Below are 57,671 nucleotides of genomic sequence, written 5' to 3' on the forward strand. Positions count from 1 at the left end.
AAATGGTACTACCTTTACATACCAACCATTTCAGCTTGTTTCGTCACCCCTTCAGAGGTCTTGCAGAAGTCACCACCTTCGGAACGGCAACCGATAACAGCAGAATTTAGTAATACACAAAAAACTAATGTTGCAAGAGATATATGGTCGGTTGATGATACCCCTATCAACCTAATCAAGTCTCAAGAAAATACAAAGTTACAAAAAACGGCTAAGGAGGTGATCATAGAAGTAGAAATACTTTTACAAAAAGAGGCTTATGATTTAGCCATTCAACAATTAAAAAACTTTCTAAAAATACATTCTAATAATTTTCAGGCTTATTACCTGATGGCTCAAATTAACGCCAATATCGGTAAATATGAAGAAGCAATTAACTATTGTCAAAAAGCTTTAGCTATAGATTACCTTTCTGTTAATCCCTATTACTTGTTAGCACAAATTGCTGAAGAGCAAGGAAATCTCGTAGAAGCCAAGGGAATTTTTAAAAAAATTATTTATCTTGAACCCTCTTCTATTAAGCCTTACTTAGATCTGAGCCATATTTATCAGAAGGAAAGAAATCAAAAACAAACCATAAAAATGAAGCAAGCAGTTATTAATATACTCAAGCAATTATCTCCCAAAACTATAATAAAAGACTATGATAATATGACGGCGGCTGAACTAATTATCAAAATGAAAACAGAATTAAACGATTATTAACTATAGCAAAGGGATCAGGGAGCAGGGAGCAGGGAGCAGGGAACAGGGAACAGGAAACAATAATTATCACAATTACTAGAGGAATTGCTATATACAATTCGGATATTCGTTAATTGGAAATTGATCATTGATAGTTAATATTTAGTCAATAGAGCCAGAAAATGAAAGAGTGTCACTATCTCACCTTTAGCTTAAATAACTGCCTTTATGGCGTCAGCACTGTTTACGTAGAAGAGATTTTTTTTCTGCCAGAGTTGACACCGATTCCAGAAGCAGATCCTGATATCGTTGGTGTGATTAATCTCCGGGGAGAGATTTTGCCAGTCATGGATCTTAATCTCAGCTTTAATTATCAATCACCAGGCTATCGCTTAACAGATAGTGTAGTGGTTTTAAAATCGGAAAAGGTACGAGTGGGCATCATTGTTAATGAAGTCTATGAGGTAAGACATATATCCCCGTCGGAAATTAGCACTGAACTTTATCATGGTCGAGACTGGGCAAGAGTTGAGGAAAAAAAAATCATCGCTGGTATTGCCAGGAGTGGAGAAGATCTTTTAATTCTGAGCAATCCAGAGAGTTTACTCCAGTATGTAGAGACACAAAAGCTTGCCTCCGTTGAAGACTCCCTGGAAAAAGAAATTCAGGATAATAATCACCATGAATCTGAATTGTTATTAGTCCAAAAGCCTGTATTTTGCCCAAATGCTACTCGGTCAGAACGAGACGTTTTTCGTAAACGAGCTGATCAGCTAAGGCAGTCGGAAGACAGTCAAGATGTAAAGGATTTAATTCCCCTAGCGATAATTATTTTACATGGTGAATTATTTGGCATTGATTTAAAAATGGTGAGGGAGTTTACCCCTATTGGCAAAGTCACTCCCATTCCCTGCTGTCCAGCCCATATCATTGGGAACATGAACCTACGAGGGGAGATTCTTACGTTAGTTGATATTCGCGGAGTATTAAATCTACCGCTGATGGAGAGAATTGATAGTTCTCAAGCAATGGTTGTAAAGCTTGAGGATATCGTTGCTGGTATAAGCATGGAAGAGGTATGTGATGTAATTTTCCTGAATCCACAGGAAATAACAGCAGTGCCAACTGGGATCAATTCAGGTCAATATGAATACATTCAGGGAGTAGCTCCCTATCAGGAAAAAATAATGAGTATTCTGAATTTGCAACAAATTTTACTGAATGGTGGGTTAGTTATTAATCATTAGACTTTTTGTAATCCAACCTATAAAGGTTATCATACTTATCAGGTACACTCAACTTAGTTAACCCTACCACTATGCTCCTGCGCAATCCAAAGATATTTGCACCTCATTTACATGATAAATACTATAAAATATTAGTGGGTACCAATATTTTTTTGAAATTGGTATAACGGTTTTAGCCTAATCAGGTACGCATATTTTTTTCTATATCCCCTGAGCGAAAGTTCCCGATGCCCGACTTTTATAAACTTTTGATTACATATTTATTAATTATTCGTAGCAATTCTTGGGAATCTGGGGGCTTACCTAAAAAATCAGTTGCGCCAACTAGTCTAGCCCGGGCGCGGTCAATAGTGGTATTCTGAGCTGTCAGAATAATGATCGGAGTCTTATTAAAAACTGGGGATTCTCGCAAAAATTTACAGACACTATAGCCATTTGCATTTGGCATATTCAGGTCTAGCAAAATTAAATCAGGTTTGTGTTCAATCAGTTGGGAGAAACCTCGCATCGGTTCTTCAATGCTCAACATTTGATAACCGGCTGGTATCAAGATTGTTTTTAAACTGTGAGCCAACACAGGACTATCATCAATACAGGCGATTAAAGGCTGTTTCTTGGCGGATTTGCTTCCCTGAGTTTCTGATGGGGGTGACGTTGTGAGAACTGGTGGCTTGACAGGGGCTGTGACTGTTGGATTGACAGGGGCTGTGACTGGTGGATTGACAGGGGCTGTGACTGGTGGTTTAACAGGGGCTGTGACCGGTAGTGATGCTAAATCTGGAATTCTTCGGAAATCTACCATACTCTTCTCAACCAAAGGCAGCAAAAAGCGAGTCACCTCTGTCACGGATGTTTTTTGCTCCCAGGCAATATCCCACAGGGTTAAGTTACCATTGAGATACTTGTTCAAATCTGGGAGCAATTTAGGATCTGTTCCCGGTTTCAAAACTGGTGAGAGATTGGGGCTGAGGTGACCAAAATCAGCAGCAACCCATTCTTGGTAATTCTGGTTTGCTTGAGCGTAAACAGTTTGGATTTCCCTGGAAGACAAGGCTAAGCCCATGGCAAGAGTCGATGTTTTTTCTTGACTCGGTTGCCAGTTGTTTTTTAAGTCTGTGTAGCCACTTAGTTCAAAAAAACATTCTTGGACAATGCTACGAATCATTAACTTGGCTTGGATGAGGCTAAGTTTCTTTTGGTTAATTCCTTGCTCTAGAAGCTGATATTCCCAGGGCTGATAGTCGGACTTCTCGTCGAGTTCAACAACATAGTTAGGGCAATGGGACTTTAAGGCTCTGTAAAAGCGCCTCACAGGATGAACGCCATCGGTGGCATAGAGCAATTGACCATAGACAAGGTAAACTTTCCAAACGACGCTATGGTTGCTTAGAGTTAGCTCTCCAATAGTTCTCTGTTTACCTAATTTTTCTAATTCTTCAATCAGTCTGATTAGTATCATTTTTACTGGTTCACTGTACTGTTTAAGGGATAAATATCAGGAGTTACATAGATATAGTTCCCAGCAATTTACCCCCAAATAACAGCTTCCAATTCAAAAAAGATTAAGAATTATGAATCATCAGTGATTATCTGTTGTTCATCATTCAGCGTTATGTACTTATTTGTAGCTATTGACACCGAATCCGCCCATGATTTCCCGCCTAAGCACCCAGACGAGAAAGAAGTTGCCCCTATACAAACTTTCCTTCGCTGATCAAGGACTGAGTGATGAAGAGGGTTTTTAAGCCGGATTTGGTATCACAGCTAACTATAGTGGAGTGACAAGTATGTCACTGTCGCTCCGTTGAAAATAACAAAATTCAGGGTCCCAGAAAAATGGTCAAGTATGTAGTCTACAACGTTACGGATCAGAAATATGTGGCGGCTGTGAAAGCTGGCGAGACACAATACACATAAAATTGCACAGAGGCACACCAATTTAACAGCGAGAATACAGCACAAATGATGAGTGAGAATCTCACCTTATTTAGTGGTCTTACTCATGTCGTGAAAGCGATCCAGTAGTAAGATAATGCGCTACGCGCACCCTGCGCGAACAGCTGTCAGCTAATGTAATCCAAGCCCTGATCGATAAAGAGAGTCAGTAACAGAGTCAAGCCTTAGTCGCGTTTTTCTGTCGGGGACCAAAGTGTGACCCCGTTAATCATAGCTACCTAATAGTTGACTGATTATAGCTTACTAGTGAAGGTGCAAAAAACAATAGACATTGTTACTTTAGCAATATTTGTTGGGAATTCTATGAGTGTAGCCTCAACAGATTGCTAAATCAATCAATTTCCTCGCCTCTGATCCCATCTCCTAAAGAGGAATGGCTTTTCTATTGTGCATTCTCTAATTGTAGGTAACCCGCTATGTTTGCCAAATCTACCAAAAAATTTTTCAGCAAACTTCAGAATCAAATACTGCTACTGCTGTTATTAAGTAGTGTTATACCCATTTTTGTTGTAGGTTTATATAGTAGTTCTTCCTCTACTAATGCCTTATCGAACTTAGCTAAAATAGAGCTAGAAGAGGAGGTAGCTGATGAAGCAGAAAATATCCTAGCATTTTTAAATTCTATCAATTCTGATGTTTTGTTTTTGAGCAAAGTTCCCCCGATTCAAGGAATAATCCGAGCTAAAGCTGGTGGTGGACTAGATAAGCAAAGTATCTCTTACTACGACAGTTGGATGAAACAGTTGGAGACCATCTTTACTGTGATGATGGAAGCCAAACCTTATTATATGAAGCTGAAGTATTTGGACGAAAAAGGCAATGAAATCGTGCGAGTCGATTCCGACGGTACTAAAATCCAAGTTATCCCCAAATCCCAGCTACAAAATAAAGCAAATAGTTTATTTTTTACTGAGACAATTAAGTTGTCGGCTGGCAGTATCTATATGTCCCCTGTTGAGTTGAATCGGGAAAGTGGTGTGATTGAGCAGCCTTATAAACCAGTAATTCGGTACGCTACACCAATTTTTGATTCAGCTGGGGTACAAAGAGGAATTGTGATTGCTAATGTATTTGCCGAGCAATTCATAAAATTTACTCGAGATGCAGACTTAACCATCAAGGGAGAAGAGACATTTCTGGTCAATCAAGATGGCTACTACCTTTCTCATCCTAACCCCGACAAGGAGTGGGGTTTTGAACTCAACAAGAATGAGAAATTGACAAACGATTATCCCAAACACATTGCCCAGGAAATTCTCAGGGGTGAACAGGGACTGATTGATCAAGGAACTAATAAGCTGATCAGTTACTATAAAGTTGTTCCAAATGCCCAGCAGCAGCAACCCTTATTCATTATCGATCATGTTCCTAAGGGGAAAGTTTTTGCCTCTGTCAACTCTTTTAAAATCCTGGCCAGCCTAATTATTTTCGTTTCTCTAGCGGCGGTGCTGCCACTGGCAATGGTCAGGTTACGCCAACTGGTGAATCTGATTAAGCAACTGGTTAATGGTATATCAACTTCTAGTCAGGAAATGTTTTCGACCCTGGAACAGCAAGAACGCATTGCTGGTCAACAAGCTGCCTCGGTGAATGAAACCACCATCACCATGGATGAGCTGGAAGCCTCTTGCCGACAGTCCGCTGAGCAAGCTGATGCTGCCGCTATTGCTGCACAGCAGGCACTTCAGCTAACCGAGAACGGTACCCAAGCGGTGGGGGAAACTCTCAAAGGCATGTCTACCTTAGAAGAGAAGGTGGATGCGATCGCTCAACAGAGTATGCGTCTGAGCCAGCAAACCAATCAAATTGGTGACATCTCCGAGCTGGTTTCTGAATTGGCTAACCAAACCAATATGTTGGCACTGAATGCGTCAGTAGAAGCGGTGCGTGCAGGAGAGCATGGTAAAGGCTTTGCAGTGGTTGCTGCAGAGATTCGTAAATTAGCAGACCAGAGTAAACAATCTGCCCAAAAGATTAATGTTTTAGTTTCTCAAATCCAGAACGAGATTAATTCAACGGTGATGGTTACGGATGAAGGGACTAAGACAGTAAAGACCGGAGTGCAAATCGCTCAAAAAACAGCTCAAGCCTTCACTGGGGTAGCAGATGCGGTCAACAATGTGGTGTTAAACAATCAACAAATTTCTCTGAATCTCAAGCAGCAAGTCGATGGCATTCAACAAGTCCTCCAAGCAATGAGCACTGTTAACAAGGGGGCAAAAGAAACTGTTATTGGCATCACTCAAAGTAGAGTGGGTACTGAGCAACTTAAGCAAGCTGCTGTGGAACTAAGGAGTCATGTAAAAATAACTTTAACAATCTAGTCCCGAGAAAGAGGCTTAATTACATAGTTCCATTCCCCATGAAAAGAGTTTCGCTCAATGGCAATGGCATTAATTTCTTGGTCTGTCACTTTGATCCCTGTTGGATAGCGATTCTCATCTAAGCGTGCTTCAACTTTTACCCCTTGTTTTGTGGTAGTATTGCGGATTAAATTAATCACGACCTCATGGCTTGTTAAGGGTCTACCTCGCCAATTCTGGGTAATATGACCTAATATTCGATGCTCAATTTTATTCCATTTACTTGTACCAGGAGGAAAATGACTTACATAAATGGTTCTTTCTATCTCTGTGGCTAATTCTTGTAGCTTCAATTTCCAACTGCTACAACGATAACCATTACTTCCCCCACAATCCGCTGTAATCATTAGCTTTTGGCTGTTGGGATAAAGTTGTTGTCCCATGGAATACCACCAATGACGAATTGAGAAGACAGCCAATTCAGCGGTGTCATGGTCAATACCAACATTTACCCAGCCTTGATTATAGGTTTTGTCATAAACTCCGTAAGGAATGACTTTTCCTAATTCCGGGTCTACAAAATCCTGTATTTTTACTTCTTGGGGATGTTGCTTTTCACACCACTCCCTTCCTGGGTTTTTCAAGTCGCCAATTAATTCTTTTTTCTTGGTATCTACAGAAATTACTGGCTCTTTCTGTAACTGGAACTCTTTAACTTGGTTGGCAATGTGTAAAAACTGCTGATCGAGATCGCTGAAAGCGGGACGAAGTCCATCAGGGTGAGATGAGCCGTCACGAGTTTTCCGATTGGCTTGTAAACTGTAACCAAGATTTAACAGCAAATTGTCAACACTTTTGGGGCTAATTCTATGTCCACCCGCATTTAAAGCTTCAGCTAGTTTGACTACACTTTTAGAAGTCCATTTAAGAGGTGATACTGGATCTCCTTTTGTCATCGGTTCTATTAATGATTCCAAGTCTGATAATAGCATGGGGTCTTGTTCTTCCAGTAGTTTTCTGCCACCCCCACTACTCCTAATTCTACCAGAGTCATTCTCCGTTTTTTCCCCCTTTTTGCTCCCTAGTAACCTGATTCCGGCATGAATGGTAGTGCGAGAAAGACCTGTGGCAATAGCCACTAGAGTAATACCCCCCCACCCCAAGCTTCGAGCTTCGGTTGCTGCCCAAATACGACGAGTTTTCTCGTTTAAATAAGGTAATAAGGAATTATACTTTTCTCGAATCTTGTCAATAACCAGATGATTAGGCATTTCAATGTATCCATTGAATCATCGGATGGCGACAGGCAAGCTGAAATCCTTACTGGGTAAGGATTTAACCCCATAAGCTTCCCAAATATACATGCTCCCGTTGGACAGAGCTTGGACTATGTTATTACGGTTCGGAGCTTCATCAAACGGATGCAGTCCGCCTCCTCGGGTTTCCCCCACTCGACCGGGAGCATCAAGACCATGAAAGCAGGGTCAATTTGCCACTGTATCGAGATTGAGTCATGGGCCAATAAGCCTTATAGAGTAATATGCATGAGGGCTGATGTTACCCCCTGATCAAATTGAATATATTTTCATGATCTCACCAAGAGCAAAAATGTTCAAGTTATTTTTACATAAAGCCTAAAGCGCATGGTTTAGTAAAGGTTAAACTCAGATATTGTACCAAGTTTAACCTTTATCTGTAAAAGTAGGGAATAGGGAACAGGTAATAGGTAATAGGGAATAGGTAATAGGGAATAGGTAATAGGGAACAGGGAATAGGGAATAGGGAATAGGGAATAGGGAATAGAAAACAGTAATAAGATTTGATTATTACTTAACTAGATTGTTATTACTTCCGATATAATTTTTTGTGGACTGGTGCAAAATTCATGGAAATAAAAAGAAGTGATAGTTTTAATAGAGTAAGGAATATCGTGTTTTTTTAAAAAAGTTTATCTATTTCTGAATGTTTCATTTACAAACAATTATAATGACTAAAAAATAGTTAACTATTTTCTACAAATCAAAAAATTTTATGTTCCCTGTTCCCTGTTCCATGCTCCCTGTTCCCTGCTCCCTGCTCCCTGTTCCCTGTTCCCTGTTCCCTAACATCCAAAAATTTGTACCTCACCTAATTAAAAAATGAGTAACCATGATAGAAGACGAAGAACTCAGAAATATTTATAAAATTACCAGCGAAGAACGTTTGCAGAAATTGGAAATTGGTTTGCTGCATTTAGAAAAGTACCCACAGGACAACGCTACTTTGGAACAGTTGCTGCGGGAAGCTCACAGCCTCAAAGGAGACTCCAGAATAGCGGGGATAGAGAATGTAGAAACCCTTATTCATGGTGTAGAAGACATTCTTGGCAGCATCAAACGTCAACAAACAGTTTTAACCCCACAGGTTAGCGATCGCCTTTATCAAGTCATAGATGCTATGGGTCTGCTGGTATATGAAGCAGTTACTGGTTCCGCAAGTGGTGTTGATACACCCTTGATGCTTAACTACTTGATGGCAACAGTTTCACAGCCATTGCAGCCAGACCAAGAAGCTGCTCTACAAAATGGCAATGTTTCCCAACTGGCACCAACTGTTATAGAAGATGAAGACTTGCGAGATATTTATAAAATTAGTAGCGAAGAACGTTTGGAGAAACTGGAAGTCGGTTTACTGCATTTAGAAAAGTACCCACAGGACAACGCTACCTTGGACAAGTTGCTGTGGGAAGCCCAAAGCCTCAAAGGAGACTCCAAAATAGCGGGGATAGAGAATGTAGAAACCCTCGCCCATGGTGTGGAAAACATTCTCGACAGCATCAAATGTGAACAGACCTTTTTAACCCCACAGGTTAGCGATCGCATTTATCAAACCTTAGATGCCATTCGCCTCTTAGTATACGAAGCAGTTACTGGTTCTATCAGTGGGGTTGATACCGCCGAGATACTTGACCACTTGATCACAGCAGTTCCAGATCTAGGTCAAGACCATGGCTCACCCCCTGATGACTCACCCCCTCAAGTAGCTCAATGTGAACCAACTGAAGCAACTATTGAGGAGTCCCCACTATTACCGACTCTACCATTGCTCCCTAACAAAACTCCTTTAATAGTAACTCCAGAGGTTTCATCGAATCTTAGTGAACCCTACCGGATTGACACCATTCGGGTTCCAACTCCCTATCTTGATGCCTTAATGACACAAACCGGGGAACTAACAGTCACCAAAATTGGTATGGCTCATGCTATGGCTGAAATTGAGGAAGTGGCAACCCTATGGGAAGAGTGGAAAGTCGTTCATTGCCAAGGGCAATACCTGGAGTCTTCATCCATAGGCACCAATTCGTATGTACAACGCCTAGAACAAAAGATTAACTCTCTAAGAAGAATAGCTCAGGAAAACACTACAAGACTAGACATCATTGCTGGGGAATTAGACGAAAAAATTCGCACTCTCCGGCTTCTCCCCCTCTTCACTGTGTTTCAGTTATTTCCCCGTATGGTAAGGGATTTAGCCAGACAACAATCAAAAGAGGTCGAATTAATCATCGAAGGAGGAGAAACCACTGCTGATAAACGCATCCTGGAAGAAATCAAAGACCCCTTGATGCACATAGTTCGCAACGCCATCGACCATGGCATTGAAACTCCCACTGAACGAGAAAAACTTGGCAAGTCTGCTGCGGCCACGATTTGGTTGAGGGGCTACCAAAAAACCAACACCATTGTTATTGAAGTAGTAGATGATGGACGAGGATTAGATATCGAGAAAATTAAGCAAACTGCTGTCCAGCGTGGACTCTGCACAAACGAAGAACTGGAACTAATGACTCCCAGACAGATTCACGCCCTGATCTTAGCTCCTGGCTTTTCAACCCGGACATTTATTACAGAAATTTCTGGCAGAGGAATCGGCTTAGATGTCCTACGCACCAAGGTTGAGCAGCTTAACGGCAATATCGAGATCGAATCAACTCCTGGTCTTGGATGCACCTTTCGCCTCCAGCTACGCACAACCCTGTCCACTGCTAATGTACTACTGGTAGATGTTCAAGGGATTATCCATGGGCTACCGATTGAGTTTGTGGAAACGACTTTACTAGTTTCCCGGGAGCAAATATTTACGATTGAAGGTCGAGAAACCATCGCCTTAGACGGTCAAGCTATTGCTGTAGCAAACCTAGCTGATTTGCTGGAGTTGTCTAACTCGATTGGTTATACCTCTATCGGCACACTTAAGCAACAAAAAAGCGATCGGCGACCATGTATCCTGCTTAAGGTGGCAGACGAACAATTCGGATTGTTTATCGATGACCTCTTGGATACTCAAGAGGTGGTGATCAAACCTCAGAGTCAGTTATTAAAGCGGGTGCGTAATGTCAGTGGAGCAACTATTCTCGGTACAGGGGAAGTTTGCATGATTCTTAACCCTCCAGATTTGCTCACATCATTGCAATCCTATCAGCCAACCACATCCACAGTCTCAACCAAACTAAGGGAAATCGTTGAAAGCACGCCAGTAATTCTCCTAGTAGATGACTCGATTACCGTTCGCACCCAAGAAAAACGGATACTAGAAAGGGCTGGGTATGAAGTAGTGACAGCTGTAGATGGATTAGATGGCTATAACAAATTAAACACCCGTCACTTTGATGCCGTAATATCTGATGTAGAAATGCCCAATCTAGACGGATTTTCCCTAACTGCTAGAATTCGTAAGCATCAAGAGTATAACGAATTACCCATAATTATGGTAACATCTTTGGCTTCCGATGAACATAATAAAAAAGGGGTCGAAGCGGGGGCTAATGCCTATATAACTAAAGGAAAATTTAATCAAAATTTTATCATTGAAACGTTACAAAGACTTGTTTAATAGTTAATTTTAATGTTAATACTTAAGGTTGAATATTGAAGGTTGAAGGTTGAAGGTTGAAGGTTAGGTTAAATTTTAAATTGAAAAATAATCAATGACTATTCGAGTTTTATTAGTTGAAGATTCACCGCTTGCTATAGTAGTCCTGAAAAGGATTCTGAATTCATCAGAGCAGATTGAAGTGGTGGGAGAAGCTGGAACTGGCTTAGAAGCTTTGAACTTAATTCCCAAAGTTCAACCAGATGTCATTTGTACAGACCTCCATATGCCCCACATGAATGGTCTGGAGTTGACATCTAAAGTTATGGCGCTCTATCCTAGACCGATTCTGGTGATTAGTGTTTCGGTGCAGCAAGAGGATACTGATCAGATTTTTGAGCTTTTAGATGCAGGAGTAGTGGATATTTTTCCTAAGCCGTCCGCAGGAATGGCAAGGGAAAATCAGTTGCTCCAGCAGGAGTTGATCAATAAGATTAAAATTCTGTCTGGGGTCAAGGTCTTTACAAAAAACCGAACGTCTATACTAGGTAAACAAAAGCAGGGGAGTTCTGGGAAAGGGAAGCTTCCGGAAATGGACTACAGCACCAATCAAAATCAAATTGGTGGAGTATCACAGACAGGAAATCGTGCTGCTTTCTCTTATCATTACTCCTCTAAACCAAAAATAGTTGTGATTGGTGCATCTACAGGTGGACCCCAAGCCCTAAACGAGGTATTCACTCAGCTACCGTCCAATTTTCCTTTACCAGTAATTTGCATCCAACACATTAGTCTTGGTTTTTTGCAGGGATTCATCGATTGGTTAGCTAGTAATTGTTCGTTGCCAGTTCAGATTGCTCAACCAGGAGATATGCCACAACCAAGAAGAATTTATTTCGCACCAGAACAGCAGCATTTAGAATTGGATCCTATGGGTCGATTTATCTGTTCTGATTCAGAGCCACTGGAAGGACATCGCCCTTCCGTAACTGTAACATTTGAGTCTGTAGGCAAGTTTTATGGCAAAGCTACAGTGGGCATATTATTGACCGGTATGGGTAGAGATGGAGCGACTGGTATGCAGACGATCGCTGAGGTTGGTGGCTTGACCATCGCTCAAGATGAAGCGACTTCCTTGGTGTTTGGCATGCCTAAACAAGCGATCGCTCTCGGAGCAGCCAAAGAGGTTTTACCAATTGGTGCGATCGCACCAAGGCTGCGGGAGTTGTGCTTATTGAAACTTAAAAATTAAAAATAACACTTCACACTTATAAGCGTAGTGCTATCAATACTAGTTTCTTCTTCAATATAGTTTACTTCAAATAATTTCCATCTCATCCAGGCTCGCGATCGCTATATCAGCTCCCTCTAAATGGGCAGCTTCTGGCTTTCCCCAGCAAATACCAATGCAACCCGCTGCACCAGCACCTTTTGCCATCTCAATATCACCTGCTGAATCTCCTACCATTAGGGCCGAAGCAGGTTTTACCCCTAAAGATTGGCACGCTTGTATGAACAACCTGGGATCAGGCTTACTGATTTCAGAATCCACACCCTGCTGTAATTGGATATAGGGGTCTAGCTGGTGTCGATGGACAAAGGCTTTTACACCAGCCGTAGAGTCTGCTGAGAGAATACCTAGCTTTAAACCAGCTTCTGAGAGGAATTTAAGGACTTCCAGGCTACCGGCAAACATTGGGGAAGTTCCAGCCGCATCTTGCAAGTACTTCTCGGCTTCAACAAAGGCACTACCAGCGATTGCCAATGACTCTAACCATCCCCGACCAGTCTCAGCAATATAAGCAGCAGCAGCAATTTCATTTTCCCGACGGCTACCTACTGCCATTAACCCGGTAGGGTCAAGGGTGTCATCTTGGACACCAAAGGCCATCAGGAGGGGTTCTCCAATACCAGGGATTTGGGCATCAATTAAACGCGATCGCTTATAGGCTAGTTCTCTTAAATAAACTTGTGAATCCTCTAAGGTACCGTCTTTATCAAATATGACTGCTTCAATATTGGGGAAAGTCACCTTCCCACAACGAATGCTTACCAAGGGTTTATGCCGTTGTTTATTTTAATCAACTTTATTCTACTAGCTAGTTGATCAAGATTCGCACCTGCCAATTTCTTTGCTCTTGTTCCGGAACAGGGCCATCAATACAGATTAGCCATTAGCCTCAGCTAACGGCTAATTCTTGTGGCTGCACCTGGTTGTTACTCGTCGATGGCAGCTGCTACAAACTCTCCCTCTGGCACTGCGTCTTCTTGAGGCTCTTCGGACTCTTGGGACTCTTGGGGCTCTTGGGACTCTTGAGCCTGAACAGGCTCTTGGGACTCTTGAGCCTGAACAGGCTCTTGGGACTCTTGAGCCTGAACAGGCTCTTGGGACTCTTGAGCCTGAACAGGCTCTTGGGACTCTTGGGACTCTTGGGGCTCTTGGGGCTCTTGGGACTCTTGAGCCTGTTCAGGCTCTTGGGGCTCTTGAGCCTGAACAGGCTCTGGGGACTCTTGTGGCTCTGGGGACTCTTGTGGAGTCATACTTTCTGGAGTTATACCTTGCTTTTGTGCTAGCATCTTCTCCCGGTACTTCTGAGCCATTTCTTCTGCCTTCTCGAAGACCACTTCCCGGTTGTTAATCATATCTCCCGGTTCTGGCTCTAACTGCTTTGTTGACAGAGAAATCCGACCTCGGTCAGCATCCAAGTCAATGATCATCACTTTTAGTTCATCATTGACATTAAACACACTATGAGGCGTATCAATATGATCATGGGAAATTTCGGAAATGTGCAGCAATCCGCTGACCCCGCCAATATCAATGAATGCACCGTAAGGTTTGATTCCTCGTACTGAGCCAATCACCACCTCTCCGACTTCTAGGCGGTTCATCTTGCGCTCGACTAGAGCACGACGGTGGGATAGTACCAGACGATTACGGTCTTCATCTACCTCCAGAAATTTTAGGGGCAGTTCTTGGGCCACCAAATCTTCCTTGGCTGCCCGAGTGCTAATATGAGAACCAGGAATAAAACCGCGCAACCCTTCAATACGTACCAACGCTCCACCACGGTTAGTGGCGAATACCAGAGAACGCACCGTAGCATCCTCCGCTTGTAATTGGCGCACTCGCTCCCACGCTCGCATATACTCAATGCGACGGATAGAGAGAGTCAACTGTCCATCTTCATTTTCATCGGTCAGGATGAAAAATTCCCGTGTTTCGTTGGATTGTAAAACCTCATCAGGATTATCAACTCGATTTATTGACATTTCCTGAATCGGAATATAGGCGGCGGTTTTCGCACCAATGTCAATCAGAGCGCCCCTCGGCTCTAGACTGAATACCGTACCCGGAACTATATCCCCTGGGCTAAAATGATAATCATACTTATCCAGAAGGGCAGCAAAATCTTCGTGAGTGAATCCTATATCTGTAGTTTTTGTTTTCTGACTGAGCATGTGCGTTGTTTGTCCTAGTTTGATTTGGTTTTAATGACTATGCCTCCTGTTGATGTACAAGCACGTCAGCATTGTGCTGTTTACACCGACATTGCGTTGTCCTACTTGTGACATCTCCCACACCTGTTGGGGTTCGGGGGTAGGTGTGGGCTTCTCGCCAACCCCAGCTATCGCCATTTCCTTAAGGAAACCGATCCGCATTCGGGTACTCGACAAGCTTTACTATTGACGGGATGCCCCACCGCCAAGTTTCTGACCTTATCTGATTTTAATTGCTCTATTTCAATCAGGCTTTTGGTCTACTGTCAATAACCAAGGGCATTTTCGGCTTTGGTTATCAAATAGACATAAATTCACCCCAATTTATGTCCATTATAATTTATTAGACAAAACCTGAACTGAGCTCTCCGTCCCAAAGTCCCCCACTGGCTTCGCCCACAGGACGACACTTGCGCCTTTGGTAGAGGCTAGTGGGCTAATCTCGAACTGATCAGCTCATTTAATAAGATTTAATTAAGACCAGACATCCTATTATAACCTAATCGAGATTTTGTTATTAGTATCTTTACCGAACTTTCCAGAGTATTGTGCTACCTCTTATATCCCCCCATGGGGGATGTTAGCCTAATAAATGCCAGGGATACATTCTGCACCCAAGACAAAGCAGGGATACCCCAGGAATAGACGTTTAGCCAGTAGGAATACCAAGTGGTTGCCACTCCAGAAAAATCTCAATCAGTAAAACCTTCCCCAACCCATGGTCAGGAGCGAGTTGCGGTTTTACTCATGGGTTATGGAGAAGTCGAAAGCTACGAAGACTTCGCCAACTACAACGAACAAGCCTTAAACTTGCTTACCGCCAAATTTGCCCCAGTCCCCAACTGGATCTATCCACCCTTAGCCAAAATATTGGCAATGTTTGACTTCCACGAGTGGGGGCACCAGCATGACAACTTTATTTCACCCCACAACAAGATTTTTGAACAGCAACGGGCAGGTATTGAAAAACAACTGCAAGCTAAATGGGGCGATCAGGTGCAGGTATTCAAAGCCTTTAACTTCTGCGCTCCCTTTTTGCCAGAACAAGTCCTCAGTGAAATTAAGGCGGAAGGGTTCCAAAAACTGCTGATCTATCCCCTGCTAGTGGTGGATTCCATCTTTACTAGCGGCATTGCGGTGGAACAAGTCAATAAAGCCCTCGAGAAATTAGAGGATAAAGATCAACACTGGGTTCAGGGATTGCGTTACATCCCGTCTTTCTATAACGAACCAGAGTACATTAATCTAACTGCTCAATTGGTGGAAGAGAAAATTACTACCGATTTAGCAGCAGCCTATCTGCCCTCCCAAATTGGCATTGTCCTGATGAACCATGGCTGTCCCCACGAAGCTAAAGGATTTGTGTCTGGAATTGACGAAAGTCAGGCATTGTATGAGGCAGTAAGGGAAAAGTTGATGTATAAGTATCCCCTAATCTCTGTGGGCTGGCTTAACCACCAAACTCCCTTAATTAAATGGACTCAGCCTCACGCGGAGTTAGCAGCCCAGAACCTGATTAACTTAGGGGCTAAGGCGATTGTGTTTATGCCGATTGGCTTTGCCACAGAGAATCACGAAACCCTCTTAGATGTGCATCACATTGTCCACGCTCTAAAGCGTCGTAACTCAGAGGTTACCTACGTAGAGATGCCCTGTGTTAATGATCATCCAGAATTCTTACAGATGGCAGCGGAGTGGGCTAATCCTCAAATTGAGGTACTACTATCAGAAAATGCTCTATCTGTCAATCCCCAGTTGGCAGCTGTGCAGGCATCAGAGCACCATCATCACCATCACCACTGATTCACCAGAGCGTTTTAGTAGCTTGCTTTATATTAGGTTGCTTTATATATAGCACCTTCTTGCACCTCCTCCGTTCTCCTCCCGCTGTTCTCCCTCTTCTCCTGTTCTAGGAAAGATGTCACAGAATAGAACTGTAGGCTGGGAATCAATGAAACTTCCCCAATCATAGGAAAGCCTAGCTGATCCCAGCCCCATCAAGTGACGAGTAACAGGATAACAGGATAACAATTATGGATAATAACGACTGGCTCAAGCAGTTATTGTTGGTTGGGGTTGGTACAACGTCAATGGTTGCCGAAAAACTGCGAGAGGTAAGTGATGAATGGGTCAAAGATGGTAAAATCAACTCCGACCAAGCCACGGCTTTTGTAGATGATCTGATGAATCAGATCAAGTCAGAGCAGGATAACTTTGAGAGCAACATGGAACGGCAGTTGCGCAATATGTTGCAGGATTTAGGGGTTCCTCGCCAATCAGAAATGGATGAATTGCGAGGTCGTATTGACCGTCTGGAGCGTCAGGTGCGGGATTTAGAAAATAAGCTCTGGCGTTGATAATCAATTAGGAGAACAGATTTTGAAACAAATTCTGATCAGCATAGGCGTTATAGTAGCCTTTGGGTTGCTGTTGGTTGTGGCTCAAGTGGGTATGGGGAAAAAATCTACCACTGCTGGAGAAATTACCAACACTCAGCCGCAAGTAGTTACAACAGCTAACAGTGCTAACCCAGATGTTAATGATAAACAAGATCTAGCTATGGATTCTAGTTCAGAAAGTGAAACCAATATGGATCAGGCGGTTACAACACCGTCGGGCTTGAAGTACATTGACCTAGTTGAGGGTGAGGGAGCAACCCCTGAGAAGGGACAGACGGTAGTGGTTCACTACACTGGTACCCTGGAGGATGGCAGCAAGTTCGATAGTTCTCGCGATCGCAATCGTCCTTTTTCCTTCACAATCGGTGTAGGACAGGTTATTAAAGGCTGGGATGAAGGGGTTAGTTCTATGAAGGTTGGTGGTCGTCGTCAGCTGATCATTCCCCCAGACTTGGGTTATGGTGCCCGTGGTGCCGGTGGGGTGATTCCGCCTAATGCTACGTTGATTTTTGATGTGGAATTGTTGAAGATTAACTAGTAAATTAAATTCAATTGATTAACTTATTCAGCGATGAACTGAATAATTGCTCCCAGTTAGTGACTTCTTGCTGATTGGGAGTTTTAGTTAACATAATAACACTAGAAATAGCATCGCATTTTTGTTACAAAAGATTAATAAAACCTGGGTACAAAACTAAAGTGCAGAACTCAATCATTCGATTAAATAGTATTTGATTAAATCTATGTCCTGTAAATAACGTTAGATAAAATAACGTTAATTTTTGACCTATAATAATTCCAAAATAACCCTCAGTGTAAGCCTATGCGCTACGCGCACGCTACGCGAACAGCCGTCAGCGGTCAGCAGTCAGCTTTTCATAACTCAGATTAAACTTTTGCTTACTTGTTTGATTCAAAAGTTCCGTAGCTTCCTAATCGCCCATAAGCACATCAAGTAGCACCTCAATTAGCGCATTAGCTGATGGCTGATGGCTGATAGCTGTTCGCGCAGCGTGCGCATAGCGCATATGCTTACGCCTCAGTTGTGGTAGGTTACACTCTTTGATTTGCCATATTCAGGAACTTGGTTAACCCAGGTTTAAAGATAAGTTTCACCGTTCCTGTCGGACCATTACGATTTTTAACAATAATGACTTCTGCCGTATCTCCATCTGGTGAATCTGGGTTATAATAAGAATCCCTATAGAGCATCATGATTAAATCCGAGTCCTGTTCGATAGAACCCGATTCTCTCAAATCCGACATCATGGGTCGTTTGTTGGTGCGAGATTCCACAGCTCGACTTAACTGAGACAGCGCAACCACTGGGACTTTCAGTTCCCGAGCTAATCCTTTCAGAGAGCGAGTAATCCGAGACAACTCCTGAACTCGATTTTCACTACCACTGCCTTCCATTAACTGTAAGTAATCGATTAAAATTAACCCCAATGGGCTCCCTTGGGCTGCTTGAAGACGACGAGCATGCGATCGCATTTGCATCACAGTCTGGTTAGCGGTATCATCAATATAAATAGGCAACTCTGATAACATACCGATTGCTTCGCTCAAGGGTGCCCACTGATTTTGAGCAATGCGCCCAGCTCTGAGAAAGTTACTGTCAATTTTCGCTTCACTAGCTAACAACCGCTGCACTAGTTGTTCTCTTGACATTTCCAAGCTAAAAATCGCCACTGGCAATTTTTCAGCTACGTTACGAGCAATTCCTAAGGCTAAGCTAGTTTTTCCCATTGATGGTCTACCAGCAATGATAATTAAGTCAGACGGACTTAACCCCCCAATTTGGGCGTCCAAATCATAGAAGTCTGATGGAATACCAGGCAAATCAATACCCTGATTACGATTTTCTATATCTTGGAACGTTTGAACTAGGGTTTCAGAAATCGGGATTAGACCTTGCTGAGGACGCAATTGGGTGAGACTGAAAATTTTCTGTTCCGCTTGGTCAAGGACCGTTTCCAATTCCAAGGATGTCTCATAACCCAACTTAAAAATCTCGTTACCGGCTTCGATTAGCTGACGGCGCAGGTACTTGTCCATCACTAACTTAGCGAACCTGTCAATATTGACCGCTGAAACCGTCTGTTCAACTAGCTGAGCTAACTTAGCTTGACCCCCAACTTTCTCTAATAAGTCATTGTCATAAAGCCAGGTAGTAACACTCATCAAATCCGTCGGTTTACCCTGGCTATAAAGTAATAAAGCAGCTTCGTAAATGGTTTGGTGAATCCGGACGTAGAAGGCTTTTGGATTCAGGAAATCACCAATTCGACCCATGGCTTCCGGGTCTAATAAAATGCCTCCGATAATAGACTCTTCGGCATCAATATTTTGGGGTGGTATAGAGTTACCAAACGCTGAAAAATCTGGTTTTTGAGTCATAGTCAACTAGTCGTCTATTGAGTTCAGGGTAAAGGTCAGCTATCAGCTATCAGCTATCAGCTATCAGCTAATGCGCTATGTCCCAGCGTCGAAGCCAAAGCCCATGCTACTTGAGGTGCTATTAGCTAATGCGCTACGCGCAAGCTACGCGAACAGCTAAAGCCTGACTAATACAATCTGAACAAATTAAGCACCTCAGGTGCGCTTTCCGTGATGGCGAGCAATACCTCGCCATCACGGGTCGCACCTGTTGTTTAATTGAGAGTTGACAGGATGATACAATCAACAGTCAACTCTCAACAAACTAAACAAACTATTAATTAACTTATTTGGGAACAACATGAATTTCTACAGTGGCTGTAACTTCTGGATGAAGCTTAATTTCTGCATTATAGAAACCAAGTTGACTAATCTCCGGTATAGTTATACCTCGGCGGTCTATTTCTTTGCCAGTAGACTCTTGGATGGCATCTGCCAAATCTTGGCTGGTAACAGTACCGAAGATAGCATTATCTTCGCCCAACTGCTTCGAGATAGTAAAGCGGCTAATGGTTTGTAGAGCAGTCTTCATGGACTCAGCTTGTCGCTTGATTTCGAGGATACGCTGCCGTTCTTGCTCTCTGCGCCGCTCAACTTGCTTGAGAACACCAGAGGTAGCTCTGACTGCAATTCCTTGGGGAATGAGATAATTGCGAGCATAGCCGGGAGCTACCTCTACTAGATCACCGTCTTTTCCGAGTTTGTGAACGTCTTTGCTTAAAACGACTTGTACACGTTTTACCATAGTGTTTAATTTCGGGTATAGTTTATAGTGAAGGATAATGCTTCGACAAACATTCCATCTTACGACAATTTGTAAGCGATCGCAACTGAGTGCTGAGTGCTGAGTGCTGAGTGCTGAGTGCTGAGTGCTGAGTGCTGAGGGTTGAGGGCTGATTGCTGATTGCTGATTCCTGAGGGCTCGGTGTCAATTAAAACACTTTTTAAACCCTTTCGGGGATAACATATCCGCCAATAGGCAAACCTAAATCATCAGTAGGAACCGAAAATCCAGTTTCCTGGAGCCTCTGGATCTTGACTGTAATAGAATTCGGTAACTAGATCTAATATCTCTTGTTTGTCAATGTAACCATCATTGTTCTGATCGAAGCGTCCAAAAATTTCTTCAATTTGACTGTCGTCAATACCGTAAGCCTGAAAAAATTGTCGGTATTCTTCCAGAGTAACTTTATCGTCTTTATCAGAATCCAATAGGAAAATAATCCCTGCCGCTTTAGCATTGACTACTGCTTCATTCCCGTCGGTGTCACTCAGTACATTTTCGTGATAAGTCAACCATTCATCCAAGGTCACTTGCTGGTCTTGATTCTGGTCGGTAAATTTCTGCACGCCATTCCAAATCCTCATGTAAATAGCAAGAAGATTGTCATAATATGGCGAGCCCGGTGTCCAACCCCTGATCGCAGCAAGGTTATCAGTAATACGTTCAAAATCGGCTTGGGTTAAAATACCATTTGTTTGCTGATCGTACAGGTTAAACAACCTGGTCAATTTTCTCTGCTGCAATTCCCTAAGCATGTTTTTTTTCTATTGCTCAATTGGATTAACTAAATTTATTAAGTCAAACTTGATTATAATCCAACTAATCAAGGGGCATATTCTCAAGGAAATATGTCCCTTGATCAAGGCTTTTGATCAAGGCTTTATCAATAATGTTAGAATCGGTCTCTCATCTCCCGTAACCGTGCAAATGTCTTAACCGGTTCTTTTGCTTGAACAGCCGACTGTAGGGCAGGGTCTTCCCAACGTAAAAATGGATTGGTGTGCTTTTCAACCCCTAACTCGGAGGGTACCGTTGCCTCTTTACGATGACGCGCCTTTTGGACTTGGGCAAATCTCTCTTGTAAGTCCGGGTTTTCACCATCGACACTCAGGGCAAATTGGATATTTTTCAGGGTGTATTCATGAGCACACCATACTCGTGTATTATCTGGTAAATCCCTTAGCTTGCTCATGGATTCTACCATTTGGCCTGGTGTTCCTTCAAATAGTCTGCCACAGCCGCCCGCAAATAGGGTGTCGCCACAGAAGAGTTCACCGGTTTCACCAGGGACTACTGGGGGAAAGTAGTAGGCAATATGTCCTCTGGTGTGTCCGGGAACGAAAAAGACTTGAGCAAGGCGATCACCAAACTCGACGCGATCGCATTCGTTTAAAAACACCTGTTGACCAGGAATCCGACCCCGGTCTTCAGCTCCCCCATATACACACACATCTGGAAACTGCTGCATCAACTGTCTATTTCCCCCCACATGATCCATGTGATGGTGAGTGTTGAAAATAGCCACTAATTCGGCATCCAGTTCTTTCAGACGCTGTATCACCGGTTTAGCCTCTGCTGGATCAACAACAGCAGCAATATTCTGCTTGGGGTCGTGTAATAAGAAGATATAGTTGTCAGAAAGGGCTGGAAGTCGATAAATCTGCATAGTTTAACACCATCTGTTTAACTTACAATAATTTATAGTTTTTAGTTTTTTATCAACAACAGATGCTAGGTATATTATACCTTACTTGATTAATTTTTATCCTTAGGTATTTGTTGAGCAATTTACCAACTTTATCTTTCTTATTAAACCTAATCTTAAATAGGAACTTCTTGGATAAACCTCCAATAATTTTCGTGTCCTTAAACCAAAATTATCTGAACAAATTTACCTTTGAACACAAGTCATAGGTAATCAGTAATAGTTAGCAAATCACCAATTACCTATTATCCATTACCAAGTCACTATAAGTAGCATTTGTGACACTATTTCATCTTAGAAGTGTATGCATGTTCGGTTAACCCATCACAGATTAGTAGTATTGTCAACCTCCATGACTAGGCGAATGCGCTAGACTAATGATCATATTGGATAGGGACCAGGGTTATTTCATTCTGGATCTAGGTAACGAGTTTAAAGGCTTTTAGCGATCGCATACCTGAATTATCGAAGGCTGAAACGACGTATCCTCCTCAATGCATAACATATTGCAATTTAGAATGAAATAGCCCTGGGATAGGGACTATTTCTGCCTCGTTGCCCCGTCAGCTATAGCCCCCGAAGCAAAGCGTGGTTTCCCTTGCTAATTGTATGGCCAATTGTATTCAGGTTTAGACCCTCAATAATTTTAATCTAAGTTAAACACTGCTCTCACAGAAAATTAACAGAAGATGTCTAGATTAAATTATAGGACTTACGCCGCCAACCGATTTTATACAGGTGATTACACCTATTTCAGCCTTGGATTTATAGCGTCTCCTACGGAGAACGGAAAGTGCACCTAAGCCTTCACGCGGGGGTCCCCCCCACTCGCGCTTGGGATCAAGACAACAACAAACCGGTTTTAATAATCTTGGTGCGTAAATCCTGAATTATCAAAGCCTAGTCATTCAGAAACTGATTCAAAACCACTATCAAGCCCACTGTCTCCCAGTCGATCTACCCTTTTGTCAACAGAATCTTATGCTAGTAGACCATCAAACCCCCAAATCTAATCACACCACCCGTAATCCCTTAAAAAAAGCAGGAACTTATGTATCACTGTTGTTACTGGGAGCAGGGTTAGGCTTTTCCGGCGGTTATGTAGCATTACGTAACTCTGTTCCCGAATCCACATCCCCTCAAGCAACTGTCCCTCAGAACAAAACAGCTAGGCTTCCAGGCACTAAACCTGTAGTTACTCAAAATCCCAACTTTATCACCAATGTGGTAGAACAAGTTGGACCAGCAGTGGTGCGGATTAACGCTTCTAGAACCGTAGCCAGTAGAGTGCCAGATACTTTTAGAAACCCGATGTTCCGGGAATTTTTTAGGTTTCCATTTCCCGATGTACCCCAACAGCGAGTTGAACAGGGTACTGGTTCAGGTTTCATTATCGATACCGATGGTTATATTCTCACCAATGCCCATGTAGTCGATAGTGCGGATAGTGTTAATGTAATCCTCAAGGATGGTCGCCAATTTAAAGGGACAGTAGTGGGAAGCGATCCCTTGACAGATGTAGCTGTGATCCAGATTGAGGCAGAAAACTTACCTACCGTTGCTCTCGGTGATTCTGATCAACTCACCCCAGGAGAATGGGCGATCGCAATTGGTAATCCCCTTGGTTTAGATAGTACTGTAACCACTGGCATCATTAGTGCTACGGGTCGTTCTAGCTCTCAAGTCGGTGTTCCTGATAAGCGAGTGGAATTTATCCAAACCGACGCTGCTATTAACCCTGGTAACTCCGGTGGACCCCTGCTCAATGCCTCCGGTGAAGTGATTGGCATGAACACAGCCATTATTCGGGGTGCTCAAGGATTAGGATTTGCCGTTCCCATTAATACGGTGGAAGAAATTGCTGAACAACTAATTGTTGATGGTAAAGTAGAACATCCTTACTTGGGCATCCAGATGGTAACCTTAACCCCAGAGGTTAAACAACAGATCAACAGTAATCCCAATGCTGGGTTGATGGTTGATGAAGAAAAAGGGGTATTGATTGCCAAAGTAATACCTAATTCCCCAGCTGCCAAAGCAGGATTGCGTGCGGGTGATGTGATCCGCAAAATCAATGATCAGCCAGTCAAAGATGCAACAGAAGTTCAGAAGTCTGTGGCTAAAACTAAAGTAGGTAGTGATTTAATCCTAGAGTTGCGCCGCAATCAACGAGATACCAAATTGACTGTGCGACCTGGTGCTTTTCCCACTGGTAAGTAGTAGTTGAAAGCATTAAAATCAAGTTCGGTTAATCACTTTAGTTATCAGGCTTTCGATCACATCAGCATTCAGCTGACTGCTGAATGCTGAATGCTTACTTATTGACTAATGAGTAATTAACCAGATTGGCATATTAGACATAGCTTTGCCAGCTCTGCCCTGTTAAGGACTGGGTGGCTACTGCCTCCTGCAGCCCCGTTTGATTCATCAGCCAGATCTCATTTTGTCCAGTGGTGCCATTACGCAAGAGGACATCGTCAAAATTATTATTGTCAAAGTCCATAGTACCACGAACTTCCCACTCACCGCTGATTGGTAGTGAGGCAATCAACACTGACTCTACGTACTCACTACCTTCCATGCGCCAGTAGTAGACATCTTGGTTTTGAGTATTACGCCACAGAATATCCGCGTCACCATCGTTATCTAAATCTCCAGCACCTTGCATCTGCCATAGACCGTCTTCTGCTACCAGCAAATTCTCACCATTATTCTGTCTGGTAATGGAAACTCCCTGATCCAGCTGCGTACCATTCATCAACCAAACCCCATTTTCTCCGGTATTGGTATTACGCCAGAGAATATCTTCTTCTCCATCACTGTCGAAATCTCCCGTGCCACGAATTTCCCAGTTGAGGTCTGATACCTGGCTGCTAGATGCTGTGCTTTTGAACTCAGAGCCTTCCATTAGCCAGAAGCTCACATCTCCGGTATTAGTATTACGCCAGAGAATATCCTTTTGCCCATCGCCGTCGAAGTCTCCAGCACCACGCATCTCCCAGGGACTATCAGCTGATTCCGCTTGAATTGGATTTGACTGATCCAACTCAGTGCCATTCATGATCCAGGCAAGATTGCTTCCAATCTGAGAATTACGCCAAAAAATATCCGCAGAAGAGGCAACATCCTCAACAGGAGTAACGTTAATGTCAACAGTAGCCGTCTTAGTAGTCAGACCATTATTTAACTCATAGGTCAAACTGTCAGCTCCATTAAAGCCATTGTTAGGAGTGTAAATTACAGAATCATCACTGAAGTCTCCAGCAGTGCCATTGTCATCCACTACTGCAGTACCATTGCTGGGACCATTAACAATGGTCAGAGTGCTGTTTCCGTTAATACCAGTGTCATTTGCTAAAACATCAATGGTTACCGCTGCATTTTCTTCAGTAGTAGCGGTGTCATCTACTGCAATCAGACTGTTCTCGTCAACAGCAGCAGCAACATCAATGTCAACAGTAGCGGTCTTAGTAATCAGACCATTGCTTAACTCATAGGTAAAACTATCAGCTCCACTGAAACCATCATCAGGAGTGTAAATCACAAAATCATCAGTTAAGTCTCCAGCAGTGCCATTGTCATCCACTACTGCAGTACCATTGCTGGGATCATTGAGAATGGTTACAGTGCCGTTTCCGTCAATATCAGTGTCATTTTGTAAAACATCAATGGTTACCGCTGTATTTTCTTCAGTAGTAGCGGTGTCATCTACTGCAATCAGACTGTTCTCGTCAACAGCAGCAGCAACATCAATGTCAACAGTAGCGGTCTTAGTAATCAGACCATTGCTTAACTCATAGGTAAAACTATCAGCTCCACTGAAACCATCATCAGGAGTGTAAATCACAGAATCATCAGTGAAGTCTTCAGCAGTGCCATTATCATCCACTACTGCAGTACCATTGCTGGCATCATTGAGAATGGTTACAGTGCCGTTTCCGTCAACATCAGTGTCATTTTGTAAAACATCAATGGTTACCGCTGTATTTTCTTCAGTAGTAGCGGTGTCATCTACTGCAATCAGACTGTTCTCGTCAACAGCAGCAGCAACATCAATGTCAACAGTAGCGGTCTTAGTAATCAGACCATTGCTTAACTCATAGGTAAAACTATCAGCTCCACTGAAACCATCATCAGGAGTGTAAATCACAGAATCATCAGTGGAGTCTTCAGCAGTGCCATTGTCATCCACTACTGCAGTACCATTGCTGGCATCATTGAGAATGGTTACAGTGCCGTTTCCGTCAACATCAGTGTCATTTTGTAAAACATCAATGGTTACCGCTGTATTTTCTTCAGTAGTAGCGGTGTCATCTACTGCAATCAGACTGTTCTCATCAACAGCAGCAGTAACGTCAATGTCAACAGTAGCCGTTTTAGTAAGCAGACCATTGCTTAACTCATAGGTAAAACTATCAGCTCCACTGAAACCATTATCAGGAGTGTAAATCACAGAATCATCAGTGAAGTCTTCAGCAGTGCCATTGTCATCCACTACTGCAGTACCATTGCTGGGATCATTGAGAATGGTTACAGTGCCGTTTCCGTCAATATCAGTGTCATTTTGTAAAACATCAATGGTTACCGCTGTATTTTCTTCAGTAGTAGTGGTGTCATCTACTGCAATCAGACTGTTCTCGTCAACACCAGTAACGTCAATGTCAACAGTAGCTGTTTGAGTAGTTAGACCATTGCTTAACTCATAGGTAAAACTGTCAGGTCCACTGAAACCATCCTCAGGAGTGTAAATCACAGAATCATCACTGAAGTCTCCAGGAGTGCCATTGTCATCCACTTCTGCAGTACCATTATTGGCATCAGTGACAATGGTCAGAGTGCTGTTTCCGTCAAGATCAGTGTCATTTTCTAAAACATCAATATTTACCTCTGTATTTTGTTGAGTGGTAGCGGTGTCATCTACTGCAATCAGATTCTCATCGAGTGGAATGAATTCAATGAAGTCAATTCGGGCATATTCCTGGCGATCACGAGTACCGTTAATTGTGATTTCGTCTCCATTGTTGATGAATACGGTACTGCTAATTTGTTCATTGACAAAACTATCACCATCATTATCCAAAGTTAATGTTGGCAAGTCGGTATTGCCAATAGTGATATTTATGGGGCTTTGTCCATCAGACTCATCCAGGTAACCTAACCTAACTTCGTAGTTACCAGTAGGTAAATTAAAGGTTGTGGTAGCACTACCAGAGGAGGGATTAGGACCAAATTCATCGGGTATTCTGATTAGTGAACCACCCTCAGCCTCGTTATTATCCTCAATTTCAAAAATGTTTCGATTTTCAAAGTTTTCAGCTTGAATTTTAACCATAATTTTTATTTACTGAACAATAATTATAATTTATCGCTGTTGACTACTTATACGGGTTAACTGATAGAATTCAGGATAATCTGACCTAGAATGCTTTTCAGTCTTGACTAGGGATTCATCATCACAAGCTTGCCTATTCTATTCCCTGATTTTATCTTTGGCTAAGGATAATTTTGTCAGTCAATTAGCTTGTATAAATACTAGGTATAATTAAAAAATGTGTGAATAATAATGAAGTAATTTTGGCGTTATCAAAGGAATAATTATCGACAATTTTTGCTCTGGTAAAATTTAATAAAATAGTTATTTATAGCACTACGTATTAAGATGTTTGACATTGTCTTGATGCAGCGCGGTCATGGGGGTTTCCCCCATGACCGCGCTGCATCGCTCCTAAACTACGAAACTTAGTCATAGCTTACTTTTAGGTGCGACCCGTGGCGAATTTAATTCGCCGTTCGCGTAGCGTCTCCTACGGAGAAACGCGCCCCGCGTCTCCGTAGGAGAACGGAAAGCGCACCTTTGACTTCTGAGTTCTAACTTCTGACGCTAAGCGTAGCGCTATATTAGTCCTTAGCCCTTAGTCATTGCTTTTTATAGCAGTTCTCAATACAAAATTAAGAACTGCTTAAAAAAAATTTGTTAATTTTCTGCAAGCATGCGATAATGAAGGATTAGCGGTTTAGTTCTTCCTCAAGCATCTGTTGATAAACCTTTGGCAAGTGTTTACTCATGCTATTGGTTTCTATTCCATAACCTAGACTTGTCCAAGTACCAGACAACCGCCGCAACACTTTATCTAAATTTCCTTGCCGCAATTCTTTGGGAATATCCATCCCCCAGGCTCTACTATCCTTGAGCCAATCGTGAACCACAGCATCCTGGAAGTGTGGCTCAAAGCTATACTGCTTCCAAAACAAAAAGCCTGAGGGTCTGGGGTGATAGCGTTGTGCCTTTTCTTTCCAGGTAAAATCAAGGAACTGATACCGTCCCGCTGCTGTGCTACATTTTCCAACATTAGGACCAGCGACTATGGGCACACATATTTCAGGATGACGCCTTAAATCAGAAACGTGTTGACCACCATAGATAATCGTGTAGGGTTGGCGGTCATTAGCTTCACTAGCGGTGATAGTACGCATTAGGGCGCGAATGTAAGGATCTCCCCCCCTCATCACTAAGGGAGGGGTGCCGTGAATACTGGTAGGATAATCAGATAGCGTACGCTCAACCGGGTAGTAAGCCCATCTATTAAACACATGTCTGAGATAAATCCCCAATAATAAGCTCACTATCGCTAAGGCTGAAATATTGTAAAATAAGCCTTTGAGTGTAAATTTATAGGAAGTATTTGGAAATCCTCTTAACTTTCCGTACTTCTGCCGGGGTGATGAAGACACTCAGTTGACTAATCCTTACTAGTGTTAATACTGTGAACTTAATAGTGTTCACAAAATGGGATTGACGGAACGTCACGCTACGCTCCGGAAGCTTCGCTTCCGCGCTTGAGCGAACGCTCAACACTGACTCAACCCACGTCATAAAATAGCTGTTCCCAGCTTTGATCGGGAGCTTCTGCTGAGCTAACCACTTCTACTATTTTATTCCGAGCTTCCGGTTCCGACAGCGCCTCAACACAAACTTCTGCTACTTTGGTGCGAGGTATGCTACCTTCAAATAGAGTATCTGCCCCAGACATAACAATCGGGTCTGAGTTGTCTTCGTTTCTGAGACCACCTGGTCGCACAATGGTGTAGGTCAAGCCGCTTTTTTGGATATATTCCTCTGCTTGCTTCTTCCAGACCAGAATCAGCCAGAATAGATTTAAGGGATGGAAAAACTGGGACACACAGAGGGAGGAAACCAATACAAAGTGTTCTACCCCTTTTTGCTTAGCAGCATCTACTAAATTTTTAGTGCCTTCGTAATCCACCTTGTAGGGTGAGGTTGGGTCAAAGCTAGGGCGAGCACCAGTGGCGCATAGCACTACAGTACTATCTCCGATCGCGGCACTGATACTCTCGGGTTTGAGCACATCTCCCATCACTAATTCTGCAGCTGGTGGTAATATTTCTTGAGCGTACTCTAAATTTCGCACTAAAGCCCGTACAGGAATATCACGCATAACCAGTTCCTGTACAATCCGCTTTCCTGTTTCTCCCGTTGCTCCAGCTACACATGCTTTCATGGCAATTTCCGTACAATTCACCTAGTAGCTTAGCCAGTTTACCAGTTATTCTGAGTGAAAATTAAACTAGGCCATTCAATCGAGAATTATTGGATTTTGTCTTGATGCAGTCGCTCATGGGGGTAACCCCCAAGACCGCGCTGCATCGCTTCCGTAAACCCCAACCTCTCGGTTGTATAAGTTTCTGTATAAGTTTCCTTCGTCATGTGTTCTTCTAAGACTGTGTGGGTGGATCTAATTAGAACCCGCTATAGTCAGTGATCTAATAACTGATCTCATAACTGATCTCGCATCACCAGACACCCAGCTAGATCAGGCTCCAAAACTTTACACTTGTTTACATAGCTCAACTTGTTTGTGTCCGACTCCTGATTAACTCAGCCAGAGGAGTGGGATCAGCAAGAGCGACCCATGGACATTTCTCAACTAGGCTCTCAACTAGTTTCTGAACTAGTCACAAGGCAATCACATGAAGAGGATGATGTATGCGATCGCATTTTATTAACCATCAGTCAATTGAGGCAAAACAGGTCGATTTGAATACTCCTGCTATAAAGGCCAACACTGACCCTATTGTTCCATCAGGGTCTTACTCAGGTAGTGAGCCGACTCGGTTTCAGTGTCATTTTCAAGACTGTATGGAGATGTATGCTTCAGCTGAGCAAGTGAGTGCCTATCTAAATACTCACCAGGATTGGTTTTGTCGCTGCGCTCATCCTATGAAAGTAGAACTGCTCACAGACAATGGCTATATCTTGACCATTGGTAGCTTTGGGGCGTTTGGCTATAGGGTAGAGCCAAAAATCGGTTTGGAATGGGTACCTCTTGACGAAAATTCCTATCAGATTCGGACAATTCCCATATCCAATTACGTCAGTCCAGGCTATGAGCTTGATTTCCAGGCATCTCAGACCTTAGTAGAAGTACCAGCAAGGGAGTATTTTCAAGAGCATCAGCTGGAATCGGAGTCCATACCATCGGCGATAACCCGCGTAGAGTGGCATCTTGACCTGAGTGTTGAGATGTGGTTTCCCAAGGCGATTCTGAAACTACCTCAGTCGTTGATTCAACGCACAGGCAACGGAATTTTGCAGCAAGTTGTGCGTCAAGTTTCCCGGCGTTTAACCCACAAGGTACAGGAAGACTTCCACAGCAGTAATGGTCTACCTATACCGAAGCAATCACGACAGCAGTAAAATTTACAGTTAGTTTTATTATAAGGGGTCAGCTATCAGCTATCAGCCGAAGGCAATGAGCTTAAATTCGATACCTAAATTAAAAGCAATCAAAAGCAAAGTTTAACTTTGCCTATTCCAACTCTAACACCATCCTAGGGCGGGTAAAATACCACGCCCCTATATAAATCAAATCATCTACGGATTGCTAAGAAGCTTCTGGACAATTTGCATACCGGTGATGGCTTGCCAGCTGAATAGTCCCAAGAGTGCAACATTCAGGACGATGTGACTATAGCGAGCCCAAGTTTGACCTTTCTGCATTAATGGTGTCAGAGAGGCAGAGGTAGCAATAATTCCGGTCATGCCTAAACCAGCCAGCAAATGGGGTCCAAAAAACAACTTGCCATTGTTAATGTAGGTTACTGCCATACCTCCGATGGTACCGAGTACCATCATTGCTAGCAACGCTGAACCAACAAGATGGTGCTTAACATTATATTGACCCTTAACTAGCGCTTTCTTTTCGTCACCTTCCGCCGTTCTAGTCTTTTGGATTTTCAAGCCCAGATAAAGAGCATAGAAGGCTGCCGCTAGGAGCACCCACATCAGTAAGGGGTGGAAGAATTGAGACCAAAATTTAACAGACTCTGGCAGGTTCATAATGTTATGTCAATTTTCAGGAGCTTCATGAAAATTAACATAACATAATTGCCGTTATCAAGTCTAATGTGCTAATAACTCAGTTAAACAATATGGTACTATAGCTCTGCTCCTTGTCGCTGAATTTGGGGATTGTTAAGGATGTAGAAATGTTGCCATTGCATGGTAGTTGCCATGGCATGGGTTTGGTAAGCGATCGCGTCTTGCCACTGATGGCTAAATCAATTCCGGGGAAAGATACAGGAACAGAACTGTAAGCTTACCGAAGTTAGCTTACAGTTTGGCGTTCATATCCGTAAGTCTTGCTCCCCATCTCTCCCAACCGCCGCTAGTCATCCTAAGTTGCATTCATATCTAGTACCTGCTCACCTGCTCACTCCCTAAATAGTTCAAAGGATCATATCTTTGATTGATCGCAACTTGGTATCAATGTTTTACGACAGGACTAACGCACTAATAGACATAGCCTAATAGACATAGCGAGGCATCTCGCTCAAGGCATTCCAGGTGTGTTCACTAACTACACCATTGCCTAGCAAACCCTTGTCCAGTTGGAAGCGTTGCACTGCTTCGAGTGTCAGGGAAGCGAAGATGCCATCAATCTTAGCGCTATAGTAGTCACTAATCCAAAGTACTTCTTGGACTTTTCTGACAGCCTCACCAAAACTGCCAGGACGTAGAATTGGCATATTGACCGGAGTACCGCTCAGAAGAGCTTCCCAGGTCTTTTGGTCTACAATACCAGTTGCTCTGAGAAATACCTTTTGCTGGTAGCCTTGCACAGCATATTCAATCTCTGTGTCAAACACACCATCTAATGGACCAAAGTAATATCCCCGGTGAGCCAACATACTTTGTAATTCTACCACATAAAGACCAATGAACCCTAGATAAAGGGTGTGTTTTCTGAGCCAAGCAGTGACACAAGCACTGGTCTGGGAGGTTTCCAAACTAATCAAAGCTGTCATGCTAGATTTCCCTGATGAAATTTTTCCTGGCATTCTTCATAATCAAATATCTGAGGTTGAGCAGGGGTGATTTAAGTTTTAATAAGTTGTTAACCTTCTGCCAGTAAAGCGTGATTTGAATCACTGGGTAACTATGTAGAGTGTTAAGTGTTGACTAGTGATTGTTGACTTTAGGGATGCACAGCCAAGGCTTGCATGCAGTAGTTAACATAAAACGTTCCATGTAGTTACCCCACTTTACGTTTATTTATATATACCCACATAGAGGTTTCAAAATTTCTAGTTAATACCAAGTAGCATTGATCGGTAGGACCCTCTATCGAGAGTTTACCCGTCTGATGGTATCTTGCCGTCTTTGAATGCAATCCCTCTGATGGCAATGTCATACTATAGTTCTTTATATAGTGCTTTGCAGCTCATTAAAATACACTGTAGCCTCTCGGAAGCTCCTACTGCAATCACCGGCTGTATTGTATTCCAATCAAGACTGCGTTTGCATTTAACTGAGTAATGAAACTGTTTGTCCCAGGTCGCCTTTGTCTATTTGGGGAACATAGTGATTGGGCAGGAGGCTATCGCTGCCTAAATCCCCAGCTGGAAAAGGGCTACACCTTAATCACCGGAACCAATCAGGGAATTTATGCTCTGGTCTTATCTCATCCGACCGAGCTGATTATTCGTACTTCCCTGAGGGTGGGTAAACCCACTGTTTCTATTAGTGTACCAATGGAAAGGAGTGCTCTGCTCGCTGTTGCTAAAAAAGGCGGTTTTTTTAGTTATGCTGCTGGGGTTGCCTACCAGTGTCTCTGTCGCTATCCTGTCGGTGGAATTGAAATCGATAATTACCGCACTGACTTACCGATCAAGAAAGGGCTATCCTCAAGTGCCGCAATTTCCGTCCTAGTTGCCCGCAGCTTCAATCTCCTGTATGACTTAAACATGAGCCTCCAAGAGGAAATGGAGTTAGCCTATCTAGGGGAAACCACCACCCCTTCCCAATGTGGTCGGATGGATTTCGCCTGTGCTTATGGCAATCGACCAATCATGATGATGTTTGATGGTGATCACACCGATATTACTGAACTCAAGGTACCTCGGAATCTATTTTTTGTAATTGTAGACCTCGGTGCCAGTAAAAATACCCAGGAAATACTCGGTAAACTGAATCAGTGCTATCCATTCGCCAGTAACGAAATACAACAAAATGTTCAGCACTATCTTGGTTCAATCAGTTCTAAAATTACTCAGGAGGCAGTTGAGGCTCTGGAAAGGGGTGATGCTGAACGGATTGGTGCTTTGATGAACCAGGCACAAGCTGAATTCGACCGCTATCTTATCCCTGCTTGCCCTGAGCAATTAACTGCTGGAGTGTTGCACCAAATCCTGAATTATGAACCAATTCAACCTTATATCCTAGGGGGAAAGGGAGTTGGCTCTCAAGGGGATGGCAGTGCACAATTTATTGTTAAAGACAAGGAAACTCAACAAAAGTTAATTAAAATTATTGAGCGTGATTTTCCCCAAATGGAATCTTTGGCGTTAACGATTTATGCAGACCAATAACGTTCGCAAAGCTGTAATTCCCGCAGCGGGTTTTGGTACCCGTTTGTTTCCAGCCACCAAAGTGGTAAAAAAAGAGTTATTTCCGATTATTGACCGGGATGGTAGGGCGAAACCAGTGATCATGGCGATTGTGGAAGAAGCGGTCAATGCTGGGATAGAAGAAGTGGGGATTGTGGTTCAAAAAAGCGATCGCAAACATTTTGAAGAATTGTTTAAGTCCCCCCCCAAACCCGAACTCTTCGATAAACTCTCTCCAGAAAACCAAGCATACAGCCAATATTTACAGGATTTAGGCCAGAGAATTACGTTTCTGATTCAAGAGGAGCAAGAAGGCTATGGTCATGCTGTATTTTGTGCCAAAGAATGGGTAAATGATCAGCCTTTTCTATTGTTGCTGGGGGATCATGTTTACGCTTCTGACCATGAAAATTCCTGTGCTAGTCAAGTTCTAAACGTTTATAACCAGGTTGATCAGAGCGTTGTTGCCTTGACCTTAATGCCAGGAGAGATTATTCATAAAGCCGGTTGTGTGACTGGGATTTGGGAAGAGTCAGAATCACGGTTGCGTGTGACAGAGCTTTATGAAAAGCCTACTCTTGAGTATGCGCGAGCCCATCTCCATATGGAAGGAATGGCAGCGGATCAGTTCTTAGCGGTATTTGGTATGTATGTACTTAAGCCGAAAATTTTTGACTATCTTGAAGACCACATCAACCACAATATCCGTGAAAAAGGCGAATTTCAGCTCACATCCTGTCTTGATAAATTGCGACAAGAAGAGGGCATAACCGGTTATCTAGTTAAAGGCAAGTATTTTGATACCGGAATGCCCCAGTTTTATCGACAGACCATAATTGATTTTCCCAATTAAACTCAGGAGACTTGATCTGATTAATCCTATGTTTTTAATCCTGTTTCTCGAAACTAAGGGAAGCAGAATTCATACAGTAGCGTAAGCCTGTTGGTTGTGGTCCATCGCTAAACACGTGACCTAGGTGAGCGTCACAGACAGCACACAACACTTCTGTCCTGCGCATAAATAGGCTGTTATCGGGTTCCTCCTTTACATTCTCTTCTTTGATAGGTGCGTAAAAACTAGGCCAACCTGTCCCAGAATCATATTTGGTATCGGAGTTAAATAGCTCTGTGCCGCAACAGATACATTTGTAGATACCCTTCTCCTTATTGTTCCAGTATTCTCCAGTGAAGGCTCTTTCCGTTCCCTTCTGTCTGGTGACTTTATACTGTTCCGGTGTTAGCTGCTCTTTCCACTGTGCTTCAGTCTTTTGGACTTTACTAACCATGGCTGAATCCTTGTAATAGTTTTTTGTTGATAGGTGGGAGGTGATAGATCACCAATAGGGTGATCGGGTCTTTTGTAAAGAAAAGACACGTTTTGATACTTAACTTAACATTTTCTGGCACACAGGAGATGGGAAGTTTGGGGCGTGTGGGAAGTTTGGGGCGTTTGGGAAGATGGCCAGGGTTTGATTAAGGGTAATTATTCGGGAATTATTCCGGTATGAGATGAATGCTTAGGGAACCCTTCCGTTTCTACCACAGCTAAACGTCAATCCTCCTGGGGATACTCATCCCACAGTTTGGTTACTTGTCGTATGCTCTGGTAATTACCATTGCCAACAATCAAGTGATCCAATACCGGAATACATAAGAGTTGACCTACCTGTAATAACCGTTCCGTTAGAGTAATATCTTGAAAACTTGGGTCAACACTGCCAGTGGGATGATTGTGAGCCACAATTACCTGTGTTGCTCCCTGACGCAGCACTTCTCGGAAAATATCCCGGGGATTAGCAATGGTTTCTGTTGCGGTACCAACAGTAATAATCTGAGTACCTAACAAATGATTCTTAACATCCAGTAGCAACACAGCAAATCTTTCATGATTTTGCCACATTAAGTCATGACTCAAAGATGCTGCTGCTGAAGCTGGACTATCAATGATTACACCTTCTGTTGGTCGAGACAGAAATGCCCGTTTTCCCAGCTCCACTGCTGCTAAAATCGTTGTGGCTTTCGCTAGTCCAACACCATGAATTTGGGTCAATTCTTGAGCTTTAATATTCCGCAACACAGCCATTGGGTCTCGTTGGTCTTTGGCAAGTTCCTGTAAAATTAATTGTCCCAAACCCATGGCAGAAAGCTTTCCTTTCCCTTGACCTGTACCTAAAAGAATTGCTAGCAGTTCCGCTGTCGCTAGATTTTTAGCTCCTAGAGCAACTAATCGCTCACGAGGACGTTCACTGATGGGAATATCAGCAATTCTCAGGCAATATGTCATAGATGTACACTGACTAAGACTGAAGGGATTTATTTTTAGTTATCCCGTTTTGACCTAAGAAAGCTAGATTCCATTGGCAATATCCTGATTATCCCAATAATCGAGATGGGGAGATGGGGAGATGGGGAGATGGGGAGATGGGGAGATGGGGAGATGGAGAAATTAGGTGTAAACAAACACAGATGACTAGCACAATTTCATAATACTGTCGTGCCAAATTGGCAATTTTGCAAAATCTTTACATAACTGATTTTATTTAGTGCATAAGTATTTGAATAAAACCATGAAGGTTGAGTGGTGGATTGTCTAGGAAGGTTATCCCTTGAGTAGCGGACTTTTCAGCAACAGCAATTAGCTAGCAACAAGGAAAAATCCATAAATTCTAATTATATTGACTGACTTAATACCTCAAACGGCGTAGTAGCTATGTTACAGTAATTAATTATTTACCATCAACATATAAAGATTTATGCTAGACTGCCTCAGAATTAAGTAAAATTTTGATAAATTTATCACAATCCTCGTCCCAATCACTAGGATTAACTGAGATGATGGCAAATCGAAAGCATATAGACATCTACCAACTTAACTATGTCAAATCAAGTATTTAATCTTTCAAACCTTAACGGGAGAATTGGGTTCTCTATTAATGGTGTTACATTAGGTGACCGGTCCGGTTTCTCAGTCAGCAGTGCTGGAGATATCAACGGTGATGGCAATCTTGATCTGATTATTGGAGCCCCTGGGGCTGATCCCAATGGCCTTTTTTCAGGTAAAAGCTATGTTGTTTTCGGTGGTCCAGATGTGGGTGCTAGTGGTAGCATCGAACTCGCTGACATCGAATCACCTGACCCAGCAGAGCCTAGTAAGGGTTTCGTGATTGGCGGTCTTAATTCAACTGGATTCTTAGGCTTTTCGGTTAGCAGTGGTGGAGATATCAATGGTGATGGTACGAGTGACCTATTGGTAAGTGCTCCTGGTGCTGGGCCCAACAACAATGGTGTTAGCTATGTAATATTTGGCAGTTCTACTATTGGCTCTACTGGTAGCGTCGATCTGTCATCTGCCTTTGCTATCAATGGTGACGATCCTGCAGAATTTTCTGGTCATTCCATCAGCTTAGGGGATGTTAACGGCGATGGTAAGGATGACATCTTGATTGGTGCTCCTCATGCCTTGTTGCCTATTTCTTCTCCCGGTCTTAATCCTGGCAAGGCTTATGTGGTATTTGGGGGCACACAAGCTTCTGGCGGTAGCCTAGACCTCTCCACTCTGGACCTGGACGGCGATAATGGCTTCGTCCTCACCAGTAGTGTTGCAGGAAACTTGGCAGGTTTCTCAGTAACTAGTCTTGGGGATATCAATGGTGATCTGATTAAAGACTTTGCTATCGGTGCTCCTGGTAGTGATTCTCCTCTGACTGACAACAGTTCTGCTGGCAAGACTTATGTAGTGTTCGGTGGTTCAGGTGTCGGTGCCACTGGAACCCTAGATCTTTCCTCCATACCCTCTGACCCGACAACTGGCTTCGTCATTGATGGTATTGATGAAGGTTCCAGCCTTGATCTCGGTGACAGGGCAGGCTGGTCTGTGAGTGATGCTGGGGATGTCAATGGTGATGGTGTTAGTGACTTAATCATTGGGGCTCCCTTTGTTGATGCCGGTGACCAGACTAATGTTGGTGAGGCTTACGTAGTGTTTGGCGGCACAGATGTTGCTGCTACAGGAAACTTAGACCTTGCCAGCCTGGACGGTACCAACGGCTTTGCGATCACAGGGATTGAAGCGAATGGTCTCCTGGGCTCGTCAGTTAGTTATGCTGGGGATCTCAACCAAGATGGGTATGCTGATGTTGCCATTGGAGCTGAAGGTGCAGGCAAAGTTTATGTGCTGTTCGGCAGTGAAGAATTGGGAGCTACTGGCAGTGTAGATCTTTCTACATTAGACGGTGAAAATGGCTTAGTTATCGAAGGTACTGACTCCCTAGGCTTCTCAGTAAGTGAAGCAAAAGATGTTAATAGTGATAGCATTGATGACCTAGTTATTGGCGCACCTGGTCTTGAGCTTAGTACAGCCAATGGCAGCACCCCAGGGACTAGCTATGTCCTATTCGGTAATGTTGCTCCAGTCATAGACCTCAATGGTGTATCGCCAGTTACCGATCCTGTTACTGACCCAGTTACTGATACTGACCCAGTTACTGATCCTGTTACTGACCCAGTTACTGATACTGACCCAGTTACTGACCCAGTTACTGACCCAGTTACCGATCCTGTTACTGACCCAGTTACTGATACTGACCCAGTTACCGATCCTGTTACTGACCCAGTTACTGATACTGACCCAGTTACCGATCCTGTTACTGACCCAGTTACTGATACTGACCCAGTTACCGATCCTGTTACTGACCCAGTTACTGATACTGACCCAGTTACCGATCCTGTTACTGACCCAGTTACTGATACTGACCCAGTTACCGATCCTGTTACTGACCCAGTTACTGATACTGACCCAGTTACTGATACTGACCCAGTTACTGATACTGACCCAGTTACTGATACTGACCCAGTTACTGATCCTGTTACTGATCCTGTTACCGATCCTGTTACCGATCCTGTTACTGACCCAGCTCCCCAGCCAGTTCTTGCAGCTACTGAGGGAATTCCAGCTGCTGCCCCAGCTATTGCAGATACCGACGGCATTGATGCTACTGTCACATTTACAGGTAATCAGCTGGCACTGTTCCCAGGTGGCAACTTGACTCTGAGTGATGCTAATAACACTACTCTGGTTGGCGCAACAGTAACAATTGCTAATCTGCTGAATCCCGGACAGGAAGAGCTGACTGTTGACAACACTGATACCCTGATAGCGGTTAGCTTCGATGCTGACAATGGTATCCTTACCTTAGATGGGGTAGATACCATCCAAAATTACCAGCAAGTCCTCAACACCCTAGAGTATGAAAACACATCTGGTGTGATTGATGCCCCTGGTCGCATTATCCAGTTTGTGGTTGATGATGGTTTAGCTTTCAACAACGTCAGTGAGGTAGCTACTCTGATTGCTATCCAAGATAATGACTCGACGGTAATTGGTACTTTCCAGGATGATACCTTGCTTGGAGGTAATGGCAACGATAGCCTAGAAGGGAGCTCAGGCAATGACTTACTCGACGGTGGAGCCGGAAATGATACCCTGGTTGGAGGAGATAACTCAGACACCTTGCACGGTGGTGACGGTGATGACGTCCTTGATGGTGGGACTAATGAAGACTTCCTGGATGGTGGAGCTGGTAATGATAACTTGTCTGGGGGAGAAAACTCAGACACCTTGATCGGTGGTGAGGGTAATGACTCCTTGTTTGGTGGTAACAGTGATGATACCTTAGAAGGCGGATTAGGGGCTGATATCTTATCTGGCGGAGGCGGCTCTGACACCTACGTCTTGAGCCCTGGTGAGGGAACAGATACTGTGTTTAGTTTTGAAGATGGAATCGATCTGTTCGAGTTAGGTGGAGGTCTGACCTTTGATGACCTGGTAATTGGTAATAACCTAGGCGCGACTACTATTAGTATTGCTGACCCTGCTAGTATTACTGGCACTGGCGAAGTCTTAGCACAGGTGTTCGGGATATCGACGACTCAGCTGACAGCGGCTGATTTTATTGTTGTTGAGGATATAGTCGTGGGTTAATTCAAGAGTCGCACACCCACTTCCAGAGTGGGTGTGTTGGACCTTGCTGACAAATCCGTTGTACTTGTTGCTCCAGGCGTTTCTGTTCTAAGGGTGGTAATCCAAATAAAATATTGCGACTTTGCCAAACTAAGACGGCTAAGGTTGTGCCAATACAGATAGCCAGACCTATTGCAGGCAAATGGTTGTAGATAATGCTATACCGGAGTGCTGCCCAGGTAAAATGCGATCGCATCAGGGAAATTTCATACTGCCAAGCCCACAGGCTTAATGGAGCAACAGTTATCCAGAGAATGCCTACGAAAATCCACCTACCATAAACAGTTAATTGATGTAATCGTTTTACCCTGGCCTGAACGATTGGGTCAAGGGTAATTTTTCTTCTTGGGCTATCTGGCTGCTCCATAATTAGAAGACTATTGAAAATTAGAACTAAACTTCATCAGAAAATTCTGCTTCAATCACTGAAGTACCCTCCTTTTCTGGATTAACTGCAACCTCGACTACAGACTTAGCTTTACCAGTGCGCTCTCTCCACCAAGCTAACAGGGTACTGGCAATAAAAATACTGGAGTAAGACCCTGCTGTAAAACCAATAATTAGTGCTAAGGCAAAGAATTTTAGGGTTTCTCCCCCGAATAGCAAGATTGCTAACAGGGGTAGCAAGGTAGTTAAGGTAGTATTGATGGAGCGGGTTAAGGTTTGATTAACAGCATCTTCTACAATTTGATTGATATGTTGACCTGGCTTGAGTTTAATGACTTCTCGCACCCGGTCGTAAATCACCACAGTATCATTAACAGAAAAACCAATAATTGTCAATAGGGCAACCACAAATAAGGTATCGACTTCTACCCCTAGCACTAAACCTAGGATAGAGAAAAGACCAATAGCGATTAAGACATCGTGGAACAGGGCAACGAAAGCGAATAGGCCATAGTCAAACTCGAATCGGAAGGTAAGGTAGACAAAAATGCCCACAAAGGCCATAAACAAAGCGATTAAGCCAGAAATAAACAGTTGCCTGCCCAAGGTGGGACCAACGGTGTCAATCTGAGTAGATTTGGGATCGAAAACACCAAGACGCTCGGTTAGAGCAGTTTGCAACTGGGTGCGTTGTTCAACATCTAATGTTTTAGTCCGAATTGTCAGGGCTTGTTTTTCTTCCCCTAGTATTTGGATACTGCTATTGCCAAGACTTTGTGCTGTCATGACGTCTCGCACCAAGGCCAAATCGATGGGTTGGTCGCAGTTTCCGGGTTGAGTACAGTCTCTCTCTAGCTGTAGGCGGGTACCACCAACAAAATCGAGACCTAACCTTAAAGGGGCTCCTAGTTGGATAAAAGAAATCACCATGGCAATGATACCGACCGTAATCAGGGCGGTTGAGATGCTCCACCAAAGCGATCGCGTTTTAATTACATTAAGTTTCATATTGACTTTTTTATTGATAAATCCTTATTTAGCAAAGGGAGTAGGGAGTAGGGAGTAGGGAATAAAATTATCACAATTAATTTAATTTAGGATTGCTATAAATTAATTGTGAATGATGAATTATGAAATGGGTTTGTTGATGGAACCTGAGCCTGGTCAACTAAACCTTTTCTCCACAAAGTTATCGACAACTAGGATGAAGGATTAAATAGATTTTTTAGTTGACCAGGATCGAGTTCAACTAAACCCTTTCTCCATAACTAATAATTACACTTCCTACTTCATAGTTCCTACTTCATAGTTCGTAATTTCTAAACTATTGGGTTGGTAAATTCGGGCAGAATAGTTCTGGTTTCTGACGTACTCCTGGAAGTCCTAAAACTGCCACTAGCATCAGGGTGCGACTACAGGTAAGGGCGGTAAACATACTGATTCCTACCCCAATGCCTAGGGTTACGGCAAAGCCTTTGACTAGACCTGAGCCTAGCCAAAACAGTACTGCACAGGCGATTAATGTGGTCACATTTGCATCCAAAATACTAGAAAAGGCTCGGTAAAACCCGGACTCTACTGAGCGATACAAGGTCTTACCAGCACGTAATTCTTCCCGTGTCCGCTCAAAAATCAGCACATTAGCATCAACTGCCATACCGATACTAAGGATAAAACCAGCAATTCCGGGTAGGGTTAAGGTAACACCTAATAAGGCAAATGCTGCGATGGTAATTAAAGCGTAGATACTCAGAGCAATATTAGCAATGATGCCAGGCAGTCGGTAATAGAACACCATAAAGATTAATACTAAAATCAGACCAACTACAGCAGCATAGATACTACGTTGAATACTATCTCGTCCTAAGGTTGCCCCTACGGTGCGATTCTCCACGATTTCCACTGGCAAAGGTAAGGAACCTCCCCGCAGCTGGGCAGCAAATTCATAGGCACTTTGGGTATCAAAGTTACCGGTAATCACTGCTGCACCACCACTGATGCCATTTTCAGCATATTGCGCTGCCACACTCGGAGCACTAATTAGTAAATTGTCGAGGAAAATACCAATGCTGCGTCCTGTACCGGCAATGTTCTTGGTCAGCTCGGCAAACTTTTGAGCTCCCTCACTATCAAATCGGATAGCCACTTCCCAAGCACCACCAGTTTGAAGAGGTTGGGGACGAGCATCTTGGAGGTTTTTGCCAGTCAGACCAGTGCTTTCAAATAGTTCAAGGATGGCTTGGTTACTACGATTGATAGCAGCTTGATTTTCTGCGATCGCATCTCCATCACCATTGTTGCGCAATACCTCTTGGTTTAATTGTAGTTCTTCTAGCACTTGCTGTTCAACCCGCAGCTGTGCCTCTGTACCAATGTTTTGCTTGAGAAAATCCAGCTGTGCTGTTCCCCCTAGTACCCGTTCCGCTTGTTGCGGGTCATTGACACCAGGTAGCTGTACCAAAAGCTGGTCTTTGCCAACGGTTTGGACTACCGACTCAGAAACCCCTAGGGCATTGACTCGACCTTCTATAACGGTTTTCACTGCGTCTAATTGGTCAGCCGTGATTTCCGTAATCTCTTCGGTAGTGTTAATCTGAATTGTGAGTTGAGCCCCTCCCTGCAAGTCCAGTCCTAACCGGATTGGAAATTGCACCAGTACTATAATTGCTGTAATTACAAGTACTATGATTAAGGCTAATAGTGAACGCTGTTTTTGCATGACTACGACCCGCCGCAACAAATGCTATGATAATCTGTTTTGGCGAGCCTAGTAACTGAGAAAGTTTAAAGTCTAAAGTCTAAAGTCTGAAAGCTGGAGATTTAAGTATTCCATGGATTGGTTACTTAGCAATCGGAATCTTTGTAACCTCCAGCATCTACATAATCAGTAACGCCCCCTGCATGGCTAATGCCTAAGCTTTATTTGCCAAGCTTTAAATTAAATCCGCAAAGCCACCATCTTTTTCACACCCTCGACAATCTGATGGGGTTGGACAATGGTGAGATTTTCCAGAACCCCGTTGTAGGGAGTGGGAATATCTTGGGATGAAAGCCGAAGCACTGGCGCATCGAGTTCATCAAACCAGCGCTCGTTAATCGATGCTGTTAATTCTGCCCCAATACCACCGGTTTTCATGCACTCTTCTACAATAATGACTCGGTGGGTTTTGGCTAGTGAAGCACCAATGGTTTCAAAGTCTAGAGGCTTTAGGGAAATCAGGTCAATCACCTCAGGATCATACCCCTCTTTTTCCAGCTGCTTAGCCGCTTGTATGGCGTGGTGACGCATCCGGGAGTAGGTAAGAATGGTAACATCCTTACCAGGGCGTACAACTTCAGCTTTATCAAGGGGTACCAAGTACTCCTGTTCTGGCAGATTTTCTTTCAGATTGTAGAGCAGGACGTGTTCAAAGAACAATACTGGGTTATCATCTCGAATGGCAGATTTTAGCAACCCTTTTCCATTGTAGGGGGTGGAGCAAGCAACGATTTTGAGACCGGGAACTGCCTGAAAGTAGGCTTCTAGACGCTGGGAGTGCTCGGCCCCTAACTGACGTCCGACACCACCAGGACCTCTAACCACCATCGGGATTTTAAAATTACCACCAGAGGTATAACGCAGCATCCCGGCATTGTTGGAAATTTGGTTGAATGCCAGGAGTAAAAACCCCATATTCATGCCTTCGACAATTGGTCGTAAACCTGTCATTGCTGCACCCACAGCTAGACCAGTAAAGCTATTTTCGGCAATGGGGGTATCCAGAAGCCGCAAGTCACCGTATTTTTTATACAGATCTTTGGTAACTTTGTAGGAACCACCGTAGTGACCAACATCTTCACCGATTACAAATACTGTCTCATCCCGTGCCATTTCTTCGTCTATGGCTTCACGCAGAGCATTAAAGAATAGTGTTTCTGCCATTAATAATTCAATATAGGGGGCTACTGTGATCGTAGCATTGCCAGAGCCATCGGATAAGGCACAGGGAAGTTTACCAGAGGTAAGTCGGGCAGATGGAAGCCTTAATCAATAGTTTGTTGAAGCTAATTCACTCTATCGTCCCGTTTGCTAACATAATCTCTATTATGATAGGATGCTTATTTTAAAATTCTGCTCAATTTGAGCATAACTCAAGGGATAGAATAGATTCAGCACTTCGGGGCATCCCTTAACATAACTGCAACCGTCAGAGGTCTAGGGTGACTACGCTTCGGAAAACCGAACCACTGGCTATATACAATTTTAATCAAAATATCATCTATATATATAGTAGTTGTAATTCATTGAACGAGTTGACAGCATTCATCTTGAGGAGAATAAAGGACGCATGGGCAAGGTAGTCGGCATTGACCTGGGTACAACAAACTCCGTGGTGGCTGTCATCGAAGGCGGTAAGCCGGTGGTAATTGCTAATGCGGAAGGTATGCGCACAACTCCGTCAATGGTTGGCTTTAGTAAGGATGGGGAAAGGGTTGTAGGACAATTGGCACGCCGCCAAGCTGTGCTTAATCCCCAAAATACTTTCTATGGGGTGAAGCGGTATATTGGACGTAAGTATGCTGAACTGAATCCAGAGTCGAAGCGGGTTGCTTATACTATTCGTCGGGATGAAACTGGTAATGTGAGAATTAAGTGCCCCCGCTTGAAAAAAGACTTTGCCCCAGAGGAAATTTCTGCGATGATCCTGCGGAAGTTGGCGGATGAGGCCAGCCGCTACCTGGGAGAGGAGGTAACAGGGACAGTAATAACAGTCCCGGCTTACTTTAATGATTCTCAACGGCAAGCCACACGAGATGCTGGACGAATTGCTGGGTTAGAGGTTCTGCGGATTCTTAATGAACCAACAGCAGCGTCTTTGGCTTATGGCTTGGATCTAGAGGCAAGCCAAACCATCCTAGTATTTGATTTGGGTGGGGGTACCTTTGATGTCTCCATCCTAGAGGTGGGGGATGGGGTGTGTGAAGTGCTATCAACCAGTGGTGATACTCAACTGGGGGGCAATGATTTTGATCGAAAAATTGTTGACTGGTTGGCAGAGCAATTTTTGGAATCAGAGGGAATTGATCTACGACGCGATCGCCAAGCCCTACAACGGCTGACTGAAGCTGCAGAAAAAGCTAAGATCGAGCTGTCTGGGGTGGGTGTAACTGATATTAATTTGCCCTTTATTACAGCTACAGAAGATGGTCCAAAACACCTAGAAACTAGGCTGAAGCGCTCTCAGTTTGAAGAGCTATGTGTGGATCTAGTTAGTCGTTTGCGCAGACCCCTAAAACGAGCTTTCAAAGATGCTGGCTTAACTCCTATGGACATTGATGAAGTGATCTTGGTAGGAGGGGGAACCCGCACCCCGATGGTACAACAATTGGTGCGCAGCTTAATCGATCGGGAACCGAATCAGAACGTTAATCCTGATGAGGTAGTGGCAGTAGGAGCTGCAATTCAAGGAGGAATTCTCAACAGTGAAGTAAAAGATATCCTATTGCTGGATGTAACCCCGTTGTCCTTGGGTTTGGAAACTATTGGTGGGGTGATGAAAAAGTTAATCCCCCGGAACACGACTATCCCAGTCCGGCGGTCTGATATTTTTTCGACGTCCCAAAATAATCAGACTTTGGTGGAAATCCATGTGCTGCAAGGGGAACGGGATATGGCAACAGATAATAAGTCCTTGGGTCGGTTTAAGTTGACTGGTATTCCCCCAGCACCACGGGGAGTGCCCCAAATTCAGGTGGCTTTTGATATTGATGCCAATGGGATTTTGCAGGTATTGGCACTGGATAAAACTACTGGTCGAGAACAAAGCATTACCATTCAAGGGGCTTCTACCCTGAGTGAGGCGGAAGTCAACAAAATGATTCGTGAGGCAGAAGAATACGCCCAGGTTGACCGGGAACGAAGGGAACGAGTAGAAAAGCGCAATCGGGCAGAAAGTTTGGCTAATGAAGCGGAACGGCAACTGAGGGAGGTAGCTCTAGATTTTGGTAGACAGTTTGCTAGTGGTTATCGGCGTCAGATTGAAGGCTTAATTCAGGAGATGCGTCAATCCGTTGCCCAAAATGATGACCGGGCTATTGATCGGACTCAAGGTGATCTACAAGATGCCCTCTATGAGCTCAAGCGAGAGGTACGGCTGCAATATGAGGAAGAAGAGGATGATGACTTGTTTGGCTCAATTCGTCGTACCTTCACCGGAGATAGTGACAGAGACCGATATTCTGAACGGGATTACCGCCGGGACTCCTATGACTCCTATGGGGCTAGTTCATCGAGATCCACTCGCGATCGCTATCGCAGAAACCCCCTTGAAAATGATTGGGATGAGGATGATGATTGGTTCTAAATTAGTCAGTAGTTAGTTGTTAGTAGTCAGTAGCCATAACTAATTAGCAATTAGTCTTTAAGTAAAAGCGTTCTCGCTCTTCGCTTTAAAAAATACTGACAATTGAGGATTAATCACGAATAGATCAATGCAGCGCCTTAATACGGGGGTTTACCCGATGAGGGAGTGCATCGAGACACTTCATTATTGACTAATGACTAATGACTATGCAAAACTATCGAGATTACTATGAAATGTTGGGTGTACCGACAGAGGCATCCAGCGAGGAAATTAAAAAGGCTTATCGGCGCTTAGCTCGACAGTATCACCCTGACCTGAATCCTGGAGATAAGACAGCAGAAGACAAGTTCAAGGATATTGGTGAGGCATATGAAGTTCTCTCTGACCCGAATAGGCGATCGCAGTACGACCAATTTAGTCGATATTGGCAGAAGAATTTTGGGAGAAAAGCGGCTAAAGCGGCTAGTTTGATTAAAAATGTAGGCTGGAACGGCAATGGTCGCGGTTCAGCCCAAGGAGAGGATTATGGCAATTACCGGGACTTTAACACCTTCATTGATCAACTACTCGGACGTCGCTCTACTAGAAAGGCAACATCAACCCCAGCTCCAGGGACTCGGGTAAGTTCCGACAGTGCGTTTCGACCAGGGAAAACTAAAACAGCCTACACTGTTAGTTCTCGTCTGAGACCTCAACCGAAATCCCCCCCTCAGCCTCAACCTTATGCCAAACCTCAACCTCAGGATATTGACGCTCGATTAACCCTACCTTTGGAAAAAGCCTATAGAGGGGGTCGAGAGCGAATTCGCCTAGAAGATGGACGGGCTTTAGAAATTGAGCTACCTGCTGGGATGGTAACCGGTGCCCTGGTGCGGCTCCAAGGTCAAGGTATTGATGGTGGATGTTTAAATTTAAAAATCACTGTGTCACCTCATCCCTTCTTTAAATTAGAGGAATTTGATGTGATTTGTGTAGTACCAGTAACACCTGCTGAAGCAGTATTAGGTGACTTAATAGAAGTTCCCACCTTGGATGGTAGAGTGCAAATTAATGTTCCTAGTGGGGTGAGGTCAGGACAAAAATTGCGCTTAGCAAATAAAGGTTATCCCAATCAAGAGGGGGGACGAGGGGATCAGGTAGTAGAAATTCAGATTGTTGTTCCCACCGAAGTCACTGAGGAGGTCAGAGAACTCTACGAAAAACTACGGCAAATTGAGAATTTTAATCCTCGCCAGGATTTACTGGTCTAGGAAAAAGCCTGACATCCAAGCATCTTAACCATGACCGTTAATGATTAAGTTAATGGTTAATAGGATCTTCGACGCCTAGAACTACGGGGACCTTGTCTGGAAGAAGAGCGCTCTTGATTCCTCAACTTACGACTAACTTGGACAAAGACATCTCGTTGCAGGTAAGGATAGTCATTTACCCAAATGTCTAAGCTAGGAATATAAATATCACTGGTCTGGGCAATCTTGCCTAAGTCAGGCTGATTGGACATGACCAACATCTGAGCAATTTGTCCAGGTGAAATATTTTTGTGGAGGCTTTGAAGGGGAACTTGCAGCTGACTCATAAATCCAGTTTCATCTTCTACTTCTAGATTTAACCGTCTCTCCCGGTGTTCCACAATTACCAACTCACCCCGCTGATTAACTTGTTCTTCTGTACCAATCAACTCCTCCGTTACAAATACATCCTCGATTCGGCCTTGCCAGAAGCCGCTATAGCCATATCGGCGCATCTTCAGGTTCCGCATACTTGCCCAATATACAGGCGACCACAACCAGTAAAGCCCTGCAGTGATCTCGAATAACACGCGGAAGGGAGCAAAACCTGAACCAAGAATCAAAGCTAAAATTAAAATCACCACGACTGCGATTAGAGAAATTAACAGTCGCCTTAAAAAATCTCGAAACTTACCCCAGTAGTAGCGATACTGGAGTCCCGTGGCTAGGACGGGAACCATTTGTTCAAACTTTTCGCGAGTGATCGGAATTAGCATGGGTTTTGTACTTAGTACTTAGTCCTTAGTCTTTAGTTACTTAGTTTTTAGTATTTAGTTTTTAGATTTGTTGTGATTGATCTCAATTTTGACAAATCACCAATGACTAATGACTAATCACTAATGACTAATGACTAATGACTGGTCACAAGATTTTCTCTAACCCATATAGTAGACCCTTGAGTTGGGTAACTTTGCGAATCGCGAGCAGTACTCCTGGCATATAGCAGGAACGGTCGCTGGTGTCGTGACGTAGGGTGTAGATTTGACCAGGGGCACCGAAGATGACTTCTTGGTGAGCAATTAAGCCAGGTAAACGCACGCTATGAATCCGAATGTTGTCTTCTGCAATGCTTCCCCTGGCACCTTTTAGTTTTTCGGTTTCTTCCACCATGGCTGGATTATAGGTTTTACCGGCTCCAGCCATGCGTTGGGCGGTTTGAATGGCAGTACCGCTGGGAGCGTCGGCTTTTTGGTTGTGGTGGAGTTCGATGATTTCTACGTGGTCAAAGTATTGGGAGGCTTGCACAGCTGCTTGTTGCAGTAATGCCATACCAATAGAGAAGTTGGGGATAATTAGGCAGCCAGTGCTGGATTTTTCAGCAAATTCCGACAGGTCTTTGATTTGGTCGGCACTAAGACCAGTGGTGCCAACTACGGGGCGGACACCGTATGCGATCGCAGTTCGGATGTTGTCGTATATGCTGTCAGGGTGGGTAAAGTCTACCATCACCCCTTGGGTTTTTTCTTGGGTAGCAAGAACTAGATTGGCTTGCAGGTCATTAACAATGGGAATTTCAACTGGTTCGCACCCGGCAACTTCTCCGGCGTCAAGACCTAAATACTTAGGATTGGTATCGATGGCACCGATTAGGGTTATATCTTCGGCTTGAGAAACAGCCTTAATCACCTCTCGACCCATTTTTCCGGCGGCACCGTTTACGACTACTGGAATGGGATTTGAATCGGACATACTTTCAGGATAGTTTGGGACTCTGCCAAGGGAATTTTAATCTATATTGCGTCATCTATATTGGGAGTTTTCGTGGGAGTGGGGTTAGGGGATGGAACCGTGAAAACCCGAGCGGACACTAAGGATACCACTAAGGGTAGATGGGTTAAAATCTTGCTTGTTGTTATAAGCCCCCGTTATAAGCCCCCAAATTTATCCCAAATTCAAGTTTACTATGCTCTTTATCGGTGAGGCTAATCCTGAAAGAAACGATTAGTGCTGTAGTACTAGGTTAAGTCGTGAGTCAGCTAAATGGTTATTGTCCAACCCAAGTCTGGCTGAAATTATTTGTCACGGCTATACTAGCAAAGTCAGTATATGTTTGTAACTAGCTTAATTTGGTATATGAGTAGTGCTGTTAAAGTCGTTCAACCCACAGGCATTCTAGATGGTACACAAGCTGCCGAGTTTCGTCAAGAGGTTAGTGAGCTGGTGGACTCTGGAGCAGATATTATTTTGATTGATTTTAAAGATGTTACTTTTATGGATAGTTCGGGTTTGGGAGCGTTGGTACTTGCTCTTAAAACGGTTCGTGCTGCTGAGAGCAAGATGTATATCTGCTCAGTTAATGAGCAAATCAAAATGTTATTTGACCTGACCAGCATGGACAGAGTATTTGAAATCTTTTCTACACGAGAAGATTTTGAAAGCGAGGTGCTTTCTACAAGATAATTCCAGGGAAGTCTATAGGGCGATCGCCGTTGGGCGTAGCCCTTTCCAAATCCTAGATTTTCTTTTAAGCTGTTGCCCATTTAAGGATATTATTCAGTTATAAAAAAAACTCAAACCCTATTCCGTGCTCCCCTGCTCCCCTGTTGTCATAACAAATTTAAATGAAGAGCAGCTTAGGGAAGGTAGGAAGATGTTTTGTGAAAATTGCCTAAAGCTTGATGAATTCGACACAACCAACTATGCTCCGATTGAAGACTCAGCAGCTTCAAGTCATAAGCTTCGAGTCATAATAATTAATTTTTCAGTAATTTTACCGAAAAATTGGCAAAAAATTGGCTATCAATTGGCGAAAGAATCCACCAATCGTTTTTTATACTCCCACTAACCTGGCTGAATTATTCTGATGATTTACTGCCTTTAAGTCTCCTGTCTTCTCTTTAAAAGCTGCCAATTTTTGACATTGCCCATTGCCCATGGACCCGATGCTAAGCAAACGGCCCACGCTAGGGAAACTGAGGTTGATTAGCCCAGAACGAGCTGTTCATACAAAATTGATTTCTAGTAACGATAAATCATCATCAAAATAGTGTTTAGGGTTCACGGCTTGCAGAGATTTCAAAATCAAATCTAAGTGACAAGCACCATTGTGATTTTGCTTACACTCTGCCAGCAATCTGATGAAGGGCTCAAGCCCCCAAACGTTCCCATTGGATTGGTCAATCTCGTAAATGCCATCGCTGAATATATATAGGGTGCTCGATTCAGTAATTTCACAGCATTGATCAATATAATCGGCATCTGGGAACATACCAACGGGTAAGCCAGGCGTTTTTAGACGTTGTACTTCCATCAAGGAACCATGGGTCTGAGCAATTAATATTGCGGGTGGATGTCCTGCACTAGCATAGACCAGTTGACGCTTGACCTGGTTATATACCCCATACCAGACCGTGAAGTACTTATCATTTCGCTCAGTGATCTGGAAGGTTTGGTTCAACCCTCGTAGAACATCACTCGGTTGATAGTAGTTAATCGACTTTAGAGCCCGCGACCTGAGTAAATTTAGCACTGAAAGTGTGGGCAAGGCAGCTCGTAAGCCATGTCCAGCAGCATCCAGCAGATAAATTGCTAAATGCTCTGAGTCTAGCCAATAATAGTCAAAGCCATCACCCCCCAGTTTCCGGGACGGAATAAATCGGGTGTCAATGGTCACCGATGGTTTGCTCATCCGGTCTGGAAGAATCGAACTAACATACTCTGCTGCCTCTGCTAATTCTCCCTCCAACAACTGCTTTTGGTGCTGCAAATCATGACTGAGTTGGTGTAACCTCAAGCCAGCCCTGACTCGTGCGTTCAACTCTGCTATTTCGATCGGCTTACACAGAAAGTCATCTGCTCCAGCATCTAACCCCTCTACCCGGTCTTCAATGGAATTTCGAGATGTCACCAGAATAAATATGGTGGTTGAGAGTCCCGGTGTTGCCTTGAGTTGACGACAGACATCCAATCCATTCATACCGGGCATAATCCAATCGCAAATGACTAGGGCTGGAGGTAACTTTTGTACCTGCACCAAACCTTCTTCGCCGTTGCTAGCTACAGCTACCTCATAACCCTGGTGGCAAAGGGTCCGTTTCAGTAACATTTGCATGGCTGGATCATCATCAATAATCAGAATTTGGTTCATAGCACTGAGGTTTTAGAAATTACTTTAGGATTTATCAATACACTGACTTACAATGAGGACAGCCAGTAGATTCTGACCGGCTGAATTTCACGAAACCTTGATCGCGTAGCGTGACGTTCCGTCAATCAGACCCCAAGACAAGTTAGACTGAGTTACTTTTATTGATGGCATTCCCTATTGGCGTACCGGATTTATTTGTTATAACTTTTGTGTATTGCACCGGTTCCGGTTTCTTCCCCCTTTTATAAATCTCCATCAATTATTGCTATTTTGGTCAACATTATATAGGGCAATACCCCCTAGAGGGCAAGACCCCCTGGCTTGATAGAAAACGGAAAAAGAAACCCCATTTGGCTCAATGGTTTTCAAGGGTGCTTCTGGCAGAGCTTCTAGAAAAAATTTTCTTTGAAGGCAATCTTTTGAAGGCAATTGAGTATTAGTCCATGGTACAGGGAGATATAAATCTAGGTTAGACTGGATTCCTTGATCTTAGAGTACCCTTTGGAGAGAATCAGGCTTCAATGTGGTTGATGTATGTGGTTGATGTATGTGGTTGATGTAAAAGATTTTGAGGAATTGAAAAAATTGAAAACATCTATCGAACTTCCTAGCGAGCTTAAGGCGTTAGAAAACGCTTTGGGATGGTTTGACCAGTTCAAACCATCGTATGTTCGCCAAAAAGTCTGGTTGCAGTGCCAATTAGCTCTCGCTGAAGGATTTACCAATGCCGTTCGTCATGCTCACAAAGATTTGCCAGAAGACGTTTCCATTGATGTCGAAGTTACTTTATGCCCCCAGCGCTTAGAGTTACGCATCTGGGATCAAGGCCCTCCCTTTGATTTAGAACAGCGGCTTATAGACCTCAAGCAGGAAATGAACCCTCAATCTGGTGGTGGACGTGGCATCGCTATACTACACAAAATCGCTGATCATCTCAGCTATACCCGTACCGATGACAACCGGAACTGTTTGTTAATTGTGAAGTGTTATCAGGAATTGGGAAAGAGGGATTTAAAAACTTTTTGTAAAGAAAATGTTAAGGAGTCTCGATTACCAATTGTCAGACCGATGGAGTAGGATAATGAGATGGGTGACCTAAGTGGCTGAAACTCGCTTTGCTGTGCTAGTTAGACTTTTGTTGACATTTATTTAGACTCAGCACAAAATAACACAAAATCTTTAATATTCTGAGTAATTCACTATTTTGTTTGGCAACACCATACCGGGTTTGGAAGAGTATGCTCACAAAATGCGATTGACGTTCCGTCACGCTACGCGATCGCATCCAACCGCCCTTTTCGGTAACCTTACTGGCCGCAAAGACTCTCGGTTATCACGGATAACCGTTTCTGTTGCTATGGGACAGTTACTTGCACAATTATTTTGATCCTAAATAGAATTTACGGTAGCAGGCTTTGGTGAATCCTTAGCAACACGTTGACCTGTCATCACCATAGGAACCCCATTTTCCGGAGCACTCAGGAGTCCACGACGAGCTGGTTTAATGATTTTGTCTTGTGCTAAGGCTAAGTGATAACCAGACAATACCTTAGCCAAAACTAGTTTCATTTCCAACATCGCCAAAGCAGCACCAATACAGCGTCGGTTTCCACCACCAAAGGGAAAATACTCATAGGCAGAGTATTGACGCTCAAGGAATCGTTCTGGTTTAAACTGATCGGATTCTGGATAGAGGTCTTCTCGACGATGGGTTAAATAGGGACAGGCAAATAGTGTAGTATTAGCCTGATAGTGGTGACCCATAATAGTAATTGGGGATGTGGTAGTCCGGGGAAAGATCAGGAACAACACTGGGTAAATCCGTAGGGTTTCTTGGCAAACTGCTGTGAGATAGGGCAGTTGGGCAATTGCCATCGGGTCTGGATTATCCCCTAAGCTATCAATTTCCTCTAGCAGTTTTTGGCGCACTGTCGGTAATCGATGAATCCAGTAGAATGCCCAAGCTAAAGCGGTTGCAGTAGTTTCATGACCCGCAAACAACAGGGTGAGCAACTGATCTTGTAACTCCTGATCACTCATCAAATCACCATTTTCGTCCCTAGCAGACATCATTAAACTGAGAATGTCATTGCCCATTAGTTCAGGTTGCTCTCGGCGCTGATTAATCTCTGCCTGAAGGAGGTTATAAATTTGCTGCCTACGCCGCACCATCTTGCCCCAAGGACTCCAAGCCCCTAAATCTCGTTGCAGGAACTTAAAAAACAGCATACTAGAGCGCAGGGGGGAACTAGTCATATCTAGCATGGCTGCCAGGAGTGGCTTCAGTTTTTGGTAACGGGGTCCGTGACCTAGACCGAAAACCCCCTGCATGATTACCTGGATGGTAATGTCTTGCATGGCAGTACGGGCAGTAAAGGCTTGACCGATTACCCACTGACTCGCTACTTGCTCAGTAATATCACAAATCAATTGACTGTAGGAATTAATTCGTTGCCCATGAAAGGGAGGAATCAAAAGTTTACGCTGCCGCTGGTGGGGTTGACCATCGAGTAAAGTCATTGAGGTTTCCCCCAGCAAGGGTCGTAGCAGCTTATTTCGTTCACCAGACTTAAACTGGCTAGGAGGAGCGGTCAAGACTTCCTGAATTGCTTGGGGATGGCTGAGGATGACTAACGGTCCGAAACCACTTAGCCGTATGGTAAATGTATCTCCATAGCGTTCTACACACTGATCCAAATATTTCAGAGGGTCAGCAACCCAATAGATTAACTGTAACCACTCAGGGATTTGAGGACCTTCAGGCAATTTACTCACACTCGTTTTCCTCTGTTACTTTCTTAAGACAAATTCATGACCTAACCTAACTACCATATTGCAACAAAACCTTCGGTTAGCTCATTACTATCAGAAAAGCGCTTATTGACAAGCTATTAATAGGATTAAGGGTAATCAAAACTAGTCGATTAATCCTATTCTGTTAGTCTGTGGAAATTCAAATGAAGCAAGATTTGATCACAATCTCGACAAGGCAGGTATGACAATGGATCTAGAGTTGCAGATTCTCAAGTCGTCTCAATAGTAGTCTCAATCAATCTCATCCATAAGACATTTCACTGGTTAAAACCCCAAATTTACCCTTTATACTAATTCCGCACCAAGCCAGCTGATTGTAATATTTGTTTAATACTCGTAATAATTAGAAAAGGTTTCTGAGACTATGACAGTTGGTAGCAGGGTTCCGACATTTTGTCAAGGAATTCAGTATTTTGGCAACACCATACCGGGTTTTGATGCGGCTTCTGACCAATACGGGCAACAAGCAGCGATTGCCCTGGGGCAAAAAGCGATCGCATCTCCTGATGATCCAGTAGCTGTCTTCCAGACCTTACTGGCTGCTGATGCCCTACGCTACCTAACCCTGCACATCACTGCTAGTAAATCCTCTGGTCATCCAGGGGGATTTGCCAGCATTGCGGACGGGATTGCAGCTTTGGTCATGCTGGGTTACAAAAACATTATTACTGAAGTGGGACACCATGCCCCAGGCTTCTACAGTAACATGTTTCTGGACGGCTCCCTAGAGGAGATGGGCATTAAGACTGTAGAACAGATGGGGGAACGCTTCCGAGAAATGCACGGATTGCTCGGACACCTTTCTGGTCAAATTCCTGGACTCCTCAATCCGGCTGGCCCGCTGGGACAAGGGCAACACTTTGCTATGGCTGGGGCTTTGCTTCATCCAGGGGTACTATTCCCAGTTACCATTGGGGATGGGGGCTTGGGTGAACCTTATGTGATGAGCAGTTTTGGTCACTTCTCTACGGCCTATCCCCAGGTGACTAATTTTCTGCCAGTTTTAGTGTGGAATGGTTACAGCCAGGAACACCATAGTATGGTTTCCACAAAGTCCAATCAAGAGATGATTGCATACTGGCAGGGCAATGGTTTCCAAGAGGTTATCTTAATCAATGCTAAGGATTATGATGATGCTGACCAACCTGGTGAGTATGTGGATAGCACTGAGTTTTCTTTGCAGAAACGATTGGCATTTACCCAAGGGGTTTTGGAAGCTACGGATAAAGCGGCTAAATTAGCTTTGAGTGGTAAGTTAACGGTGCTGATTGTTAAACAACTCAAAGGTGCTGGAGTCCACAAACGGGGAGCTAAAGCTCACAATCTCTACCCAGGAGATACCCTGGAAAAAGATTATATTGTTAGTGCCCTGAAAGCTCGGGCGTTACCGTCTCAAGCCTGGGAATTAGTCAGGATAAATTTTGAGCGTTCTGGAGGAGGGCCAGCGGCTCATACTGTAGTCACAGAAAAGGAATTCCCTTTGCCAGATTTAGGGGAATTACCTTTAGAAGAATTTGTGATTGATGGCGATAAGAAAATAGCGACTACCGCGATGGGAAGGATAGTTGCTGATGTGGGGCAAAAAGACCCTAATTTTATTATTTCCAATGCTGATGGCAATGCTGCTTCTGGAATTAATAATATTAACCAAGCTCTAAAAATTATCCACCCCACCCCGGATGAACTCTACTTCCAAGGACCAAAAGGTCAGGTGTACGAACCTTTGAGTGAAGATGCTTGTGCTGGATTAGCGGTAGGGTTAGCCTTGTTTGGAGCTCGTACTCTGTGGTGTTCTTATGAATCTTTTGCGATCAATGGGTTACCGATTTGGCAAACTGTTACCCAAGCCATGGCAGAATTGCGCCGTCCTACTCCGTCTACTATTACATTATTTACCGCTGGGGCACTGGAGCAAGGACGGAATGGTTGGACTCACCAGCGTCCTGAAATTGAAAATTACTTTGCTGCTATGATGCGCAATGGCAATATTTTCCCTTTGTTTCCCTGTGATGCTAATAGTATCCAAGTGTGTTATGAGTGGGCGCTGAGTACTAAGAATAAAGGAATTACCATTACTGCTAGTAAGTCACCTTTACCGGTACGCACGACCTTTGACCAAACCCGTCAAGGCTTGCAAGATGGTGCAATAGTATTGCATGAAACTAAAGGCAGTAAAACTGTTGTGTTTGCGGTGATTGGGGATATGAGCCTGATCCCAGTGTTTGATGCTGCTTCCGATTTGGAAAACCAAGGGATTGGGGTGCGGATTGTTTCGGTAATCAGTCCCCGCCGCTTGTACCGTCCTGATGATACAGCTTGGAAAACCTGTACTGAAGCTGATGGCGGTTTCTTAGATGATCAGGGGTTTGAACGGCTGTTTGGTGGGGATGGATTGATTGGTGTTACTGGTGGTACCAGTGCCATGCTGGAACCGATTATGTTACGTAGTACTAGCAAACGGGATGTGGTGGCTTGGAAGCGGGGTGAAACTGCTAGCAGTGCTGGTCAAATTATGGCCTTTAATGGTTTGACTGCTGAGGCTTTGGCTAAACGAGCGATTGAGTTGGTTGGTTAAAATTTAGCTGTCCGGCATCTTTTGCCGGACAGCTAAATTTGATATCACCCCTCACAGGTCTCCTCAGCTTAACGGTAAGGTAATGAAGAGCATGCTAAGCTTATAGATTAAAAGGCTCCCGACCACTATCTAATCATAGGCACGGACAACTATGCGACCTGATTTGCAGGACTTGGTGATTTCAGAGGACTATCTAACCAATTTAGTTGGGGAGAAGCCAGAGCGAGTCAGAGGTTTTTTCCTAGAGAAACCAAAAGAACCAGGAGATTTCCTGATCAAATTGGGTAGAGGGTCCTTTCTATGGCTGAAATATAAGGCAGTTAGACGGCTGGTGAAAGAGGTGGATCGATACAATACAGTGATTAGAGCTGTACACATTA

At 43.7% G+C, this 57,671-nt stretch carries 45 protein-coding genes (1 of these 45 cut by a window edge); 21 read left to right on the forward strand and 24 right to left on the reverse strand.

Going from position 1 to position 57,671, the window contains the following annotated elements; genetic code table 11:
- Together BJP37_RS21900 and BJP37_RS21905 are read left to right on the forward strand one after the other, a co-directional pair.
- Positions 1-705: tetratricopeptide repeat protein (locus tag BJP37_RS21900; RefSeq protein WP_214607770.1), on the forward strand; the 705-nt coding region annotated here is incomplete at its 5' end.
- Positions 706-866: 161 nt separating this feature from the next.
- The gene (locus tag BJP37_RS21905) at positions 867-1,931 is read left to right on the forward strand and encodes a chemotaxis protein CheW (RefSeq protein WP_075901928.1); all 1,065 of its coding nucleotides are present in this window, start codon (positions 867-869) and stop codon (positions 1,929-1,931) included.
- Between the two features lie 238 nt (positions 1,932-2,169).
- Here the strand turns inward: BJP37_RS21905 and BJP37_RS21910 are convergent, their stop codons facing one another.
- Complete coding sequence (locus BJP37_RS21910; RefSeq protein WP_075901929.1) at positions 2,170-3,390, reverse strand: response regulator; 1,221 nt, start codon at positions 3,388-3,390, stop codon at positions 2,170-2,172.
- A 913-nt stretch (positions 3,391-4,303) separates the two neighbouring features.
- Here BJP37_RS21910 and BJP37_RS21915 point away from each other — a divergent pair.
- Positions 4,304-6,211 (forward strand): methyl-accepting chemotaxis protein, encoded by a 1,908-nt coding sequence (locus BJP37_RS21915; protein ID WP_075901931.1) that lies wholly within the window; start codon positions 4,304-4,306, stop codon positions 6,209-6,211.
- Here BJP37_RS21915 and BJP37_RS21920 read toward each other — a convergent pair.
- On the reverse strand, positions 6,208-7,461 hold the full coding sequence (locus BJP37_RS21920; RefSeq protein ID WP_075901933.1) for an ISAzo13 family transposase: 1,254 nt from the start codon (positions 7,459-7,461) through the stop codon (positions 6,208-6,210). The genes BJP37_RS21915 and BJP37_RS21920 overlap by 4 nt on opposite strands.
- 877 nt (positions 7,462-8,338) lie before the next feature.
- Here BJP37_RS21920 and BJP37_RS21925 point away from each other — a divergent pair.
- Together BJP37_RS21925 and cheB are read left to right on the forward strand one after the other, a co-directional pair.
- Entirely contained in the window at positions 8,339-11,062 is a 2,724-nt protein-coding gene (locus BJP37_RS21925) for a hybrid sensor histidine kinase/response regulator (protein ID WP_075901935.1), read from the forward strand.
- 94 nt (positions 11,063-11,156) lie between these two features.
- Positions 11,157-12,293 (forward strand): chemotaxis-specific protein-glutamate methyltransferase CheB, encoded by a 1,137-nt coding sequence (cheB, locus tag BJP37_RS21930; RefSeq protein ID WP_075901937.1) that lies wholly within the window; start codon positions 11,157-11,159, stop codon positions 12,291-12,293.
- Positions 12,294-12,359: 66 nt separating this feature from the next.
- Here cheB and BJP37_RS21935 read toward each other — a convergent pair whose 3' ends face one another.
- Positions 12,360-13,097 (reverse strand): HAD family hydrolase, encoded by a 738-nt coding sequence (locus tag BJP37_RS21935; protein WP_075901939.1) that lies wholly within the window; start codon positions 13,095-13,097, stop codon positions 12,360-12,362.
- 161 nt (positions 13,098-13,258) lie between these two features.
- Entirely contained in the window at positions 13,259-14,503 is a 1,245-nt protein-coding gene (locus BJP37_RS21940) for a 30S ribosomal protein S1 (RefSeq protein ID WP_075901941.1), read from the reverse strand.
- A 708-nt stretch (positions 14,504-15,211) separates the two neighbouring features.
- On the opposite strand from BJP37_RS21940, the gene BJP37_RS21945 reads away from it, so the two are divergent.
- The 3 genes from BJP37_RS21945 (at position 15,212) to BJP37_RS21955 (ending at position 17,479) form a co-directional block, all read left to right on the forward strand.
- On the forward strand, positions 15,212-16,345 hold the full coding sequence (locus BJP37_RS21945) for a ferrochelatase (protein ID WP_075901943.1): 1,134 nt from the start codon (positions 15,212-15,214) through the stop codon (positions 16,343-16,345).
- 230 nt (positions 16,346-16,575) lie between these two features.
- Entirely contained in the window at positions 16,576-16,899 is a 324-nt protein-coding gene (locus tag BJP37_RS21950; RefSeq protein WP_075901945.1) for a phasin family protein, read from the forward strand.
- Between the two features lie 22 nt (positions 16,900-16,921).
- Positions 16,922-17,479, forward strand: coding sequence for an FKBP-type peptidyl-prolyl cis-trans isomerase (locus BJP37_RS21955; protein ID WP_075901947.1), 558 nt, complete (start codon positions 16,922-16,924; stop codon positions 17,477-17,479).
- 515 nt (positions 17,480-17,994) lie between these two features.
- On the opposite strand, the gene dnaB is transcribed toward BJP37_RS21955, so the two are convergent.
- The 4 genes from dnaB to gloB all read right to left on the reverse strand — a co-directional run bounded on the left by dnaB (position 17,995) and on the right by gloB (position 21,830).
- Positions 17,995-19,341: a replicative DNA helicase gene (dnaB, locus tag BJP37_RS21960; protein WP_075901949.1), complete on the reverse strand. Its 1,347-nt coding sequence runs from the start codon at positions 19,339-19,341 to the stop codon at positions 17,995-17,997.
- A gap of 325 nt (positions 19,342-19,666) precedes the next feature.
- The gene (rplI, locus tag BJP37_RS21965) at positions 19,667-20,125 is read right to left on the reverse strand and encodes a 50S ribosomal protein L9 (RefSeq protein ID WP_075901951.1); all 459 of its coding nucleotides are present in this window, start codon (positions 20,123-20,125) and stop codon (positions 19,667-19,669) included.
- Positions 20,126-20,373: 248 nt separating this feature from the next.
- Positions 20,374-20,919, reverse strand: a complete 546-nt coding sequence (locus tag BJP37_RS21970) for an EF-hand domain-containing protein (protein ID WP_075901953.1) — start codon at positions 20,917-20,919, stop codon at positions 20,374-20,376.
- Positions 20,920-21,056: 137 nt separating this feature from the next.
- Complete coding sequence (gloB, locus tag BJP37_RS21975; RefSeq protein WP_075901955.1) at positions 21,057-21,830, reverse strand: hydroxyacylglutathione hydrolase; 774 nt, start codon at positions 21,828-21,830, stop codon at positions 21,057-21,059.
- Positions 21,831-22,850: 1,020 nt separating this feature from the next.
- On the opposite strand from gloB, the gene BJP37_RS21980 reads away from it, so the two are divergent.
- Complete coding sequence (locus BJP37_RS21980; RefSeq protein WP_075901957.1) at positions 22,851-24,089, forward strand: HhoA/HhoB/HtrA family serine endopeptidase; 1,239 nt, start codon at positions 22,851-22,853, stop codon at positions 24,087-24,089.
- A 133-nt stretch (positions 24,090-24,222) separates the two neighbouring features.
- Here BJP37_RS21980 and BJP37_RS21985 read toward each other — a convergent pair whose 3' ends face one another.
- From BJP37_RS21985 to BJP37_RS21995, 3 genes are all read right to left on the reverse strand, one after another.
- Positions 24,223-27,201 carry an Ig-like domain-containing protein gene (locus tag BJP37_RS21985; RefSeq protein ID WP_075901959.1) on the reverse strand — a complete coding sequence of 993 codons (2,979 nt, stop codon included), beginning with the start codon at positions 27,199-27,201 and terminating at the stop codon, positions 24,223-24,225.
- A 674-nt stretch (positions 27,202-27,875) separates the two neighbouring features.
- Positions 27,876-28,460: a glycoside hydrolase family 24 protein gene (locus BJP37_RS21990; RefSeq protein WP_438941540.1), complete on the reverse strand. Its 585-nt coding sequence runs from the start codon at positions 28,458-28,460 to the stop codon at positions 27,876-27,878.
- A 269-nt stretch (positions 28,461-28,729) separates the two neighbouring features.
- The gene (locus BJP37_RS21995; RefSeq protein ID WP_075901961.1) at positions 28,730-29,389 is read right to left on the reverse strand and encodes an NAD(P)H-binding protein; all 660 of its coding nucleotides are present in this window, start codon (positions 29,387-29,389) and stop codon (positions 28,730-28,732) included.
- 485 nt (positions 29,390-29,874) lie between these two features.
- Here BJP37_RS21995 and BJP37_RS22000 point away from each other — a divergent pair, with 485 nt between their 5' ends.
- On the forward strand, positions 29,875-30,585 hold the full coding sequence (locus BJP37_RS22000; RefSeq protein WP_075901963.1) for a DUF1997 domain-containing protein: 711 nt from the start codon (positions 29,875-29,877) through the stop codon (positions 30,583-30,585).
- A gap of 177 nt (positions 30,586-30,762) precedes the next feature.
- Here BJP37_RS22000 and BJP37_RS22005 read toward each other — a convergent pair whose 3' ends face one another.
- Complete coding sequence (locus BJP37_RS22005) at positions 30,763-31,227, reverse strand: DUF4079 domain-containing protein (RefSeq protein WP_075901965.1); 465 nt, start codon at positions 31,225-31,227, stop codon at positions 30,763-30,765.
- Positions 31,228-31,352: 125 nt separating this feature from the next.
- Here BJP37_RS22005 and BJP37_RS43795 point away from each other — a divergent pair, with 125 nt between their 5' ends.
- Positions 31,353-31,484: a hypothetical protein gene (locus BJP37_RS43795; RefSeq protein ID WP_269087043.1), complete on the forward strand. Its 132-nt coding sequence runs from the start codon at positions 31,353-31,355 to the stop codon at positions 31,482-31,484.
- A gap of 210 nt (positions 31,485-31,694) precedes the next feature.
- On the opposite strand, the gene BJP37_RS22010 is transcribed toward BJP37_RS43795, so the two are convergent.
- Positions 31,695-32,195, reverse strand: coding sequence for a peptidoglycan-binding domain-containing protein (locus tag BJP37_RS22010; RefSeq protein ID WP_075901967.1), 501 nt, complete (start codon positions 32,193-32,195; stop codon positions 31,695-31,697).
- 510 nt (positions 32,196-32,705) lie between these two features.
- On the opposite strand from BJP37_RS22010, the gene BJP37_RS22015 reads away from it, so the two are divergent.
- Positions 32,706-33,758 carry a mevalonate kinase family protein gene (locus BJP37_RS22015; protein ID WP_075901969.1) on the forward strand — a complete coding sequence of 351 codons (1,053 nt, stop codon included), beginning with the start codon at positions 32,706-32,708 and terminating at the stop codon, positions 33,756-33,758.
- Positions 33,745-34,629, forward strand: a complete 885-nt coding sequence (locus BJP37_RS22020) for a UTP--glucose-1-phosphate uridylyltransferase (RefSeq protein ID WP_075901971.1) — start codon at positions 33,745-33,747, stop codon at positions 34,627-34,629. The genes BJP37_RS22015 and BJP37_RS22020 overlap by 14 nt, the downstream gene beginning before the upstream one ends.
- 34 nt (positions 34,630-34,663) lie before the next feature.
- Here the strand turns inward: BJP37_RS22020 and msrB are convergent, their stop codons facing one another.
- The gene (gene msrB / locus BJP37_RS22025; RefSeq protein WP_075901973.1) at positions 34,664-35,062 is read right to left on the reverse strand and encodes a peptide-methionine (R)-S-oxide reductase MsrB; all 399 of its coding nucleotides are present in this window, start codon (positions 35,060-35,062) and stop codon (positions 34,664-34,666) included.
- Between the two features lie 266 nt (positions 35,063-35,328).
- On the reverse strand, positions 35,329-36,060 hold the full coding sequence (radC, locus tag BJP37_RS22030; protein WP_070394266.1) for a RadC family protein: 732 nt from the start codon (positions 36,058-36,060) through the stop codon (positions 35,329-35,331).
- A 591-nt stretch (positions 36,061-36,651) separates the two neighbouring features.
- Between radC and BJP37_RS37150 the strand changes: the two genes are divergently transcribed.
- Entirely contained in the window at positions 36,652-39,756 is a 3,105-nt protein-coding gene (locus BJP37_RS37150; RefSeq protein ID WP_075901975.1) for an FG-GAP-like repeat-containing protein, read from the forward strand.
- A gap of 1 nt (position 39,757) precedes the next feature.
- Here the strand turns inward: BJP37_RS37150 and BJP37_RS22040 are convergent, their stop codons facing one another.
- From BJP37_RS22040 to BJP37_RS22055, 4 genes are all read right to left on the reverse strand, one after another.
- The gene (locus BJP37_RS22040; protein WP_075901976.1) at positions 39,758-40,162 is read right to left on the reverse strand and encodes a hypothetical protein; all 405 of its coding nucleotides are present in this window, start codon (positions 40,160-40,162) and stop codon (positions 39,758-39,760) included.
- A 26-nt stretch (positions 40,163-40,188) separates the two neighbouring features.
- Positions 40,189-41,190 carry a protein translocase subunit SecF gene (secF, locus tag BJP37_RS22045; RefSeq protein ID WP_075901978.1) on the reverse strand — a complete coding sequence of 334 codons (1,002 nt, stop codon included), beginning with the start codon at positions 41,188-41,190 and terminating at the stop codon, positions 40,189-40,191.
- Positions 41,191-41,506: 316 nt separating this feature from the next.
- On the reverse strand, positions 41,507-42,901 hold the full coding sequence (secD, locus tag BJP37_RS22050) for a protein translocase subunit SecD (RefSeq protein ID WP_075901980.1): 1,395 nt from the start codon (positions 42,899-42,901) through the stop codon (positions 41,507-41,509).
- 219 nt (positions 42,902-43,120) lie between these two features.
- The gene (locus BJP37_RS22055) at positions 43,121-44,104 is read right to left on the reverse strand and encodes an alpha-ketoacid dehydrogenase subunit beta (RefSeq protein WP_075901982.1); all 984 of its coding nucleotides are present in this window, start codon (positions 44,102-44,104) and stop codon (positions 43,121-43,123) included.
- Between the two features lie 406 nt (positions 44,105-44,510).
- Here BJP37_RS22055 and dnaK point away from each other — a divergent pair, with 406 nt between their 5' ends.
- Complete coding sequence (dnaK, locus tag BJP37_RS22060; protein ID WP_075901984.1) at positions 44,511-46,526, forward strand: molecular chaperone DnaK; 2,016 nt, start codon at positions 44,511-44,513, stop codon at positions 46,524-46,526.
- Between the two features lie 206 nt (positions 46,527-46,732).
- Positions 46,733-47,776 (forward strand): DnaJ C-terminal domain-containing protein, encoded by a 1,044-nt coding sequence (locus tag BJP37_RS22065; protein WP_075906344.1) that lies wholly within the window; start codon positions 46,733-46,735, stop codon positions 47,774-47,776.
- 56 nt (positions 47,777-47,832) lie between these two features.
- Here BJP37_RS22065 and BJP37_RS22070 read toward each other — a convergent pair whose 3' ends face one another.
- Together BJP37_RS22070 and dapB are read right to left on the reverse strand one after the other, a co-directional pair.
- Entirely contained in the window at positions 47,833-48,531 is a 699-nt protein-coding gene (locus BJP37_RS22070) for a DUF8619 family protein (RefSeq protein WP_075901986.1), read from the reverse strand.
- A 145-nt stretch (positions 48,532-48,676) separates the two neighbouring features.
- Complete coding sequence (dapB, locus tag BJP37_RS22075; protein WP_075901988.1) at positions 48,677-49,504, reverse strand: 4-hydroxy-tetrahydrodipicolinate reductase; 828 nt, start codon at positions 49,502-49,504, stop codon at positions 48,677-48,679.
- 384 nt (positions 49,505-49,888) lie between these two features.
- On the opposite strand from dapB, the gene BJP37_RS22080 reads away from it, so the two are divergent.
- Positions 49,889-50,215, forward strand: coding sequence for an STAS domain-containing protein (locus BJP37_RS22080; protein WP_075906346.1), 327 nt, complete (start codon positions 49,889-49,891; stop codon positions 50,213-50,215).
- A 541-nt stretch (positions 50,216-50,756) separates the two neighbouring features.
- Here the strand turns inward: BJP37_RS22080 and BJP37_RS22090 are convergent.
- Positions 50,757-51,902 carry a PP2C family protein-serine/threonine phosphatase gene (locus tag BJP37_RS22090; RefSeq protein ID WP_075901992.1) on the reverse strand — a complete coding sequence of 382 codons (1,146 nt, stop codon included), beginning with the start codon at positions 51,900-51,902 and terminating at the stop codon, positions 50,757-50,759.
- Positions 51,903-52,157: 255 nt separating this feature from the next.
- A complete protein-coding gene (locus tag BJP37_RS39770) occupies positions 52,158-52,331 on the reverse strand; it encodes a hypothetical protein (RefSeq protein ID WP_158069710.1) in 174 nt (57 codons plus the stop codon).
- 156 nt (positions 52,332-52,487) lie between these two features.
- Here BJP37_RS39770 and BJP37_RS22095 point away from each other — a divergent pair, with 156 nt between their 5' ends.
- Both BJP37_RS22095 and BJP37_RS39775 read left to right on the forward strand, forming a co-directional pair.
- Positions 52,488-52,979 (forward strand): ATP-binding protein, encoded by a 492-nt coding sequence (locus BJP37_RS22095; protein WP_229415404.1) that lies wholly within the window; start codon positions 52,488-52,490, stop codon positions 52,977-52,979.
- A gap of 172 nt (positions 52,980-53,151) precedes the next feature.
- Positions 53,152-53,289: a hypothetical protein gene (locus BJP37_RS39775; protein WP_158069711.1), complete on the forward strand. Its 138-nt coding sequence runs from the start codon at positions 53,152-53,154 to the stop codon at positions 53,287-53,289.
- 2 nt (positions 53,290-53,291) lie between these two features.
- Here the strand turns inward: BJP37_RS39775 and BJP37_RS22100 are convergent, their stop codons facing one another.
- Positions 53,292-54,677, reverse strand: a complete 1,386-nt coding sequence (locus BJP37_RS22100; protein WP_075901996.1) for a cytochrome P450 — start codon at positions 54,675-54,677, stop codon at positions 53,292-53,294.
- A gap of 403 nt (positions 54,678-55,080) precedes the next feature.
- On the opposite strand from BJP37_RS22100, the gene BJP37_RS22105 reads away from it, so the two are divergent.
- Together BJP37_RS22105 and BJP37_RS22110 are read left to right on the forward strand one after the other, a co-directional pair.
- On the forward strand, positions 55,081-57,291 hold the full coding sequence (locus BJP37_RS22105; RefSeq protein ID WP_075901998.1) for a phosphoketolase family protein: 2,211 nt from the start codon (positions 55,081-55,083) through the stop codon (positions 57,289-57,291).
- A gap of 151 nt (positions 57,292-57,442) precedes the next feature.
- On the forward strand, positions 57,443-57,671 hold the 5' end (the start) of the coding sequence (locus BJP37_RS22110) for a hypothetical protein (protein WP_075902000.1). 299 nt of this gene lie beyond the right edge of the window; 229 of the gene's 528 nt are visible here — the first part of the coding sequence; it begins with the start codon at positions 57,443-57,445; the stop codon falls past the right edge of the window.

The organism is Moorena bouillonii PNG (genome assembly GCF_001942495.1).
GTDB classification, from domain to species: Bacteria; Cyanobacteriota; Cyanobacteriia; order Cyanobacteriales; family Coleofasciculaceae; genus Moorena; species Moorena bouillonii.

Bases quoted from the DNA above. Each gene is read 5' to 3' on its own strand.
- BJP37_RS21905 (WP_075901928.1), top strand. From the start codon at position 867: ATGAAAGAGTGTCACTATCTCACCTTTAGCTTAAATAACTGCCTTTAT.
- BJP37_RS21910 (WP_075901929.1), bottom strand. From the start codon at position 3,390: ATGATACTAATCAGACTGATTGAAGAATTAGAAAAATTAGGTAAACAG.
- BJP37_RS21915 (WP_075901931.1), top strand. From the start codon at position 4,304: ATGTTTGCCAAATCTACCAAAAAATTTTTCAGCAAACTTCAGAATCAA.
- BJP37_RS21920 (WP_075901933.1), bottom strand. From the start codon at position 7,461: ATGCCTAATCATCTGGTTATTGACAAGATTCGAGAAAAGTATAATTCC.
- BJP37_RS21925 (WP_075901935.1), top strand. From the start codon at position 8,339: ATGATAGAAGACGAAGAACTCAGAAATATTTATAAAATTACCAGCGAA.
- cheB (WP_075901937.1), top strand. From the start codon at position 11,157: ATGACTATTCGAGTTTTATTAGTTGAAGATTCACCGCTTGCTATAGTA.
- BJP37_RS21940 (WP_075901941.1), bottom strand. From the start codon at position 14,503: ATGCTCAGTCAGAAAACAAAAACTACAGATATAGGATTCACTCACGAA.
- BJP37_RS21950 (WP_075901945.1), top strand. From the start codon at position 16,576: ATGGATAATAACGACTGGCTCAAGCAGTTATTGTTGGTTGGGGTTGGT.
- dnaB (WP_075901949.1), bottom strand. From the start codon at position 19,341: ATGACTCAAAAACCAGATTTTTCAGCGTTTGGTAACTCTATACCACCC.
- rplI (WP_075901951.1), bottom strand. From the start codon at position 20,125: ATGGTAAAACGTGTACAAGTCGTTTTAAGCAAAGACGTTCACAAACTC.
- BJP37_RS21970 (WP_075901953.1), bottom strand. From the start codon at position 20,919: ATGCTTAGGGAATTGCAGCAGAGAAAATTGACCAGGTTGTTTAACCTG.
- gloB (WP_075901955.1), bottom strand. From the start codon at position 21,830: ATGCAGATTTATCGACTTCCAGCCCTTTCTGACAACTATATCTTCTTA.
- BJP37_RS21980 (WP_075901957.1), top strand. From the start codon at position 22,851: ATGCTAGTAGACCATCAAACCCCCAAATCTAATCACACCACCCGTAAT.
- BJP37_RS21985 (WP_075901959.1), bottom strand. From the start codon at position 27,201: ATGGTTAAAATTCAAGCTGAAAACTTTGAAAATCGAAACATTTTTGAA.
- BJP37_RS21995 (WP_075901961.1), bottom strand. From the start codon at position 29,389: ATGAAAGCATGTGTAGCTGGAGCAACGGGAGAAACAGGAAAGCGGATT.
- BJP37_RS22000 (WP_075901963.1), top strand. From the start codon at position 29,875: ATGCGATCGCATTTTATTAACCATCAGTCAATTGAGGCAAAACAGGTC.
- BJP37_RS22005 (WP_075901965.1), bottom strand. From the start codon at position 31,227: ATGAACCTGCCAGAGTCTGTTAAATTTTGGTCTCAATTCTTCCACCCC.
- BJP37_RS22010 (WP_075901967.1), bottom strand. From the start codon at position 32,195: ATGACAGCTTTGATTAGTTTGGAAACCTCCCAGACCAGTGCTTGTGTC.
- BJP37_RS22015 (WP_075901969.1), top strand. From the start codon at position 32,706: ATGAAACTGTTTGTCCCAGGTCGCCTTTGTCTATTTGGGGAACATAGT.
- BJP37_RS22020 (WP_075901971.1), top strand. From the start codon at position 33,745: ATGCAGACCAATAACGTTCGCAAAGCTGTAATTCCCGCAGCGGGTTTT.
- msrB (WP_075901973.1), bottom strand. From the start codon at position 35,062: ATGGTTAGTAAAGTCCAAAAGACTGAAGCACAGTGGAAAGAGCAGCTA.
- radC (WP_070394266.1), bottom strand. From the start codon at position 36,060: ATGACATATTGCCTGAGAATTGCTGATATTCCCATCAGTGAACGTCCT.
- BJP37_RS37150 (WP_075901975.1), top strand. From the start codon at position 36,652: ATGTCAAATCAAGTATTTAATCTTTCAAACCTTAACGGGAGAATTGGG.
- BJP37_RS22040 (WP_075901976.1), bottom strand. From the start codon at position 40,162: ATGGAGCAGCCAGATAGCCCAAGAAGAAAAATTACCCTTGACCCAATC.
- secF (WP_075901978.1), bottom strand. From the start codon at position 41,190: ATGAAACTTAATGTAATTAAAACGCGATCGCTTTGGTGGAGCATCTCA.
- secD (WP_075901980.1), bottom strand. From the start codon at position 42,901: ATGCAAAAACAGCGTTCACTATTAGCCTTAATCATAGTACTTGTAATT.
- BJP37_RS22055 (WP_075901982.1), bottom strand. From the start codon at position 44,104: ATGGCAGAAACACTATTCTTTAATGCTCTGCGTGAAGCCATAGACGAA.
- dnaK (WP_075901984.1), top strand. From the start codon at position 44,511: ATGGGCAAGGTAGTCGGCATTGACCTGGGTACAACAAACTCCGTGGTG.
- BJP37_RS22065 (WP_075906344.1), top strand. From the start codon at position 46,733: ATGCAAAACTATCGAGATTACTATGAAATGTTGGGTGTACCGACAGAG.
- BJP37_RS22070 (WP_075901986.1), bottom strand. From the start codon at position 48,531: ATGCTAATTCCGATCACTCGCGAAAAGTTTGAACAAATGGTTCCCGTC.
- dapB (WP_075901988.1), bottom strand. From the start codon at position 49,504: ATGTCCGATTCAAATCCCATTCCAGTAGTCGTAAACGGTGCCGCCGGA.
- BJP37_RS22080 (WP_075906346.1), top strand. From the start codon at position 49,889: ATGAGTAGTGCTGTTAAAGTCGTTCAACCCACAGGCATTCTAGATGGT.
- BJP37_RS22090 (WP_075901992.1), bottom strand. From the start codon at position 51,902: ATGAACCAAATTCTGATTATTGATGATGATCCAGCCATGCAAATGTTA.
- BJP37_RS39775 (WP_158069711.1), top strand. From the start codon at position 53,152: ATGCGATTGACGTTCCGTCACGCTACGCGATCGCATCCAACCGCCCTT.
- BJP37_RS22105 (WP_075901998.1), top strand. From the start codon at position 55,081: ATGACAGTTGGTAGCAGGGTTCCGACATTTTGTCAAGGAATTCAGTAT.